This is a genomic window from Amycolatopsis sp. 3B14 (assembly GCF_050958625.1).
GTDB lineage: Bacteria > Actinomycetota > Actinomycetes > Mycobacteriales > Pseudonocardiaceae > Amycolatopsis_E > Amycolatopsis_E thermoflava.
Genome location: NZ_JBHZEN010000053.1, coordinates 1 through 43,192, shown reverse-complemented (window position 1 = coordinate 43,192; position 43,192 = coordinate 1). Strand labels below are relative to the sequence as shown.

At 72.2% G+C, this 43,192-nt stretch carries 44 protein-coding genes and 1 pseudogene; 26 read left to right on the top strand and 19 right to left on the bottom strand.

Annotation, left to right across the window (positions count from 1 at the left end):
• Window positions 1-83: 83 nt before the first annotated feature.
• Entirely contained in the window at window positions 84-1,238 is a 1,155-nt protein-coding gene (locus tag ACCP09_RS27725) for a cytochrome P450 (protein ID WP_433751518.1), read from the bottom strand.
• Window positions 1,239-1,316: 78 nt separating this feature from the next.
• Between ACCP09_RS27725 and ACCP09_RS27720 the strand changes: the two genes are divergently transcribed.
• The 4 genes from ACCP09_RS27720 to ACCP09_RS27705 all read left to right on the top strand — a co-directional run bounded on the left by ACCP09_RS27720 (window position 1,317) and on the right by ACCP09_RS27705 (window position 4,012).
• Window positions 1,317-2,192, top strand: a complete 876-nt coding sequence (locus ACCP09_RS27720) for a DUF5926 family protein (RefSeq protein ID WP_027933062.1) — start codon at window positions 1,317-1,319, stop codon at window positions 2,190-2,192.
• A complete protein-coding gene (locus ACCP09_RS27715) occupies window positions 2,192-2,542 on the top strand; it encodes a DUF952 domain-containing protein (RefSeq protein WP_378363738.1) in 351 nt (116 codons plus the stop codon). Before ACCP09_RS27720 ends, ACCP09_RS27715 begins: the two co-directional genes overlap by 1 nt.
• A 157-nt stretch (window positions 2,543-2,699) precedes the next feature.
• Window positions 2,700-3,203: a SigE family RNA polymerase sigma factor gene (locus ACCP09_RS27710; RefSeq protein WP_027933060.1), complete on the top strand. Its 504-nt coding sequence runs from the start codon at window positions 2,700-2,702 to the stop codon at window positions 3,201-3,203.
• Complete coding sequence (locus ACCP09_RS27705) at window positions 3,200-4,012, top strand: hypothetical protein (protein ID WP_433751515.1); 813 nt, start codon at window positions 3,200-3,202, stop codon at window positions 4,010-4,012. Before ACCP09_RS27710 ends, ACCP09_RS27705 begins: the two co-directional genes overlap by 4 nt.
• A 57-nt stretch (window positions 4,013-4,069) precedes the next feature.
• On the opposite strand, the gene ACCP09_RS27700 is transcribed toward ACCP09_RS27705, so the two are convergent.
• From ACCP09_RS27700 to ACCP09_RS27690, 3 genes are all read right to left on the bottom strand, one after another.
• The gene (locus ACCP09_RS27700; protein WP_027933058.1) at window positions 4,070-4,618 is read right to left on the bottom strand and encodes a ferritin; all 549 of its coding nucleotides are present in this window, start codon (window positions 4,616-4,618) and stop codon (window positions 4,070-4,072) included.
• Window positions 4,619-4,733: 115 nt separating this feature from the next.
• Window positions 4,734-5,921, bottom strand: coding sequence for an arginine deiminase (locus tag ACCP09_RS27695; protein ID WP_433751521.1), 1,188 nt, complete (start codon window positions 5,919-5,921; stop codon window positions 4,734-4,736).
• Window positions 5,922-5,958: 37 nt separating this feature from the next.
• A complete protein-coding gene (locus ACCP09_RS27690) occupies window positions 5,959-6,723 on the bottom strand; it encodes a CPBP family intramembrane glutamic endopeptidase (RefSeq protein ID WP_037322736.1) in 765 nt (254 codons plus the stop codon).
• Window positions 6,724-6,783: 60 nt separating this feature from the next.
• Between ACCP09_RS27690 and ACCP09_RS27685 the strand changes: the two genes are divergently transcribed.
• Entirely contained in the window at window positions 6,784-7,242 is a 459-nt protein-coding gene (locus ACCP09_RS27685; RefSeq protein ID WP_027933055.1) for a PPOX class F420-dependent oxidoreductase, read from the top strand.
• Here ACCP09_RS27685 and ACCP09_RS27680 read toward each other — a convergent pair.
• Window positions 7,239-8,030 (bottom strand): DUF2470 domain-containing protein, encoded by a 792-nt coding sequence (locus ACCP09_RS27680; RefSeq protein WP_378334502.1) that lies wholly within the window; start codon window positions 8,028-8,030, stop codon window positions 7,239-7,241. The genes ACCP09_RS27685 and ACCP09_RS27680 overlap by 4 nt on opposite strands.
• A 93-nt stretch (window positions 8,031-8,123) precedes the next feature.
• Here ACCP09_RS27680 and ACCP09_RS27675 point away from each other — a divergent pair, with 93 nt between their 5' ends.
• From ACCP09_RS27675 to ACCP09_RS27660, 4 genes are all read left to right on the top strand, one after another.
• A complete protein-coding gene (locus ACCP09_RS27675; RefSeq protein ID WP_433751511.1) occupies window positions 8,124-9,149 on the top strand; it encodes a hypothetical protein in 1,026 nt (341 codons plus the stop codon).
• Window positions 9,150-9,184: 35 nt separating this feature from the next.
• Entirely contained in the window at window positions 9,185-10,225 is a 1,041-nt protein-coding gene (locus ACCP09_RS27670) for a hypothetical protein (protein WP_433751509.1), read from the top strand.
• Window positions 10,226-10,294: 69 nt separating this feature from the next.
• On the top strand, window positions 10,295-11,149 hold the full coding sequence (locus ACCP09_RS27665; protein WP_269462683.1) for a hypothetical protein: 855 nt from the start codon (window positions 10,295-10,297) through the stop codon (window positions 11,147-11,149).
• Complete coding sequence (locus tag ACCP09_RS27660) at window positions 11,149-11,784, top strand: helix-turn-helix domain-containing protein (RefSeq protein ID WP_027933050.1); 636 nt, start codon at window positions 11,149-11,151, stop codon at window positions 11,782-11,784. Before ACCP09_RS27665 ends, ACCP09_RS27660 begins: the two co-directional genes overlap by 1 nt.
• Here the strand turns inward: ACCP09_RS27660 and ACCP09_RS27655 are convergent.
• Window positions 11,781-12,932 carry an FAD-dependent oxidoreductase gene (locus ACCP09_RS27655; RefSeq protein ID WP_433751507.1) on the bottom strand — a complete coding sequence of 384 codons (1,152 nt, stop codon included), beginning with the start codon at window positions 12,930-12,932 and terminating at the stop codon, window positions 11,781-11,783. The two genes, ACCP09_RS27660 and ACCP09_RS27655, sit on opposite strands and share 4 nt — an antisense overlap.
• Window positions 12,933-13,018: 86 nt before the next feature.
• On the opposite strand from ACCP09_RS27655, the gene ACCP09_RS27650 reads away from it, so the two are divergent.
• A complete protein-coding gene (locus tag ACCP09_RS27650) occupies window positions 13,019-13,585 on the top strand; it encodes a TetR/AcrR family transcriptional regulator (protein ID WP_017986134.1) in 567 nt (188 codons plus the stop codon).
• Here ACCP09_RS27650 and ACCP09_RS27645 read toward each other — a convergent pair.
• On the bottom strand, window positions 13,582-14,169 hold the full coding sequence (locus tag ACCP09_RS27645) for a TMEM165/GDT1 family protein (RefSeq protein ID WP_027933048.1): 588 nt from the start codon (window positions 14,167-14,169) through the stop codon (window positions 13,582-13,584). The genes ACCP09_RS27650 and ACCP09_RS27645 overlap by 4 nt on opposite strands.
• Before the next feature lie 110 nt (window positions 14,170-14,279).
• Window positions 14,280-15,152 (bottom strand): NmrA/HSCARG family protein, encoded by an 873-nt coding sequence (locus ACCP09_RS27640; protein ID WP_433751505.1) that lies wholly within the window; start codon window positions 15,150-15,152, stop codon window positions 14,280-14,282.
• Window positions 15,153-15,313: 161 nt separating this feature from the next.
• Between ACCP09_RS27640 and ACCP09_RS27635 the strand changes: the two genes are divergently transcribed.
• From ACCP09_RS27635 to ACCP09_RS27620, 4 genes are read left to right on the top strand one after another with little or no spacing between them, the layout of a single operon-like run.
• Window positions 15,314-16,795, top strand: coding sequence for a cytochrome ubiquinol oxidase subunit I (locus ACCP09_RS27635; protein ID WP_123684279.1), 1,482 nt, complete (start codon window positions 15,314-15,316; stop codon window positions 16,793-16,795).
• Window positions 16,796-16,804: 9 nt separating this feature from the next.
• Window positions 16,805-17,812, top strand: coding sequence for a cytochrome d ubiquinol oxidase subunit II (gene cydB, locus ACCP09_RS27630; RefSeq protein WP_027933046.1), 1,008 nt, complete (start codon window positions 16,805-16,807; stop codon window positions 17,810-17,812).
• Window positions 17,809-21,057, top strand: a complete 3,249-nt coding sequence (cydD, locus tag ACCP09_RS27625) for a thiol reductant ABC exporter subunit CydD (protein ID WP_433751502.1) — start codon at window positions 17,809-17,811, stop codon at window positions 21,055-21,057. Before cydB ends, cydD begins: the two co-directional genes overlap by 4 nt.
• Before the next feature lie 8 nt (window positions 21,058-21,065).
• Complete coding sequence (locus ACCP09_RS27620) at window positions 21,066-22,217, top strand: GAF domain-containing sensor histidine kinase (RefSeq protein ID WP_027933044.1); 1,152 nt, start codon at window positions 21,066-21,068, stop codon at window positions 22,215-22,217.
• On the opposite strand, the gene ACCP09_RS27615 is transcribed toward ACCP09_RS27620, so the two are convergent.
• On the bottom strand, window positions 22,145-22,945 hold the full coding sequence (locus ACCP09_RS27615) for an NAD(P)-dependent oxidoreductase (protein WP_378363728.1): 801 nt from the start codon (window positions 22,943-22,945) through the stop codon (window positions 22,145-22,147). The two genes, ACCP09_RS27620 and ACCP09_RS27615, sit on opposite strands and share 73 nt — an antisense overlap.
• Window positions 22,946-23,029: 84 nt before the next feature.
• On the opposite strand from ACCP09_RS27615, the gene ACCP09_RS27610 reads away from it, so the two are divergent.
• Window positions 23,030-23,674, top strand: a complete 645-nt coding sequence (locus ACCP09_RS27610; RefSeq protein ID WP_123684276.1) for a GntR family transcriptional regulator — start codon at window positions 23,030-23,032, stop codon at window positions 23,672-23,674.
• 3 nt (window positions 23,675-23,677) lie between these two features.
• Here ACCP09_RS27610 and ACCP09_RS27605 read toward each other — a convergent pair whose 3' ends face one another.
• A complete protein-coding gene (locus tag ACCP09_RS27605; protein ID WP_026153689.1) occupies window positions 23,678-24,163 on the bottom strand; it encodes a MarR family winged helix-turn-helix transcriptional regulator in 486 nt (161 codons plus the stop codon).
• A 44-nt stretch (window positions 24,164-24,207) separates the two neighbouring features.
• Between ACCP09_RS27605 and ACCP09_RS27600 the strand changes: the two genes are divergently transcribed.
• Entirely contained in the window at window positions 24,208-25,263 is a 1,056-nt protein-coding gene (locus ACCP09_RS27600; protein ID WP_433751500.1) for an FUSC family protein, read from the top strand.
• A gap of 1 nt (window position 25,264) precedes the next feature.
• Here the strand turns inward: ACCP09_RS27600 and ACCP09_RS27595 are convergent, their stop codons facing one another.
• The 3 genes from ACCP09_RS27595 to ACCP09_RS27585 are packed head-to-tail and all read right to left on the bottom strand — an operon-like array spanning window position 25,265 to window position 27,737.
• On the bottom strand, window positions 25,265-25,891 hold the full coding sequence (locus ACCP09_RS27595) for a response regulator (RefSeq protein WP_017986145.1): 627 nt from the start codon (window positions 25,889-25,891) through the stop codon (window positions 25,265-25,267).
• Window positions 25,892-25,905: 14 nt separating this feature from the next.
• Window positions 25,906-26,340, bottom strand: a complete 435-nt coding sequence (locus ACCP09_RS27590) for a DUF1905 domain-containing protein (RefSeq protein WP_433751498.1) — start codon at window positions 26,338-26,340, stop codon at window positions 25,906-25,908.
• Window positions 26,337-27,737 (bottom strand): carboxylesterase/lipase family protein, encoded by a 1,401-nt coding sequence (locus ACCP09_RS27585; protein WP_433751496.1) that lies wholly within the window; start codon window positions 27,735-27,737, stop codon window positions 26,337-26,339. Before ACCP09_RS27585 ends, ACCP09_RS27590 begins: the two co-directional genes overlap by 4 nt.
• Before the next feature lie 121 nt (window positions 27,738-27,858).
• Here ACCP09_RS27585 and ACCP09_RS27580 point away from each other — a divergent pair, with 121 nt between their 5' ends.
• Window positions 27,859-29,691, top strand: coding sequence for a GmrSD restriction endonuclease domain-containing protein (locus tag ACCP09_RS27580; RefSeq protein WP_433751494.1), 1,833 nt, complete (start codon window positions 27,859-27,861; stop codon window positions 29,689-29,691).
• A gap of 5 nt (window positions 29,692-29,696) precedes the next feature.
• Here ACCP09_RS27580 and ACCP09_RS27575 read toward each other — a convergent pair.
• Window positions 29,697-30,002, bottom strand: a pseudogene (locus tag ACCP09_RS27575) (nucleotide pyrophosphohydrolase); the annotation flags it as partial.
• Between the two features lie 55 nt (window positions 30,003-30,057).
• Here ACCP09_RS27575 and ACCP09_RS27570 point away from each other — a divergent pair.
• From ACCP09_RS27570 to ACCP09_RS27550, 5 genes are all read left to right on the top strand, one after another.
• Window positions 30,058-30,405 carry a hypothetical protein gene (locus tag ACCP09_RS27570; RefSeq protein WP_020416402.1) on the top strand — a complete coding sequence of 116 codons (348 nt, stop codon included), beginning with the start codon at window positions 30,058-30,060 and terminating at the stop codon, window positions 30,403-30,405.
• A gap of 75 nt (window positions 30,406-30,480) precedes the next feature.
• The gene (locus tag ACCP09_RS27565; RefSeq protein ID WP_123684269.1) at window positions 30,481-31,524 is read left to right on the top strand and encodes a hypothetical protein; all 1,044 of its coding nucleotides are present in this window, start codon (window positions 30,481-30,483) and stop codon (window positions 31,522-31,524) included.
• Window positions 31,521-32,684: a hypothetical protein gene (locus ACCP09_RS27560; protein ID WP_433751492.1), complete on the top strand. Its 1,164-nt coding sequence runs from the start codon at window positions 31,521-31,523 to the stop codon at window positions 32,682-32,684. Before ACCP09_RS27565 ends, ACCP09_RS27560 begins: the two co-directional genes overlap by 4 nt.
• 6 nt (window positions 32,685-32,690) lie before the next feature.
• Window positions 32,691-33,716, top strand: coding sequence for a hypothetical protein (locus ACCP09_RS27555; RefSeq protein WP_037322730.1), 1,026 nt, complete (start codon window positions 32,691-32,693; stop codon window positions 33,714-33,716).
• Window positions 33,717-33,767: 51 nt separating this feature from the next.
• Window positions 33,768-35,237 carry a hypothetical protein gene (locus ACCP09_RS27550; RefSeq protein WP_378334517.1) on the top strand — a complete coding sequence of 490 codons (1,470 nt, stop codon included), beginning with the start codon at window positions 33,768-33,770 and terminating at the stop codon, window positions 35,235-35,237.
• Here ACCP09_RS27550 and ACCP09_RS27545 read toward each other — a convergent pair.
• From ACCP09_RS27545 to ACCP09_RS27535, 3 genes are all read right to left on the bottom strand, one after another.
• Window positions 35,234-35,401, bottom strand: coding sequence for a hypothetical protein (locus ACCP09_RS27545; protein ID WP_167344619.1), 168 nt, complete (start codon window positions 35,399-35,401; stop codon window positions 35,234-35,236). The two genes, ACCP09_RS27550 and ACCP09_RS27545, sit on opposite strands and share 4 nt — an antisense overlap.
• Window positions 35,402-35,528: 127 nt before the next feature.
• Window positions 35,529-36,461: a type I pantothenate kinase gene (gene coaA / locus ACCP09_RS27540; RefSeq protein WP_017986156.1), complete on the bottom strand. Its 933-nt coding sequence runs from the start codon at window positions 36,459-36,461 to the stop codon at window positions 35,529-35,531.
• Between the two features lie 143 nt (window positions 36,462-36,604).
• Entirely contained in the window at window positions 36,605-37,219 is a 615-nt protein-coding gene (locus tag ACCP09_RS27535; RefSeq protein ID WP_027933031.1) for a macro domain-containing protein, read from the bottom strand.
• A gap of 97 nt (window positions 37,220-37,316) precedes the next feature.
• Between ACCP09_RS27535 and pheA the strand changes: the two genes are divergently transcribed.
• The 3 genes from pheA to ACCP09_RS27520 all read left to right on the top strand — a co-directional run bounded on the left by pheA (window position 37,317) and on the right by ACCP09_RS27520 (window position 39,637).
• Window positions 37,317-38,231, top strand: coding sequence for a prephenate dehydratase (pheA, locus tag ACCP09_RS27530; protein ID WP_027933030.1), 915 nt, complete (start codon window positions 37,317-37,319; stop codon window positions 38,229-38,231).
• Window positions 38,228-38,845 (top strand): histidine phosphatase family protein, encoded by a 618-nt coding sequence (locus tag ACCP09_RS27525; protein ID WP_123684265.1) that lies wholly within the window; start codon window positions 38,228-38,230, stop codon window positions 38,843-38,845. Before pheA ends, ACCP09_RS27525 begins: the two co-directional genes overlap by 4 nt.
• A gap of 153 nt (window positions 38,846-38,998) precedes the next feature.
• Complete coding sequence (locus ACCP09_RS27520) at window positions 38,999-39,637, top strand: DUF4232 domain-containing protein (RefSeq protein ID WP_037322728.1); 639 nt, start codon at window positions 38,999-39,001, stop codon at window positions 39,635-39,637.
• Here the strand turns inward: ACCP09_RS27520 and ACCP09_RS27515 are convergent, their stop codons facing one another.
• A complete protein-coding gene (locus ACCP09_RS27515) occupies window positions 39,638-40,042 on the bottom strand; it encodes a hypothetical protein (protein ID WP_017986161.1) in 405 nt (134 codons plus the stop codon).
• Window positions 40,043-40,138: 96 nt separating this feature from the next.
• Between ACCP09_RS27515 and ACCP09_RS27510 the strand changes: the two genes are divergently transcribed.
• A complete protein-coding gene (locus tag ACCP09_RS27510) occupies window positions 40,139-41,701 on the top strand; it encodes an AMP-binding protein (protein WP_433751487.1) in 1,563 nt (520 codons plus the stop codon).
• Here the strand turns inward: ACCP09_RS27510 and ACCP09_RS27505 are convergent.
• Window positions 41,688-42,899: an MFS transporter gene (locus tag ACCP09_RS27505; RefSeq protein ID WP_433751485.1), complete on the bottom strand. Its 1,212-nt coding sequence runs from the start codon at window positions 42,897-42,899 to the stop codon at window positions 41,688-41,690. The genes ACCP09_RS27510 and ACCP09_RS27505 overlap by 14 nt on opposite strands.
• Between the last annotated feature and the right edge of the window lie 293 nt (window positions 42,900-43,192).

Sequence of the window (43,192 nt, the reverse complement as noted above, 5' to 3'; positions counted from 1 at the left end):
GCTCGTTGAGCTGCCGCCGTTCGGCTGCCGGTTGGCAGGACGTCTGCCGCAGCTGGGCCGTCGGCCGCCCTCGGCGCGGCCCGCTAGACCGTCACCGGCAGGTTCTTCAGCCCCCGGATCACGAACTCCGGCCGTCGCTCCGGTTCGGCTGCCAGGCGCAGGCCCGGGAGCCGCTTGGTGAGCGCCGACAGCGCCGCCGCGATTTCGATCCGCGCGAGCGGCGCCCCGATGCAGTAGTGGATCCCCGCGCCGAAGCCCAGGTGCGTGCCGTCGCCGCGGCCGACGTCCAGCGTGTCCGGCTCGGCGAACACCTCCGGGTCCCGCGCGGCCGCGCCGAGCAGCGCGGCGATCTTCTCGCCCTTCGCCACGCGGAAGCCCGCGATCTCCACGTCCTCGGTCGCGGTGCGCTCGAACAGCTGCAGCGGCGAGTCGAAGCGGATCAGCTCCTCCACCGCGGTCGGCATCAGGCCCGGGTCGTCGACGAGACGCTGCCACTGGTCCGGGTGCCGCAGCAGCGCCCAGACCCCGTTGCCGATCACGTTGACCGTCGCCTCGTGGCCGGCCATCAGCAGCAGCACCGCCGTGGCCACCACCTCGTCCTCGGTGAGCTCGGCCCTCAACAGATCGGTGATCAGGTCCTCGCCCGGCTCCCGGCGGCGCCGCTCGGCCAGCTCGCGCAGGAACTCGACGAACTCGGTCGCCGCGCGCTCGGCCGCCACCCGGCCCTCCTCCGGCAGCCCGTACTCGTACATCTTCACGATCGCGTTCGACCACGGCACCAGCCGCGGCCGGTCGGCCTCCGGCACGTCCAGCAGCTCGGAGATCACCGCGACCGGCAGCGGCTGCGCGAGCGCCTCCAGCAGATCGCCCGACCCCGCCTCGGCGATGCCCGCCACCAGGTCGTCCGCCAGCCGCATCACCGTCGGCCGCAACCGCTCGACGTGCCCGCGCCCGAACGCCGACGAGATCGACCGGCGCAGCCGCGTGTGCACCGGCGGCTCGTTCTCCAGCAGCGAGTTGCGGTGCAGCAGGTTGAACGACACGAACTGCTCGGCCGGGCTCGCGTCGGTCCAGATCCGGCCCAGCCCGCGGTGCCGCAGCACCGCCGACGCCGCCGCGTGGGACACCGCGATCGCCAGGCCCAGCCCGTCGTGCCGGTGCACCGGCGCCTGCGCGCGCAGGCGGGCGAACTCCGGGTACGGGTCGGCGAGGAAGGCGGGGTCACGGGGATCGAACACGACCCGAGCCTAATCCCCCGATCCGGCGGGCCGTGCCCGGTTCGGTAGCGTCTGCGGCCTGTAATCCGAGGAGGCGAGATGGGCAAGGGCGCGCGCAAGCGGGGTCCGAAGAAGGACAAGGCACCGAAGGTCCGCGAAGTGTTCGTGGGGCAGCCGTTCGAGGGGCTGGCCGCGGAGCCGGAGCTGATCGCGCTGCGCGAGTTCGTGCCGTCGGCCACCGCGCCGCTGTCCCTTGTGGACGCGGGCGAGCGGAAGATCACGCTGGCCACGGTACTGCCGATGGCCGCGGCCGCGTTCGTGCGCACCGACGGCGAGGTGTTCGTCGGGCTCCAGGTGCAGACCCGCTCCAGCGACGTGAGCCGCGACCTGGGCCGCGCGATCCGCTGGGCGCTGACGGCCGAGCCGGGCGACGTGCTGCCGGTGCCGGACACCACGAGCCCGCCCGCCGACGGCGAGCGCCTGCAGGACCTGCTGGTGGCCGACGCCGAGCTGGACGTCACCCTGCACCCGAACTTCGACTGGTGGCTGCCCGAGGACACCGACCCCAGCGGCGAGGTCAAGGTCTCGCTGGAGCGGGCCAACGAGGCGATCATGCCGACCGAGCGGCTGGGCACCGGCTCGTACTGGGTGCTGGCGGGCGAGAAGGCGCACCTGCGCTGGGTCCGGCCGGAGCCGGAGGGTCGCCTGATGCAAGCGCTTGCGCGGTTGTCCGCGGCGGGTGAGCTGTCGCTCGGCGAGGGCTCCCGCTACGCCGGGTCGTTCCGCGCGCACGGCCTGCTGGTGCCGGTGTGGGACCTGGACCCGGAGGCGCACGCCCGCGAGTGGGCCGAGCCGGCCGAGCAGCTGGGCGCCCGCCTGGAGGAGGCACTGAAGTCGGTGGACGCCGAGCCGCTGACCGCCGCCGAGCGCCGTGCCCGCGACGGCCTGGTCGGCAGGCAGCTGACGCTCCGCTAATGATCCTGCACCTCTGCGCGGCCGCGGAGTGGACGGGCGCGGACTACCGCGCCCCGTCCCTGGACACCGTCGGCTTCATCCACTGCTCCGACCCGGGCACCGTGGCGATCCCGGCGAACGCGCTCTACCGCGGCCGCACGGACCTGGTGCTGCTGGAGATCGACCCGGCGCGGCTGGACGTCCCGCTGCGCTGGGAGGCCGGCGACCCTCCGCATCGGGAGGGAATCCTCTTCCCGCACGTCTACGGCCCGATCCGCGCCGAAGCCGTGGTGGCGGTGCACCCCTTCCCGCCGAACGCGGACGGCGTCTTCGAGCTGCCGCCGCGCCTCGCGCAACGAGACCCCCGCTGAGGCGTCCACCTCAGAGCACGCCGGACAACCTGAGGGGGCCGTCATGCGTGGACTCGGCGAAGGGGTAAGACATACAGCCGAGGGAGGCGATACGGTGACCTCGGCCGCGTCGGCCATCGCCTGGGGAGGCGGCCGCGCGGCGGGGAGGGGGTCAGCGGTGAGCGACGAGCTGGCGGACTTCGGAGAGTTCGTCCAGGCGAGCCTGCCCGGGCTGCTCCGATACGGCCACGCGCTCACCGGCAACCCGCACGACGCGGCCGACCTGGTGCAGACCGTGCTGGAGAAGATCGGCTCCCGCTGGACCCACGTGCAACGCAAGACGGCCGACCCGCTGGCCTACGTCCGCCGTGCGATGGCGAACGCGCACATCAGCCGCTGGCGGCGGCTGAAGCGGGAGAGCCTGGTCGCCGACCTGCCCGAGCAGCGCACCGCCGAACCGGTGGACCCGTTCGAGCACGAGCCGCTGTGGCAGGCCCTGCGCGAACTGCCGCCGCGACAGCGCGCGGTCATCGTGCTCCGCTACTACGAGGGACTGTCCGAGGCCGAGATCGCCGCCTCGCTCGGCGTCAGCGCCGGCACGGTGAAGAGCCAGGCCAGCAAGGCGATCGCGACGCTGCGGACCAAGATCGGTTCGATCTCCGGAGGGAGGGACGACTGGTGAACCCCGACGACGAGCTCGGCGACGAGCTGCGGCGGTTGTTCGACGACGACCGGCTGGCGATCAGGCCCGCGCCGGGCGCCGAGAGCGCCATCGTCCGCGGCGCCCGCCGTCGGCGTCGCCGCCGCACCGCCGTCGCCGCCTCCGGGGGTGTCCTCACCGCAGCCCTGCTCGTCACCGCCGGTCTCGTCGCCACGCGTCAGGACCCCGGCGTCCACCAGGCCGCCCAGCCCACGACGGCCGCCCCGACGACGACCTCCGAGGCGCCCGGGCCGGTCGTGGTGCCACCGTCGTTCCCCGAACTGCCCACCCAGTCGTCGGCGCCGTCGTCGACCACCACGGTCCTGCCCGCGCCCCCGCCTGCCGGCACGTCCACGCGTTCGCCGTCGAGCAGCAGCCGCACGACCGTGCGCCCGGAGCCCGCGGCCGTGGTCCTCGGCCCCACCGGCTACGGGCCGCTGCGGCTGGGGATGAGCTTCGACGAGGCCAAGGCGACCGGGCTGCTCGCCGACGCGGGCACGGCGCCCGCCGAATGCACCACCTACCGGCTCACCGAAGGCACGGCGAACGTCGCGTCGGTGACGATTTCGCCGACCGGGGGAGTGGTGGTCTTCACCGCGACCGGCGCGCGCACGCCGGAAAAAGTCGGCGCCGGTTCCACGGTGGCCGAACTGAGGACTGCCTATCCTGATTTGACTGCCGGCGCGGGGAATTACAGCGCCGCCGCCGGATCGGGCGCCAACTACACGTTCTACGTCGATTCCGCGGAAACCGTCGTGCGCTGGGAACTGGTCGCCCCGCCGGGCTGCTGACACGAAAAGAGCCCGGGCCGCGGCCCGGGCTCTCGTGCGCTCCGCGGTATGGCGGTCCTACAGGGCGCCACCGGCGACCGGCGGCATGTCCGCGTTGCCGTCGTCGCCGACGGACTCGCGGGCCAGCCAGTTCTCCACCTCGAACATGTTGCCGTTGGCGCGCTTGACCACGTTGACCAGTGTGGACATCTTCGACACCTCCTCGACCTGCTCCTTGAGGAACCACTGGAGGAACTGCTCGCCCTGGTAGTCGTCCTCGGCGCGGGCGGCCTTCATCAGGGTGCGGAAGTCGGCCGTGACCTCCTTCTCCTGCTCCAGCGCGAGCTCGACCAGCTCGAGCGGCTCCGCGAAGTCGTTGCGGACCTCGCCGGTCGGCGGGATGTCCACGTGGTGGTCGGTGTCGATCAGGTACTGCACGATCGCCAGCGCGTGGTTCCGCTCCTCCACCGCCTGGCGGTAGAAGTGCTTGGCCAGCTGGGGCAGGTCCGCGTTGTCGAACCAGACCGCCAGCGCCACGTACTGCTGGGAAGCGTGGAACTCGTTCTGCACCTGCTGCTGCAGGAGCTCGTAGAACTTGGAGCGCGGTTCTTTCTTCAGCATCGCCATGACTCAAGAATAGGCCATTTTGCTGATCGTTAACCCCGTGGGCCTGGTGATTCCGATTTCGTTTGGGTAGGCTTACCGAGATTAGGAAGTGCTTATTCAGCTTAGCCTTTCCTAATTACCCGATCGGGTCACGAACAATGGGGCAGGACATGCAGCGCGGCCCGCCCCGGCCCGATCCCAGCTCGGAACCGGCGATGGCGAGCACCTCGATGCCGGCGTCCGCCAGCCGCGCGTTGGTCTCCACGTTGCGCTCGTAGCCGACCACCACGCCGGGCGCGAGCGCCAGCGTGTTGTTGCCGTCGTCCCACTGCTCGCGTTCCGCGGTCACCGGGTCGAGACCGGTGTCGATCACCCGCAGCTTCTCGATGCCCATCGCCTCCGCCGCCGCGTGCAGGAACGGCTCCGGGCCGTCCACGCGCAGCGAGCCGTCGCCGTCCGGGCGCAGCGTGAAGGCCACCAGTTCGTCGCGCGCCAGCGGGTACATCACCACGGCGTCCGGCGCGACCATCGTGCAGACGGTGTCCAGGTGCATGGTGGCCCTGGCCTGCGCGATCGGCACCGCGAGCACGGTGTGGGCGATGTCGTCGGCGAACAGCGAGCGCGCCAGCGACTCCGCGCCGGCGGCCGTGGTGCGTTCCCCGATGCCGACGGCCAGCACGCCGGGCGCGAGCAGCAGCACGTCGCCACCCTCGACGGGCGCCGAATGGGCGCCGTACGCGCGCGAGGCGTGGGAGAACCGCGGGTGGTAGGCGTAGATCAGGTCGAGCAGCGCGGTCTCGCGGCGGCGGGCGGGCATGGCCAGCGACGAGATCGCCACCCGGTCGCCGATCCACACCGACGAATCGCGGGTGAACAGCAGGTTCGGCAGCGGGTCGACCGCGAAGTCGTGCGGGTGGTGGATCTTGCGGACCAGCGACGCGCCCTCGGCGGCGGGCAGCTCCTCGAACGTCAGGCCGGCCATCAGCACCTCGGCCAGCGTCGCTGCGTCCACAGCGGACAGGTGCGAGCGCAGCGCGTCCCCCAGGTCCTCGCCGAGGCGCCGGTCGTCGACCGCGGCATGCACCCCGGCCGCGTGCGCCCGAGGGTCGGTCAGCGCCTCGCGCAGCACCTCGGCCAGCAGGAGCACCTCGACGCCGCGGCCGCGGAGCACCTCGGCGAACGCGTCGTGCTCCTCCTGGGCGCGGCCGACCCACGGGATCGAGTCGAACAGCAGCTTGTCGTTGTTGCGCGGGGTGAGCCTCGTGAGCTCGTTGCCCGGCCGGTGGAGCAGGACGGCGCGCAGCGGCCCGACCTCGCTGTCCACCCTGGGGGTTTTGGTGGTCACGCGCTGAGCGTAGTGCTCAGGGCAGCCAGCTGACGTGTCCGCGGAGCAGCGAGTACCCGACGAACGAGACCACGTCGAGCAGGGTGTGCGCGACGATCAGCGGCACCAGCCGGTTGGTCCGCTGCCACACCCGGCCGAACACCAAGCCCATCACCAGGTTGCCGACGAACCCGCCGAAGCCCTGGTAGAGGTGGTAGGACCCGCGTAGCACGGCGGCGGCGAACAACGCGGTGTTCTCGCGCCAGGCCAGCTGCCGCAGCCGGGTCAGCAGGTAGCCGACCACCAGCACTTCCTCGGCGAAGGCGTTGCCGAACGCGGACAGCGTCAGCGCGATCGGGCGCCACCACGTGTCGTCCAGCCGGGACGGGACGACGGCGAGGTTGAAGCCGAGCTTCCAGCCGACGAAGTACAGCACCAGCCCCGGGATGCCGATCAAGGCGGCCAGTCCGGCGCCCCACAGAACGTCCCGGCCGGGCCGGGTGCGGTCCAGGCCCACCTCGGCCAGCTTCATCCCGCCGCGCCACAGCAGGTACGCGCCGAGGGCGCCCCAGCCGACGAGCTGCACCGCGGACAGCAGCTGGGCGAGCAGGTCCAGCAGGTCGGCCGCGCGCTGCGGGACGTTGAGCGCGACGCTCTGGTCGGACAGCGGTTCGGGCTGCAGGAGCGAGTCGATCAGCGACAGCAGGCTGCGCGCGCCGGACAGGCCGAGCGTGATCGAGAAGACGACGACCAGCTCGATCTTCAGCCGCCGCGCGGTCCCGGCGTCCACCGGTTCGGGCATCGCGGGACGTTCGGGGCGGAGCCAGGAGCTGAGCACGTCCGCACGCTACCGTCTGCGGACATGGCCAAGATTGCGACCGCTGACCGCGTCGACCGTGCCGAACTGCTGGAGTTCCTCCGCCCCCGGCACCGCGCGATCCTGATGACCACCCGTGCCGACGGCACCCCACAGCTGTCGCCGGTCACCGCGGGCATCGACCCCGAGGGCCGGTTCGTCGTGGCGACCTACCCGCAGCGCGCGAAGACGCGCAACGCCCGCCGCAACCCGGCGGTTTCGGCGTGCGTGATCTCGGACGAGTGGAACGGGCCGTGGGTGCAGTTCGACGGCCAGGCCGAGGTGCTGGACGTGCCCGACGCGGTCGAGCCGCTGGTCGAGTACTTCCGGTCGATCTCGGGCGAGCACCCGGACTGGGACGAGTACCGCGAGGCGATGGTCAGGCAGAACAAGAGCCTGATCCGCGTGACGATCGAGCGGTGGGGACCGATCGCCACCGGCGGTTTCCCGCCGGAGCTCGGCTAGGGCTGCACGCGCACCTGGTTCTTCGCCAGGAACGGGCAGCCCACCAGGCGTCGCAGTTCGGTGCTCAGCTGGGCCGGGCTGTGCACCGGCTTGGCGAAGGCCAGGCGCACGTCGTGGTCGCCGTCGCCGGACTCGACGCGCAGCCGCAGCCCGAACTGGTCCAGGCCGAGCGGGCGGATCCGGCCGCCGCGCAGCTCCTCGGGGATGTGCCGGGCGAGCTGGCCGACGACGTCGGCGTGATCGGTCTCCAGGTGCCGCAGCCAGCCGGATTCGTAGCCGGTGAACGGGTCCGGCGCGGCGGCGTTGAACACGTGCGGCCGCAGCGAGTGGGTGCCCTCGGCGTCGGCGAGGACGAGCGAGGCCGGCGTGAGGCGCAGCAGGCTCAGGCCGTGACCGAGGTCCAGCAGGCGCGGATCGGGCCGCGTCTCGGCGATCGACAGCGCCCTGGCGCGGGCCGACTCCGGGCTGAGGTGTCGCAGCCAGCCGGTGATCCAGAGCAGCCCGCGGATGGGTTCCCGCAGGTCGACGGGCGCGTGGTCGGCGAGTTCGAACACGACGGCCAGCTCGCCGCGGTCCGCCTCGCGGGTGCGGGTCAGCAGCGGGTGGTCGTCGGGCAGCAGGACGCTGACGCTGCCGCTCGGGTGGACGTGGTGCAGTTCGGGCACCACGCGGTCGTTGCCGGTCGGGTCGCCCGCGGTCGGCAGGAGCGCGCCGGGGCCGTTCCGCACGGCGATGGTCTTCGCGCGCTCGGCGGGGCTGGGTGCGGGCGGACGTCGGATCTCGGTCACTGGCCACCTCCTACTTAGGTGAGCCTAACCTGAGTGACGGAGGAAGGGAAGTGGATCAGTAACGTTCCCCGTTGCCATTCCGACTGGCGGACCGTGGAATTCACCCGGCAGCGTGTCTACGAGCCGCACCTCGGCGAACCGGCGGCGACCGATCCGCTCGAGGTCGAGATCGTCGAGAAGACGCGTGGTCGCCTGATCACGTCGAGCGTGCTTTACGCCCTCCCGGTCGCACTGGCGGTCCTGTTCCGGCTCACCGGTCCCGCGGTCTGGACGGTGACCGCGGTGCTCACCGTGCTGGCGGCGTTGTCGGTGTGGACGCTGGCCTGCCGGATCCGGCCGCTGGGCCGGCTGCTCCGGATGCCTGCCGCCGTCCTCACGCCGGGGCCGGGGCACCTGTTGGTGTCGGACCGGACGGTGAGCATCGCGTTGCCCGGGCCGCAGCCGCGCTGGGTCGTCGCGCGGATGCCCCGCTCGAAGCGGCTCCTGCTGGCGCGCGAGCGCCGCGTGTTCATGCTCGGGCCGGACGCGCGCGGCCGGCTCGTGTTGCGGGTGCCGGGCAGCATCATCGGGCAGTTCGGCCGCGTGCGGACCGCACCCGCGCCCGGATCCCGGGATCCCGGTGAGGTCGCACCGGACGCGGTGGTGATCGCGTTCGTCCGTGAACTCCGGCTACGGGCGGCGCTCGTGTCCACGGCCTTCCTGGTCGCCGGAGCGTTCGTGTGGGTGCTCGCCGAAGCGGGCGCGGAGGCGTTCGGCTTCCCGCGCCCGAACGGCGTGACGGCCGTGTTCTGCGTGGCCTACGCCTTGCTCGGTGTCGCCCGGCCAGTGCAGGTCCGGAGCATCGCACGGGCGGTGCGCACCCAGCCGTGGACCGAACTCGGCGTCACCCTGGACACACCGGTCGAACCACACGCCACGGGCACCGGGAACGCGATGGGGCGGGTGACCCTGCCCGGCGGGCGGGTCGCGCGGGTTCGGTTCGGGCGCCAGCCGCTCGACCTGCTGGTCAACGTGCGCGAGACGCAGCGACTGTGGGTGCTGGGCGTGCCGGAGCGGGGCCGCAAGCTCGTGGCCGGGGTGCCAGGTCACCCGGTGCTCGGGCACGTCCGGCTGGACTGAGGTAACGCCGGTGGCCGCTTGATCGACTCGGAGGTGTGGAACCCACCCAGGAGCGCGTGCTCGTCCACGAGCCGCACCACGGCGAACCGGCCGCGACGGACTCGCTCGAACTCGAGATCGTCTCCAAGCAGCGCAACCGCCTGATCAACTCGATGGTCGTCTACGTGGTCGGGGGCGGTCTGGTGGCGGCGCTGGACCCCGGCCCGTCTTCGGCCGGCTTCGCGGCGATCCTCGCCGCCGTCACCGTCCTCCAGTTGTGGCTGTTGTTCTTCCGGGTGCTGCCGTGCCGCAAGCTGCTCGCCTACCCGGCGGTCCTGCTCACCCCGGGCCCGGGGCAGTTGCTGGTGTCCGGGTCCAAGGTCAGCGTCGCGCTGCCCGGGCCCGAGCCGCGCTGGCTGGTCGTTCGGCTGCCCGCCTCGAAGCGGATCCTGCTGGCCGGGTTGCGGCGCCTCTACTTCATCGGCCCCGACCCGCGCGGCCGCGTGCTGGTCGGGCTGCCCGGCGGGATGAACGGCCGGTTCGGACGGATCCGGACGGCGCCCGAGCCGGGTTCGGTGGAATCGGCCGAGCAGTCGCGGCCGCTGGTGGCGGCCCTGCGGGACCCGGTGGTGACCACCTTCCTGCGCGAGGTCCGGCTGCGGTCGTGGGGGATGGCCGGGTTCTTCGTGCTGCTCGCCGCCGGGATCTGGGCCGTGGGCAACCTCGTCTTCGACCTGCCCGCGACCGGCACGTTCACGACGATCCTCGCCGTCGTCTACGCCGCGACCGGGCTGCTCATGCCGGTCCGCGTCGCCACCCTGTCCTCGGCCGTGCGGGAGCAGCCCTGGCAGGAACTGCACGCCACGCTCGACACCGCGATCACGCCGGGCGCCTCGGGCGCGGTCGGCAAGGCGGCGGGCCGCGTGTTGCTCCCCGATGGTGAGGCCGTGGTCCGGTTCCAGCGGGTGCCGCTCGACCTGCTGGTCAATGTGCGCGACACGCAGCGCCTGTGGGTGCTCGGTGCGCCGGAACGCGGCCGTCGCGTAGTGGCCGGGCTGCCCGGGTATCCCGTTCTCGCGTTGGTGAACCTCCGGTGAACTGTCCGGGGGGCGTACGCGTTTGTCCGGTTCCCGTACGCTACTAGCGTGTCCCATGTGTCAAGCGCTGTGGAACTCACGCCCCCCGGCCCCCGCGGAATTCCGCCCCTCTTCGCGCGGCTCGTAGACGACTCGGCGCTCTTCCCGCCCGGAACGGCCACCATGCCGGACGCGCTGCGGAACTACCTGGCCGGCCGCGAGGGCGACCACGCGGGCCTGCTCGGTGTGTTCCTGTGCCAGGCGTCCCGCCTGCCGGAGCTGATCACCGAGCTGATCAAGATCAAGCCGAAGCAGCCGCTGCCGCTGTCGCTGATCATCGACACCGGTCTCGGCGGCGTGCCGAAGGCGATCTCGATCGTCGAGTCCCGCAGCGAGCTGCTGTCGCTGCGCATGGTCGAGATGCCGGCGCCCTCGGACGTCGACGAGGTGTGGCTGGAGCGCGTTTCGGAGTTCGTGCCAGAGGACGTGATCCGCGTGGTCGAGCCGCGGCGCGGGGTGGGCTGGCTGGACGGCGTGCGGCGCGTGATCGAGCACGGCAGCTGGCCCAAGATCCGCTGCGGCGGCCAGTCCAGTGAGAACTTCCCCAGCGTCGACGAGGTCGCCGACTTCCTCGCCGTCCTGTCCGGCTCGCCCGGCGCCTCCTTCAAGGCCACCAACAGCCTGCACCGTGCGGTCCGGCACGACGACCCGGACAACGGCATCGCCCACCACGGTTTCCTGAACCTGCTCGTCGCGGTGGCCCGCAGCCTGTCCGGTGGGGACGTCCGCGAGGCGCTCGCCTCCACCGACGGCGAGGCGCTCGCCGCGGAGGCGAAGTCGCTGTCCGAGCCGGCCGCGAAGGCGGTGCGCGCGCTGTTCGCGTCCTACGCCTGCGACAGCTTCGAGGCTCCGGTCGCCGACCTCGAGGCGCTCGGCCTGCTGTAGTGACCGCCGAAGGCTCGCTGACCCTCGACCGCGGCCTGGCGTTGCTGCAGGCCGTGGCCGACGCCGACGGCGACGCGGCGACGATTTCGGAGCTGGCGACCGCGATCGGCGCCAGCCGTGCCGCGGTCTACCGGCTGCTGGTGCCGCTGTCCGCGCGCGGCCTGGTGTGGCGCGACGGCAGCAAGGTCCGGCTGGGCATCGGCGTGCTGCGGCTGGCCGGGCAGGTCGTCCCGCAGCTGCGCGAGGCGGCCCGGCCGGCCCTGCGCGAGCTGGCGGAGAAGGCAGGCGCGACCGCCTACCTGTCGATCGCCGAGGGTGATCTGGTCGAGCCGGTCGTCACGGTCGAGCCCTCGTGGACGGACTTCCACGTGTCCTACCGGGTCGGCGCGCGCCACCCGATCGGTGTCGGCGCCGCCGGGAAAGCGCTGACCCTGCGTCGCGGCAGCCGCGGCTGGGCGGCGGTCACCGGCGAACCGCAGCGCGGGACCTCGGGGGTCGCCGCGCCGGTGCGGGGCGTGCCGGGCCTGCGCGCGGCGGTCGGGGTGATCGCGCTGGGGCCGCTCAACGCGGACACCGTGGGCCCCCAGGTGGTCGCGGCCGCCGCCGCGGTCGCCGAGGTCCTGCGCGGGGACTAACGGGCGCGGCGGTACTCGGCGGCCGCTGCCTCGTACTTCCGGTGCTCGGCCGCGTGGTCCGGCGCGTCGTCCGGGTCGGCCGAGCTGACGAACTCCTGGAGCGCCAGGTTCGCGCCCACCGCCAGTTCACCGGCCCGCGCGAGCATTCCCTTCTCGTAGCGGTTGATCGCGGCGTCCAGCGTGGGCTCGTCAGCGATCGCGTGCGCCAGTTCCGCGCCGTCGAGCAGGGCCAGGTTCGCGCCGAACCCGCCGAACGGGGCCATCACGTGCGCCGCGTCGCCGAGCAGGGTCACGCCCGCGGTGTGCGGCCAGGTCAGCGGCGCCGGCAGGACGTGGATCGGCCGCTCGACGACGGCGTCCCAGTCGGTCAGCGCAGGCCGGAAGACGTCGGCCCAGTGGGCGAACTCGTCGAGCAGGAAGCGCTTCACTGCCTTGGGATCGTGCACCGCGATGCGGTCGCCGCGCACCACCAGGTAGCCGCGGATGAGGCCGTTGCTGTTGCGCTGCAGGATGATGCCGTGTCCGTCGCCGTCGTTGGCGAACATCTGCCCGGCGCCGGTCAGCGCGGCGACCCCGGGGTGGCGGGTGTCGACGTCGTCGAAGCGGACGTCGAGGAAGCTGACGCCGGTGTATCTCGCGGTGGCGTCGGTGACCAGCGGCCGGACCCGGGACCAGGCGCCGTCCGCGCCGATCACCAGGTCGGTTTCGGTGGCCGGGCCGTCGGCGAACTCCAGCCGGTGCCTGCCGCCGCCGAGCGGGACGGCGCGGACCAGCTTGTGTCCCCAGTGGACGGTGCCGGGTTCGACACTCGACGCCAGCAGCGCACGCAACTGGCCGCGGTCGATCTCCGGGGCCGCGAGGTCGTCGTCGGCGGGCACGAAGGCATTGAGGACCGTGCCGTGGTGGTCGAGCCGGCTCCCGGCCTGTGACTCGGGACGGGACAGCGCCAGGAACTCGTCCAGCAACCCGGCGTCCGACATGGCGATCTGCCCGGTGTCGGCGTGCAGGTCGAGGCTGCCGCCCGCGTCCCGGGCGTCCACGGCGGCGTCGGCGTCGTACACGGTGACCTCGATGTCGTGGCGCTGGAGGACGCGGGCGCAGAGCAGGCCGCCGGGGCCGGCTCCGATGATCGTGATTCGTGCGGTCATGGTTACTTCTCCTATCTACTGAACGGGCGGTCGGTCAGTGGATAGGCTAGCTGAACGGGCGGTCGGTCAGCAAGTAAACTGGGCACATGGCCACGAGGGAGGACCGGCGCAGCGGCGCCGAGACGCGAGCCGAGATCCTGCGCGTCGCGCTGCGGTTGTTCATCGAGAAGGGGTACGAGGGCACCTCGACCAGGGATATCAGCACCGCGCTCGGCATCACGAAGTCGGCGCTCTACTACCACTTCCCAAGCAAGGAGGCGATCGTCACGAGCCTCCTGACCGAGCGCCGGAAGGAGCTCGCCGAGCTTGTCGAGTGGATCCGCGCGCAGCCGGCGTCACCCGATCTGCTGCGCCGGGCCGCGCTGCGCTGGATCGACGGCACGACGTCCGAGCGGCTCGACGGCATGCGGCTGATGCACGCCAACGGCCCCGTGCTGCGGAAATTGCTCGACGACGGCGCCGACGTGCGATCGGAGTTCGAGCAGGTCGTCGACCTGCTCGTGCCCGGCGACGCCACCCCGGCCGACCGGCTGCTGGTGCGGATGGCCTTCGACACCGTGGGCGCCGCGCTGCTGGCCGCCCAGCGGACGGACGCGAGCCCCGAAGACGTGCTGGCCGCGGCCCGCCGGGCGACGATCGCGTTGACGGGCTAGGCGAACGCCTGCACGAGCGCCAGCAGCGCGAACACCGCGAACGCGAACCCGGCGATGCGCTGCAGCAGCTTCGGCTTGAGGCGGCCCCGCACCTTGTGCCCGATGAACACCGCGACCGCGGCCACCGTGATCAGCGCGAGCAGCGAGCCGGCGCCGACCATCAGCGGGTGCCCGTAGCGGGCGCTCAACCCGGCAGTCGCCAGCTGGGACGCGTCGCCCCATTCGGCGGCGAACAGCACGCCGAACGAGGTGGCCGCCGAGCGCAGGAACGTCACCGGCTTCACGCCCTGCCGGGCCGCGTCCTCGCCGCTCTCGTCGGCCGTCGAGAAGCCTTCGCGCAGCAGCAGGACGGCCCCGAGCCCGAACAACGCGGCGACGACCGCCGCGACCAGGCTCTCCGGCAGCAGCGTCAGCGCGCGGCCGAAGAGCACCGCGATCGTGGATTGGACGGCGAACGCCACGGAAACCCCGACGAGGACCGGCCACGCGCGGAAACGGGTGGTCAGCACGAGGGTGGCGATCATCGTCTTGTCCGGCAGCTCCACGGCCAGGACAAGGACGTACGCGCTGAGCAGTGCCAGCAGTGCGGTACTCACGGTGATTTCCACTCCCCTTTCACTGCAACGATAAAGGGGAGCGCCGGCAATTGCCAGCAGATCGGTTTCGCGAATTGCCGGTTTTCGGCTCGCCAGAATTATTTCTGGCTCGGGCGCAGATTTTTCTTCGCCGCGCCGAAACCTGCCTTGAGCTGGGCAGAACCGGTCCGCTCCAGCCACTGGGCGAAGGTCATCAGCGCTGGTTGGAGCGCTCGTAACGCGGCGATGTCGACGGGCGGCTCGGGGTTGTTGTTGAGGTATTCGTAACCCTGGGCGAAGCGTGGATTCACGCGACGCAACTCGTCGATCGGGAGCTGTTCGTAGGGCACTGTGACGCCGATCGCCGCGCTGATGGCCGCGGCCACCTCGCCCGGGGTCAGCGCGTCCCCGGCGAGGGTCAGCGTGCGGCCGTCGAGCCGCCCCGCGAACCCGTCCGCAGCGAACGCGGCGATGTCGTCCAGTGCGATCAGCTGCTGCCGGACGTGCGGCGCGAGCGCGGTCCGCAGAGCGCCGTCCCGCAGGCCGAACAGCGGGTTCAGGTAGTTCTCCATGAACGACGACGGCCGCAGGATCGTGTACGGCATCCCGCTCGCCGCCAGGTACTGCTCGACCTCCCACTTCGCCGCCTGGAACACGTCGGCCGCGAGGGCCGAGCTGTAGACCAGGCGCCGTACGCCGGCCCGCCGCGCGACGTCGACGACCAGTTTCCCGGCGCGGACCTCGTCCTGTCCGGGCGCCAGCGGTCCGGGGTGCACGCTGAACACGCCGTAGGCGCCCGCCGCCGCGGCGGTCACCGAACTCTCGTCTTCCAGGTCGCCGCGCACCACCTCGGCGCCCGCGGCAGCCAGGTCCCGGGCCCGTGCCGGGTCGCGGGTGAGCGCCCGCACCCGCCAGCCGTCGGCCAGCAGCCGCCGCGCGACCGCCCCGCCCTGCTGCCCGGTGGCTCCGGTGACCAGTACCAGCTCGTTCATGACTTCCTCCCAGAAGCGGGGCGCACGCCCCGGTTAATCCGGAAGATACGGAACGATCGCCCCGCTTGTCAAAGCCGTGTCGGTGACCGGGACCTAGGTCCCGGCAAGATCAGGACCCCGGGACCTGATGCCGGGCGGGGGAACAGAGCAGTCTGAATGACGTGGACGTGCTCCAGCTGGCGCGGTGGCAGTTCGGGATCACCACCGTCTACCACTTCCTCATGGTCCCGCTCACCATCGGACTGTCGGTCCTCGTCGCGGGGATGCAGACCGCGTGGGTCCGCACCGGTGAGCAGCGCTACTACAAGATGACCAAGTTCTGGGGGAAGCTCCTGCTGGTCAACTTCGCCATGGGCGTGGTGACCGGCATCGTCCAGGAGTTCCAGTTCGGGATGAACTGGAACGCATACTCCCGCTTCGTCGGTGACGTGTTCGGGGCGCCACTGGCGATGGAGGGCCTGGTCGCCTTCTTCGTCGAGTCGACGTTCCTCGGCCTGTGGATCTTCGGCTGGGACCGGCTGCCGAAGAAGGTGCACCTGGCTTGCGCCTGGGCGTTCTCGCTGGCCACGATCGCCTCCGCGTACTTCATCCTCGCCGCGAACTCGTGGATGCAGCACCCGGTCGGCGCCGAGATCGTCGACGGCAAGCCGACGCTCAACTCGATCTGGGCGGTGCTCACCAACAACACCGCGCTCGCCGCGATCCCGCACACCATCGCCGGCGCGTTCTCGGTCGCCGCCGCGTTCCTCGTCGGCATCGCCGCATGGCACCTGTGGCGCAAGCGCAAGACCGACGACGAGCACCGCGCGGTGTGGCGGTCGTCGATTCGCCTGGGCGGCTGGACCGGCATCGTCGCGTTCGCCGTGCTCGCCATCACCGGCGACGTCCAGGGCAAGCTGATGTTCGAGCAGCAGCCGATGAAGATGGCCTCGGCCGAGGCGCTCTGCCACACCGAGCAGCCCGCCAGCTTCTCGATCATCGCGGTCGGCGACGTCACGTCGGAGAACTGCGAGGACGTCAAGACGTTCAACGTGCCGGCGCTGCTGTCCTTCCTGGCGCACAGCGACTTCACCACCGAGGTCAAGGGCGTCGAGGACCTCGTCACCGAGTACCAGGCGCGTTACGGCACGAACTACCCGGACGACCCGCAGCTCGGCGAGCTGGCCGGCAAGCCGATCGACTACGTGCCGAACCTCCCGGTGACCTACTGGGGCTTCCGGATCATGATCGGCTTCGGTGCGATCTCGGCGGGCACCGGACTGCTGGCGCTCTGGCTGACGCGCAAGAACAAGATCCCGGACACCAAGTGGTTCCCGCGCCTGGCGTTGCTGAGCATCGCGACGCCGTTCATCGCGAACAGCGCGGGCTGGATCTTCACCGAGATGGGGCGGCAGCCGTTCGTCGTGGTGCCCAATCCGTCCGGTGTGGACGGTGTGTGGATGTTCACCGCGCAAGCGGTGTCGCGGATCTCCACCGGTGAGGTGTGGACCTCGCTGATCGCACTGACCACCTTGTACGCCGTGCTCGGCGTGGTCGAGGTGTTCCTGATCCGCAAGTACGTCCGCGGCGGCATCGAGGGTGTGATCCCGCCCAAGTCCGATCACGACCAGGAGGGCAAGGATGAGCTTGCCTTCGCCTACTAGGGAACGGCCATGACCCTGGAAACCATCTGGTTCTGCATCATCGTGCTCTTCTGGCTGGGGTACCTGTTCCTGGAGGGCTTCGACTTCGGCGTCGGCATGCTGCTGCCGATCCTCGGCCGCGACAACACCGAGCGGCGGGTCATGATCAACACGATCGGCCCGGTGTGGGACGGCAACGAGGTCTGGCTGATCGTCGCGGCAGGCGCGATGTTCGCCGCCTTCCCCGGCTGGTACGCGTCGTTGTTCTCGGCCACCTACCTGCCGTTGCTGCTGGTGCTGCTCGCGCTCATCGGCCGCGGGGTCGCGTTCGAGTACCGCGGCAAGGTCGACTCGGAGCGCTGGCGGCGCAACTGGGACCGCGTGATCATGATCGGCTCGTGGGTCCCGCCGCTGGGCGTCGGGCTGCTGCTGACCACCACGGTCCTCGGGCTGCCGCTCGACGAGCACGGCAACCGGATCGGCGGTGCGTTCGAGGCGGTGCGCTGGGACACACTGCTCGGCGCGCTCGCCGTCGTCGGGTTCGCGCTGGTGCACGGCGCGGCGTTCCTGGCTCTGAAGACCGCGGGGGACCTGCGGGAACGGGCGCGGCTGTTCGCCATCCGCGCGCTGCCGGTCGCGTTGCTGCCGCTGTTCGCCCTGCTGGCGGTCGTCCAGTGGCGCGAGGGTGCACTGTGGACACTCGTGGCGCTCGCCGTCGCGGTGGTGGCCGCGGTGGTGGCCTGGCGCAAGCTGGTGGCGGACCGGGACGGGCAGGCCTTCGCCGCGCTCGGCGTCACGATCGCCGCGGCCGTGGTCACCCTGTTCGGCGCGCTCTACCCGGACGTGCTGCCCTCGACGCTCGACCCGGCGAACTCGCTGACCGTCGCGGAAACCGCGTCCAGCCCGTACACCCTCGAGGTGATCACCTGGGTCGGCGCGTTCGGCGCCCCGGCCGTGCTGGTCTACCAGGGCTGGACGTACTGGGTGTTCCGCAAGCGGATCAGCGCCGCCCACATCCCGCCGGTGCACACCCCATGAGCTTTCCCGGACGCTCCGTCCTTCCCGCACCGGTGTCCACAACGGACACCACGCGTCCGGGAAAGGGTCCGCTCGGCGCGCTGCCCCTGTTGTCCGCGGCCGCGCGCCGGGCGCTCGCCCTCTCCGGTCTGCTCGCGCTCGGCAACGCCGCGGCGCTGGTCGCGCAGGCCTTCCTGCTCGCCTCGGTCTGCGCGGCGGTGGTCGCCGGGCACGGCGTCGGCACCGGTCAGCTGGTCGCTCTCGGCGGGGTGGTCGTAGCCCGTGCGCTGGTCGCGTGGGCGCTGCGGGTGGTCGCCGCGCGGGCCGCGGCCGGGGCCAAGGAAGAACTGCGGGCGAAGGTCGTCGACCACGCGCTGCGGCTCGGTCCGGAGTGGATCGCGCGGCGCGGGCCGGGCGAGCTGACCGCGCTCACCACCAAGGGCCTGGACGCGCTCGACGCCTACTTCACCGACTACCTGCCCGCGCTGGTCACCGCCGCGGTGGTGCCGCTCGGCGCGGGCGCGGCCGTGTTGTTCGCCGACTGGCCGTCCGCGGTGATCATCGCGCTGACCGTGCCGTTGCTGCCGCTGTTCGCGATCCTCGTCGGCAAGTACACCGCGGACCGCTCGGCCGCCGCGAGCGACGCGCTGCAGCGGATGTCCGGCCACCTGCTGGAACTCGTGCGCGCGCTGCCGGTGCTGGCCGCGTTCCGCCGCGCGGAGGCGCAGGCCGAGGCGGTGCGGCGGGTGTCCGAGAAGCACCGGCAGGCGACCCTGAAGACGTTGAAGGTCGCGTTTTCCTCGGCGTTCGTGCTGGAACTGGCCGCGACGCTGTCGGTGGCGCTGGTCGCCGTGGTCATCGGCGTGCGGCTGGTGGGCGGCGACCTGTCGCTCGCGATCGGGCTCGGCGTGCTGATCCTCGCGCCGGAGTGCTACCAGCCGCTGCGCGCGGTGGGCGCGGCCTTCCATGCCAGCGAGGACGGGGTCGAGGCGGTCCGCCGCGTCACCGATGTGCTCGCCGAACCGGTCGCGCCGGAGGGCACCGCGATCCCCGGCCGCGGGGAGGTGCGGGTCGAGGGTCTGCGGGTGGCGCGTCGCGGCGGTTTCGCGCCGGACGGCGAGACGTTCACACTGCGGCCGGGCACGCTGACCCGGCTCGATTCGCCGAGCGGCGCCGGCAAGTCGACCACGCTCGCCGTCCTGCTGGGCTTCGTGCGGCCGTCCGCCGGGACGGTGCTGGTCGACGGCCTGCCGCTGAGCGAGGTCGACATGTCGGCCTTCCGCCGGGACATCGCGTGGGTGCCGCAGAACCCGGCGTTCACCGGTGGCACCGTGCGGGCCGAGCTGGACCTGGCGGTCGCGGAGCCGCCGGACCCGGTCGAGGTCGACGCGCTGCTCATCGAACTCAACCTCGCCGGCCTGGCGGACGCTCCGGTGCACGAGCTGTCCACCGGGCAGCGGCAACGCGTCGCGGTCGCGCGGGCGCTGCTGCGGGTCCGGCACGGGGCCTGGCTGCTGCTGCTCGACGAGCCCACCGCGCACCAGGACGCCGCCAACGCCGCCCTGGTCGACGCCGCCATCGCGTCGACACTGCCGCTGGGCACCGCGGTCCTCCTCGCCGCGCACCACCGGGACAACCACGTCGCGGTCGTCCACGCGGTGACGCCCGCGCCACACGCCACGACTGCCGCCGAGGCGCAGACGTCGACGTTGCGGGGCGTGGTGAGCCGGCGGTTCCTCGGCGGCGCCGTGGTCGGTGCGCTCGCGTTGCTGGCCGGTGTGGCCCTGACCGCGACCTCGGGCTGGCTCATCGCCAAGGCCTCGTTCCAGCCGCCGATCCTGACGCTGACCGTCGCCGTCGTCGGGGTGCGTGCCTTCGGGCTCGGTCGCGCGGCACTGCGGTACCTGGAACGGCTGATCACACACGACGCCGCGTTCCGCATCGCCGGGCAGCTGCGGGTGCGGCTGTGGCGCGGGCTGGTCCGGCTCGGGCCCGCCCGCGCGCTCGGCCTGAGGTTCGGCGAGGGGCAGCGGCGGCTGGTCGCCGACGTCGACACGGTCCGCGACCTGCTGCCGCGTGTGGTCACGCCGCCGCTGGTCGCGGTGCTGGTGCTGGCCGGGGCGATCGCCGTGCAGACGGTCCTGCTGCCGGTCGCCGGGCTCGTGCTCGCCGTCGCGGTGCTGGTCGGCGCGCTCGCCGCGCCCGCGCTCGCGTTGCGGCTGGAGCGCCGGGCGACCACCGCGCTCGCCGAGGGGCGCCGGACGGTGAGCGCCCGGGTGCTCGGCTTGTTCGAGTCGGCGGCCGAGCTGATCGCGTCCGGCGCGCACCGGCGGCGCCGCGCCGAGCTGGCGGAGGCCGACGACCGGCTGGTGCACCAGGCGCGGCGCCAGGCCTTCGGGGCGGGCGCGGCCGACGCGCTGATCACCCTGGTCACCGGCGCGGCCGCGGTCGCCGGCGTCGGGCTGGCCGCGGGTTCCGGCATCGACCCGGTGCTCGCGCCCGTCCTGGCCCTGGTGCCGCTGGCGCTGGCGGAGGTCCTCGCGACGCTGCCGCCGGTGGCCCAGCACTGGGACGCGCTGCGCACCTCGATGGCCCGGATCGCGGACGTGGAACGCGCGCGGCCGGAGCCGCCCGTTCCCACCGGGCCGATCGCCTTCGAGCACGCCGACATCGGCTGGACCACGCCGGTGCTGCGGGACGTCGACCTGCGCATCCCGGCCGGCACGCACGTGGCAGTCGTCGGCCCGTCCGGCGCGGGCAAGTCGACGCTGCTCGCCGCGCTGCTCGGGTTCCTGCCCGCCCAGCGCGGGCGGCTCACCACCGCCGCCGAGGTCGCCTGGGCGCCGCAGGAACCGCAGCTGGTCTCCACCACCGTCGCGGAGAACCTGCGGCTGGCCGATCCGCACGCCGACGACGCCCAACTCCGCGAAGCCCTGCGCCTGGCCTGCCTGGACCTGCCGCTGGACACCGTGCTCGGCGGCGCGGGCAGCGGCCTGTCCGGCGGGCAGGCGCAGCGGCTCGCGGTCGCGCGGGCGCTGGTCGCGGCGCCGCGCGCGGACCTCGTCCTGCTCGACGAGCCGACCGCGCACCTCGACGAGCCGACCGCGCGCCGCCTGCGGGCCAACCTGCGCACGGCACTGGCCGGCCGCACGGTCGTGCATGTGACCCACCACCCCGAGGAGGCGGCCGAGGCCGACCTCGTCGTCGAGGTGGGTGACGGGCGCGTCATCGTGCGGGAGCCGGTCCTGGAAGGCGGCTACGCTTGACCCTGCTCATGGAACCCACCCTCGCCGCCCGCGCGTTGTCCGCGGCCACGGAGATCACCACCGCCGCCCTGTCCGGCGGCGACCCCGACGCGGTCCTCGATTCGGTGGTGCGCAAGGCCGCCGAGCTCGCCGGGGCCGACCTGTGCCTGGTGATGGTCCGCGCGGACGACGGCAAGGTGTCCGTCGAAGCCGCCCACGGCAGCCACCACGAGGACCCGCGCGGCGTCGTGCTGCCCGCCGAATCCGCGGCCGGGCAGGTCGCCCGCGGTGGTGTCACGGTGGTGGCCGACGACATGACCACCGACCCGCGCACGGCCCCGTACGTGCCGTCCGAGCTGCGCCGCTTCGGCCCGTTCGCGGCCGCGCCGTTCGGTTCCGGCGGCCGGGTGCTGGGCGCGTTGGCGGTGTACCGCGAGCGGTCCGGGCGGCCGTTCGACGAGGCGACGGTCGAGGTGCTGACCGCGTTCGCCGCGCAGGTCGGCGTTGTGCTGGCGCTGGCCGAGGCCGCCAACGACCGGCACCGGATCACGCTCTACCAGGAGCGCGAGCGCATCGCCCGCGAGCTGCACGACGTGATCGTGCAGCGGTTGTACGCGGCGGGCATGCAGCTGGACCGGGTGCGCCGCCGCATGCGCAAGCGGTTCGCCTCGACCGACGCGACCCGGCTCGGCGAGGCGATCGACCAGCTCGACCAGACCATCGAGGAGATCCGGCACACCGTGCGCGAGCTGCGGTCGCCGGAGCCGGAGACAGCGGAGAAGCCAGCGGCCACCGACCTGGCCGAGTCGGCGCGCGCCGAGGTGCGGATCGCGGGGGAGCTGCTCGGGTTCCCGCCCACGCTGGAGTTGTCCGGCGAGCTGGCCGACATCCCGGCCGAGCGGGCCGACCACATCCGCGCGGCGCTGCGCGAGGCGCTGTCCAATGTGGTCCGCCACTCCGGGGCCAGCGAGACCAGGGTGACGCTGGTGCGCGACAACGACGGGGTGAAGCTGCGGGTCCGCGACAACGGCGCCGGCGTGCCGCAGGACGTGCAGACCCGCGGCCTGCGCCACCTGGAGGAACGCGCCAAGCGCGCGGGCGGGAAGTTCTACCTCAACTCCTCGCCGAGCCTGGGCACGCTGGTGGCGTTCGAGCTGCCGCTGGACAAGCGCGCCAGCTGATCGCGGGACGCCGCCGCCACGTCGGCCGCGACGCCCAGCTCGCCCAGCATCTCCGCGGCGGCGGCCATTTCGGCGGTGCGGCGCTTGGCGTGCTTGACGCTGCCGGTCACCAGACGCTCCACAGTGGACTCGTCGGCGCGGGTCAGCTCCCCGACGATCACGCCGCGCAGCCAGTCCTGGACCCCCGCCGCGCGCGCGGCTTCCAGCGCCTCGACCACCGCGGCGGACATGCCCTTGAAGAACACGCTCCGCAGCAGCTTCCGTTCCGCGGCCACGCCGGCTTCGCCGGGCAGCACCTCGACCGTCGCGCCCAGCGCGCCGAGCAGCTTCGACACCGCGTCGGCGGCCGGACCGCTCGCGAGCATCGGCACCCGCAGTCCCCGGCCCGGGACCGGCGCCATGATCGCGACGTCGGCGAAGCCGACCGCGGCTTCGGCGGCGATCGCGGCGAGCTCGCGCTTCTTGCCGGGCGATGCGGTGTTGAGGTCCGCCCAGACGCCGCTGACCTTCGGCAGACCGGCCCGCAGCGCGTCCACCGCGGCGGCCGAGCTGTTCACGCTGAGCACCAGGTCCGCGCCCTCGGCCGCCGCGGCCTCGGAGTCGAACGCGGACGGCACCACCGGGTCGTAGCCGCGCACGACGGCGCCGGCCGCACGCAGGTCGCGGGCGAATTCGCCGCCCGCTTCCCCGAGCCCGAGAATGGCGACGACGGGTGGCTTACCGGACATTGCGGACTCCTCCTCGACACCGACTACCATCCGAGTAGACGATGTGCTCGACAAAATTGTCAACAAAGCGTGTGGGGAGCGGGCGTGGGAGAGCGGGCCGAGATCGAGAAGCCGGTGGTGGACGCCATCCGGGAGGCGATCATCCGCGGTGAGTTCGTGCCGAACCAGCGGCTGGTCGAGTCCGACCTGTCCGCCCAGTTCACCGCGAGCCGCGCCAACGTCCGCATCGCGCTGCTCGAACTCGCCAACGAGGGCCTGGTCGAGCGGGTGCAGAACCGCGGCGCGCGGGTCCGGGCGGTGTCGCTGGAGGAGGCCATCGAGATCTCCGAGGTGCGCATGGTCGTGGAGAGCCTGTGCGCGGAGAAGGCCGCCGAGCGCATCACCGACGAGGAGATCGGCGAACTGAAGGCCCTCGGCAAGGCGATGCGCAAGGCCGTCGCGTCCGGTGACGTCATGGGGTACTCGGGGCTGAACCAGGAGCTGCACCGCCGGGTGCGGGAGATCTCCGGCCAGCACACAGCGGGCCAGGTGCTCGAGCGGCTGCGTGCGCAGAGCGTGCGGCACCAGTTCCGGCTGGCCATGCGCCCCGGCCGTCCGTCGGTGTCGCTGCCCGAGCACCTGGCGATCATCGACGCCATCTGCGCCCACGACCCGGCCGCGGCCGCCGCGGCGATCCGGCAGCACCTGAGCAGCGTGATCGAGGCGCTGCGGGAAGCCGAACAGGCCTGAGCCTCAGCCGACGCCTTCGACGGTCTCCAGCATCACCTTCAGCAGCCGGGCCAGTTCCTCCTGCTGCTCCGGCTCCAGGTTCGCCAGCGCGGCCTTCTCGCCTTCGAGGTGCGCGGGCAGCAGCTCGTCGATCAGCGCCACGCCCCGCTCGGTCAGCCGCACCTGCACGACCCGCCGGTCGCGTTCGCTCGCCGTCCGCGACACCAGGCCGAGCCGCTCCAGGCGGTCGAGCCGCTTGGTGATCGCGGCGCCGGAGGACAGCATCTCGCGGCTGATCTGGCCGGGGTTGAGCACCTCGTTGCGCCGCAGCGCGCACAGCACGTCGAACTCGGCGCGGTTCAGGTCGTTGGCCAGCAGGAGGTCGTCGGTCGCGCGGCGGATCAGCGACGCGAGCCGCAGCACCCGGCCGACGACCGCCATCCCGGTCGTGTCGAGGCCGGGGTGCACGTCCATCCACTGGCGCCGCACTCTGTCGACGAGATCACTCACCGCTGAGCTCCTTCGTACACGAATCGTTCGGTAGTATTTTACTCGTGAATGATTTCGGCCGCCATGACCTGCTCCGCGCGCTTTCGCCGCGCGGCTGGCGGCATCTGCGCCCGGTCGACCGGGCACTGGTGTCCGCGTTACGGGCCATGACCGGGGCGAACATAGTCCTGGTCGCGGTTGTGATCGCAGGGCACACCGAGCTGGCGCCCGCCGCCGCGTTCGGCGGGATGACCGCGGTGCACGCCCGGTTCGAGCCGTACCCGGTGAGGGCCCGGCTGCTCGCCGTGATCGGCGCAGGCCTGACGCTCGCGGTCGGCCTCGGTGGGATGGCGTCGGCCGCCGGGTGGGGTCCGCTGCCGATCGCCATCCTGGTCGCGGCGGTCGCCGCGGTGGCGAAACTGGTCACGGACGGTATCCGGTCGGGGCCGCCCGGCGGGCTCATGTTCGTCTTCGCCGCGGGCACCACGTCGGCGTTCCCGGTCAGCTGGCCGGGCGTCGCCGCGCAGGTCGGCGCCGCGGCCGCAGGAGCGCTCGTCGCGTGGGTCGTCGCGTTGTCCGGGTGGCTGTTCTTCGACCACGACGGCGACCGGACCACGTCGTGGCGCGCGGGGTTGCGGGCCGCGGTGGACCGGTCGTCGCACGAGTGGCCGCGTGCGGTGAAGGTGTTCGCCGCGGTGCTGGCGGCCGGGCTGCTCGCGCACGCGCTCGGGCTCGGGCACCCGTACTGGGCGACGGTCGCGGCGGCCGCGGTGCTGCAGGCCACCCACCTGCAGCACACGATGCACCGGTTCGTGCAGCGCGTCACGGGCACGGTCGCCGGCGTCCTGGTGGCCGCGCTGCTGCTGACGCTGGACCTGCCGCAGCCGGTGAAGCTCGCGGTGATCGTCGTCGCGCTGCTCGGCGCCGAGCTGACCGTCATCCGCAACTACGCGCTCGCGATGGTGTTCGTGACGCCGCTGGTGCTGCTGCTCGGCTCGATGTCGGCGCCGGTCGACACGGTCGCCGTCACCGCGGACCGGCTGGTGGACACGGTGCTCGGCGCGGCGATCGGACTGGCCGCCGCGCTGGTCCGGCCCGGTCGCGGCTACCAGCTGGCCTGAACTACTTGGCGCGCCGCGCCACCCACGCCACGGCCTGGGTGCGGCGCTGCATGCCCAGCTTCGACAGCACCGACGTGACGTGGTTCTTCACGGTCTTCTCGGCGAGGAACAGGCGCTCGGCGATCTCCCGGTTGGACAGCCCCTCGCCGATCAGTTCCAGCACCGTGCGCTCCCGGTCGGTGAGGCTCGCCAGCTCGTCCTCGGCGGGGTGGCGCAGCTTGTCCAGGACGCGGGCCGTGGTGACCGGGTCGAGCAGCGACCGGCCGGCGGCGACCTCGCGCACCGCGTTGACGACGTCCTGCCCGCGGACCTGTTTCAGCAGGTAGCCCGAGGCGCCCGCCATGATCGCGCCGACCATCGCCTCCTCGTCGTCGAACGCGGTGAGGACCAGGCAGTACGGCGGGTTCGGCCGCGCCCGCAGCTCCCGGCACAGCGCGACGCCGTCGCCGTCCCCGAGCCGCACGTCGACGACGGCGACGTCCGGCTCGACGTGCATCGCGACGGCGAGGGCCTCGTCCGCGCTCCCCGCCTCGGCGACCACCTCGATGTCCGGCTCGTCGCTCAGCATTTCGCGCAGGCCGCGCCGCACGACCTCGTGATCGTCGACGAGCAGCACCTCGATGGCCATGACACCGAGCCTAGTCAGCGGGAGAGTTCTTCGACCGCCTTCGTGATGCGCCGCTGCCGGGTGGCGTCGGTCTTCGCGTCGGCGACCGAGAGCGTGTACCGGCGCTGCCGGCTGTAGGAGAGCTTGTCGAAGGCCGCCCGCACCCCGGCGGCTTCGAGCGCCTCGGCCAGGTCCCCGGGCACCTCCGCGACGCGGGGTTCGGTGTCCACGACGAGCTCGACCTCGACCTCGTCGCCCGCGGTCAGTCCCGCGCCCGCCCGGACCTCGGCGCTGACCGGCAGCATCGCGCGGCCCTCCATGGTGCCGACGCTGGTCCGGTACTCGTAGCCGTTGAGCCGGGCCCGGACCTTCGGCCGTCTGCCCGCGTCCAGGCCGTCCAGCACGTCGGGCGGGACCTCGATCCCGGTCGCGGTCTTCTTGCTCTGCTCGAGCGTCGCGCGGAACTTCACGCCGCCGCCTCCCAGATCCGCCGGGACGCGGCTATCGGGTCGCTGGTCACCGAGACCGGCACGTCCCAGATCCGGGTGATCCGGTGGTCCTTGTCGTACGCCGGCCAGCCCGGGTCGCCGGTCGTGGCGAAGGAGATCCACGCCTTGCGGATCTCCTTGGACAGCGTTTCGGCCTCGGGTGGGGCCGGGTTGCCCAGCAGCATCTCGGCCAGCGGGCCGGTGTAGTTGCCGAAGGTGAGCGGCACGTCGAGCGCGTGGCAGGACCGCAGGATCCCGCCGAACGCGGGCGAGCGCCAGGTCAGCTCGTAGCACCAGCTGCGTCCGGGGTGGTTCTCCGCGGACCACAGCGACGGCAGGCGGAAGGTGCGGTCGGACAGGATGAGGACGTGCAGGTCGGCGTCGGTGATGCCGGGGTGGGCGGCCCGGTACTCGGCGACGGCGCCCGCGGGCAGGCCGACGGCGTCGGCGGTCGCGGCCGGGTCGGCGCCGGAGAGGTCCTGGCCCGCGACGAAGAGGGTGAACTCGTCGTGGTTGAAGCCGGCGACCAGGTCGACCTCGGCGCGCAGGTTGTGCCAGGGCAGGCCGGTGAGCAGGTCGCCGTCGACGACCGGCCCGAACGGCGTGATCTCGCCGGGCGCCATCTGCACGGCGTGGACGGCCTCGGACGGCACCTGCGCGAAGCCGTCGAGCGTGGCCGGGACGCCGAGGGCCGCCGCGATGCGCTCGGTGGTGCGCCGCACGCGGTTCTCGGAGAGGAACCCGTGCGCGATGCTCTGCCCGATGGCGCGGCGGAACAGGCCGCGCCCGGCGTCGGAGGCGGTCAGCGCCGCGACCGACGTGCCACCGGCGGATTCGCCGAAGATCGTCACGTTGTCCGGGTCGCCACCGAAGCCGGCTATGTTCTCCTGCACCCAGCGCAGGGCCGCGAGCTGGTCCAGGAAGGCCCGGTTGGCGGGCGCCCCGGGCAGCCAGCCGAACCCCTCCAGCCCGACGCGGTAGTTGAAGGTCACGACGACGACCCCGGCGCGGGCCAGGTTGGCGCCGTCGTACTCGGGCTGCCGCGCGGTGCCGACCAGGTAGGCGCCGCCGTAGATCCAGACCATGACGGGCAGACCGCTGCCGCCGGCGTCCGGGGTCCACACGTTGACGCTCAGGGAGTCGTCCCCTTCGTCCGGCCGCCAAGCCGAGGGCATGCCGGGAAAGAGCGACCCCTGCGGCGGCGAGGCCGAAAAGCGGACCGCATCACGCGTCCCGTCCCACGACTCCGGCTCCGTAGGCGCCTGGAACCTCGCGGCACCGGTCAACGGCCCGGCGAACGGAATGCCCTTGAAGGAGCTGACCACCCCGTCAGCCACGCCACGAACGGCACCGGAACGCGTCTGCACGATGGGATCCACCGGTCGTGGATATCACGGGACCGGCCTGCTGTCACAGGTCGGACACGAGTCGTAACGCCGTTCAAACCCTGCGCGACTGAACGAAGGCGATCATGCCCGTTCCGATTCGAGGTCACCGCTCATGCCGTTCGAGAGTCCAGACGTCCCGCTCAACGAGTTGCTCACCGACATCGGGAAGGGAAAGGTCCAGTTGCCCGACTTCCAGCGTGAGTGGAAGTGGGACGACGACCACATCAAGTCCCTGCTCACGACGGTGTCACTCGGCTATCCCATCGGCGTCGTGATGACTCTCGAGACGGGCAGCGACTCGGTCAGGTTCAAGCCCAAGCCGCTGAGCGGCGTGACGGGCGATGTCGTCGAGCCCGAGCAGCTGCTCCTCGACGGCCAGCAGCGTCTGACCTCGCTCTTCCGGGCCCTCAAGGCGGGCACCGCTGTGGAGACGTTGGACGCGCGCAAGCAGAAGCTGAGGCGCTGGTACTACATCGACATCGACAAGGCACTCGGTGACGAGGGTGACCGAGACGAAGCCATCGTGTCCGTTCCGGAGGACAAAGTCCTGCGTGAGGACTTCGGGCGACGCGTCGTCGCGGACTACTCGACGCCGGAGCTCGAGTGTGCCGCTGGAGTCTTCCCGCTCTCCCGCGCGCTGGAGGGCGCTTCGATCCTCGGCTGGGCCCTCCAGTACTTCAAGACCTCTGAAGATCGTCAGCAGCGCTGGCAACGGTTCCAGGACGAAGTGCTCACCAAGATCCAGACCTACATGGTGCCGGTCATCAAGCTGACCAAGGAAACCCCGAAGGAAGCGGTCAGCACGGTCTTCGAGAAGGTCAACACCGGTGGTGTCCCGCTCAACGTGTTCGAGCTGGTGACCGCGACATTCGCGGGCGAGCAGTGGCACTACGAGGAGCACGGTGACGACTTCCGCCTCGCTGATGACTGGAAACGGATCCAGGAGAACCTGAAACAGCATCGGGTGCTGCAGGGGTTCGAGAACACCGACTTCCTGCAGGCCGTCACGCTGGTCGCCACCTTCGAGCGGCGCGGCGGCACCTCGGCCGTGTCCTGCAAGCGCCGCGACATCCTACGGCTCTCGCTGCGCGAGTACCTCGCTATCGCGCCGCGCATCGAGAAGTCGCTGCACTGGGTCGCAGCGTTCTTGAACCAGCAGCGCGTCTTCCGGTCGGCGGACCTGCCCTACCGCACGCAGATCGTGCCGCTCGCCGCGATCCACGCCGTCCTCGGACAGGCTGCCGAGTTCCACGCGAACGCCGCCAAGATCGAGCGCTGGTACTGGTCGGGCGTCCTCGGCGAGATGTACGGCGGATCGGTCGAGACCCGGTTCGCCCGCGACCTCGAAGGCGTCGTGGACTGGCTGACGGGGTCGGGGCGGGAGCCGCAGACGGTGGTCGACGCGACCTTCCACGAGCAGCGCCTGATCACGATGCGGACGCGCAACAGCGCGGCCTACAAGGGCGTGTACGCGCTGCTCATGCGCGACGGATGCCGGGACTGGATCTACGACCAGCACCTCGATCTGGCCTCGTTCTTCAACCACAGCGTGGACATCCACCACATCTTCCCGAAGAAGTGGTGCGTCGAGAACGGGGTCGACATGGACCGCCGGGAGAGCATCGTCAACAAGACGGCGCTGTCCTCGCGGACGAACAGGATGATCGGCGGCCGGTCACCGAAGGAGTACCTGGAGAAGGTCGACCGCGAGGCCGGGCTCCCGTCCGAGCAGGTGGACACGCTGCTGCGCACCCACCACATCGATCCGGGCGCCCTCCGCGCCGCCGACTTCGAGACCTTCTTCGCCAACCGGTCGCGATCGCTCCTGGAGCTCGTGGACCGGGCAATGGGGAAGCCGGCCACCCGGACCGTTCAGGAACCGGACGCGGACCGCCCGGATTCGTTCGAACCGGACGAGCCCGAGGCCGGGGACGCGGATCTCTGATCAACCGGGAAGCGTGACTCGTTGTGGTTCACCTTTGCTTCGGCGGCTTCCAGGAGGTCCACGCCGAGCACGTCGGCCAGCCGGGCGAGGTAGATGGTCACGTCGGCCAGTTCGTCGAGCACCGCGGCGCGCGTGGCCGGGTCGTCGAGCACCGAGGCGGACTCCGCGGGCGTCAGCCACTGGAACAGCGCCGTCAGCTCGCCCACCTCCCCGGACAGGGCCATCACCAGGTTCTTCGGCGTGTGGAACCGTTGCCAGTCCCGGGCGGCGGCGAACTCGGCCAGCCGCCGTTGCAGATCGTCGAGCGTCACAGGGCGCAGTATCCGGTGCCGCACGACCCGATCGGGTTGCGGTATCACTGTGGGTATGTCGCCGATCCCCGAGCTCCAGCAACGCCAGATCGATCGCTGGTGTGAGCGGCGGGTTCCGGCTGGTCAGCGCGGCGAGTACAGCGTGATGTCCCGCTGGCGCGGGCGCATCGTGACCCTCGTCGAGCGGCGCGCCGAATGGGCCAGCGGCGGTGCCGCCGAACGGCCGTTCGCGCAGCTCCGCTACGGCCTGGACGAGATGTGGTCGCTCTACTACCTCGCCGACGCGGGACGCTGGCGCCCGTACCCGCGCAGCGTCCCGGAGATCTCGCCTGTCCCCCTCCTGGACGACCTCGATCGTGGCGCGGAGACCGGCTACTTCTTCCAGTGGCTCAGCCCCTGCTGACGCTCACGCAGCGTCAGAGAAGACGACGCTGTTGGGTGACGGTCTCCTTCCATCGGGTGCGGCAGGATTGTCCGCATGACCTCGGCCCCGGATCTGCGTGCCTACCTGCGCACTCTCGACGCGGAGACGCTGGCCGAACTCCTCCTCGAACAGGCGGACCGTGACCCGCGGTTACGACACGAGCTGGAGTTGCGCGCCGTCGCGCACGGCACCGTCGGTCCGGTTCTCGACACTCTGCAACGACTCCTCGACGCCGGCACCCAGGCCGACCTGACCCCGCTGGCCCGCCGCATGGCCGACACCGAGGCCACCGGCGCCGAGCTGCGCCGCGCGATCGGCCTCTACGCCCGCGCCTGCGCCGTCCACCCACCCGACCCGCGCGAACTCGCCGACTGGATCCTGGAAACGCAGCTCGACCGGCCCGGCTGGCCAGAGATCAACCTCGCCGACTTCGCCGCCGCGCTCGGCGACGAAGGGCTCGCGCACCTGAAGGCCGCGCTCGGCGAGGCTCCGGAGAACGACGCCACCCGCCGCCTGACCGAGCAGCTCGCCGAGGTCACCGGCGACGTCGACACCCTCCTCGCGATCCTGTCCGCAAAGCCGCCCACCCCGGCGACCACGCTGCGCATCGTCCGCCTGCTGCGCTCCGCGGGCCGCCACGGCGAGGCCATCGCCCACGCCGCCCGCACCGTCGTGCACCCGCGCGAGGGTGTGCTGGCCCTGCGTCGCGCGGAGTTCCGCCGCCACCCCTCGCCGGACACCTACCGCGCGCTGCGCGCCGCCGCCGAGGAGCTCGGCCGCTGGCCCGAGGAACGCGAGCAGGCGCTCGCCCGCCTCGCCGAACACGACCCGGCTCAGGCGATCCCCGTCTACCGCCTGCACGTCGACGAGCTGATCCAGCTCAAGGACCCCGGCGGCTACCGCGAGGCGGCCCAGCGGCTGCGTGAGCTGCGGGCCCTGCACAAACGCGCGGACCGGGTGCCGGAGTTCGGCGAGTACCTGGCCGGCTTGGTCGAGACGCACAAGCGCAAGACCCGCCTGCTCGTCGAGGTCCGCAATGCGCGCATCGCCCTGCCCAGGGTGGTCCCCGGCCGCGGAGCTGCCACCATGGGCGCATGAGCCCGGTCAGCCGGAAGCGAAAGCCCGCGAAGAAGAAGTCCGGCGTCTCCGACGAGCGTCGGCAGCTGCTCAAGACCGTGCTCGCCGACGCGGAGGACGCGCTGGCCGAGCGCGACCCGATCGAGGTCGAGCTGATGGCCTCGACGATCCTCGGCGACCTCTGGCACCCCTCCGACGAAGGCCGCGACGTCGTGTTGCCGCTGATCGACGACGCCGCCCGCCGTCCGAGCCCGGCCGCCCGCGCGCTGCTGCGGATGCTGCAGCACCTGGCCCTCACCGAGGAGCAGCGCGGCAGGGCCGAAGCGGCGGCGGACGCGTTCTCCGCGATGCCCGAACCGCCCTGGGACCTGGGCGACCTCACCGTCACCGGGTGCTGGCAGCAGGCCGACGTGTACGGCGACGGGGCCACCCTGCTGCTGTGCGCCGACCGGGCCGGCCACGCGCACGGGCTCGTCGCCGAGGTCGAGCTCAGCGGCGGCGGCCTCGGCGACGTCTACCTCACCGACCACGTGGACGACCTGGTGGACAGCATGCGCGCGGGCGAGGAGGCCAGCGAGGTCCTGGTGACCGAGCAGATCCCCCTGGCGAGGGCGCGCCGCATCCTGGAGGACGCGGTCGCGGTCAACGACAGCGCCGCGGCCCTGCTGCCGGACGTGATCGCCGAGGACCCGCTCACCCCGCTGCGCGGGCTGGTCGCTGCCCGGCTGCGCGCCATGCCGCCCGCCGAGCCGCCCGCGGAGCCGCCGACGTTCACCGAGGAGGAGCGGGAGGAGCTGGTGCGCGCCTTCCTCGCCGAGGCCGACGGCGTCCGCGACGACCGCTGGTTCACCGACTGCGTCCGGTTCGTCGTGGACTACGGCTGCGACGACGACTTCGGCCGCCCGCTGCGGGTGGGCCCCGGCAAGTTCGACCTCCTCCTCGAGGACGTCCTCAACGCCGAGGGATTCCCCGAGGAGTTCCTGGCGACCCTGCCAGAGGTCCTGCCGCCGTGGGGCCGCTGGGCGGGCGAGCGCTCCGGGCTGCGGCCGGCCGCGATCGACCGGCTGCTGGAGGAGCTGGACGAGATCACCGAGGAGTTCCGCGACCTGCTCGCCGAGGAAGACGCGGATTTCGATCATGAAACAGGCGGTGCCGCGCCGATCGCGCTGCGACGCGAGTAGGCCAGGATGTGCGGGGTGACGGATCTCCGCGCCTACCTGTCCTCCCTCGACTCCGAGACGCTGGCCGGACTGCTCCACGAACAGGCCGAACGCGATCCGGACCTGCGGCGGTCGCTCGAACTGCGGGCCGCGGCGACCGAGCCGCAGGCGGAGGTCGCGAAGATCGGCCCGGTGCTGGACACCGTGCAGCGGCTGCTCGACTCCGGCACCCGCGCCGACGTCGCCCCGCTGGCCCGGCGCACCGTCGAGCGCATCTGCCGCGACGAGGGCGACGGCGCCGAACTGCGGCGCGCCCTCGGCCTCTACGCGCGGGCCTGCGCGGCCCGGCCGCCGGACCCCGTCGAGCTGGCGGACTGGCTCGCCGGCATCGCTTTCGACGGGCGGACCGAGATCGACCTGGCCCAGTTCGCCGTCCCGCTCGGCGAGACCGGGCTGGCCCAGCTGCGGTCCCACGTCGACCGGGCAGGCCGCGACCGGGCGAAACGGCCGGTCGCCGAGCGGCTGCACGAGCAGCTGGTGGAGATCTCCGGCGACGTGGACGGCCTGGTCGCGATCCTGTCCAGGCAGCTGCCGAGCATGGAGGCGAGCCTGCGGATCGTGCGGGTGCTGCGCGCCGCCGGCCGCACGAGCGAGGCGATCACCTACGCGGCGCGGGCGCTCAAGCAGGACCCCGCAGCCACCGAACTCGCCGACGACGTGCTGGGCCTGCGGCGCGCGGAGTTCGACCGCGAGCCGACCGTCGCCAACGCGGACGCGCTGATCGAGGCACTGGTCGGGGCAGGCCGCGAGGACGAGGCGGCGGAGCTGCTGGAGGTCCACCGGCGCCACGTAGAGGAGCTGATCGGCGGCCGGACCGTCGAGCAGTACCGCGAGGCCGCCCGCGCCCTGCGCCGGCTGCGCACGCTGTACCGCACGGTCGGCCGCCCGGCGGACTTCGCGCCCTACCTGGCCGAACTGGTCGGCAGGCACAAGCGGAAGGCCCGGTTGATCACCGAGATCCGGAACGCCCGGATCGCGCTGCCCAAGGAGTGAAACGCCGATCCCGCGCGTCGGCCCGGCCGCGGCTGGTGCGAACATGAGCGCATGACCGAGGTGCCGCAGCCGGAGACCGCCTTCGACGAGGTTCTGAACGCCTTCGCCGAACTGGGGAACGACGCCGATCCGACCCGCGTCGAGCTGGTCACCTCGGAGATCCTCGGCGAGTGGTGGGAGGCCGACGACGACCTCGCGGCAGGCCTGATCGACCTCGCCGCGAGCGCCGCCGAGCCGGAGCGCCTGGTGGCGCCGCTCGCCGCGCTGCGGGTGCTGGCCACGGACGAGGACCAGCGCGAGGCCGCGGGCCTGGCGCTGGAGAAGTTCGGGCTGCCCGAGCCGGCCTGGGCCGCGAAGCTGAACCAGGTCACGCCCGGCGCCTGCTGGCGCGCCACCGACGTCTACGGCGACGAGAGCTCGGTGCTGGTGTCGTTCGGCGACCACGGGCTGGTCGTGTCGATCAACTACGGCAGCTTCGGCGGGTGGGTCACCGACGCCGCGATCGTCGAGTCGCCGCAGGACGTGCTGGCCGAGCTGCGGACGGTCGGCGAGTCCGCGGAGATCAGCCCGGAGCAGGCCCACGAGGTGATCGCGGACGCGTTCGCGGGCACCGAGTGGCAGGCCGAGCCCGAGGTGGGCGAGGACTTCGTCCGGTTCCGCGCGCTCGCGCTCGCCCGGCTGCGCACGTTGCCGGAGCCGGCGGAGGTCGCGGAGCCGGAGCCGCTGTCGGTCGAGGAGCAGGCCGAGGTCATCGACTCGTTCTTCGCCGCGGCCGGGAACGAGGTCGGCGACACCGAGGACGCCCGCGTGGTCGCGCTGCGGCTGATCGAGTTCGGCCTGGAGCACGACGCACGGCGCCCGCTGCGGGTCGGCCCAGCCAAGCTGGAGTCCTTTGTGGACTTCGTGGACGACGGGCAGATCGAGCTGACCGAGGAGCAGGACGCGGCGATGGCCGCGCTGCTGCCGGTGTGGGCGCGCGTGTTCGGCGAGCGCCAGGGCCTGCCGGAGGACGCCCTGACCGCGCTGGTCGAGGCGGTCGAGGACCGGCTGGACGACCGCGAGCCGGAGGAGGAGTCCGCATTGGACGCCTACCTGGCGGGTTCGGAGGACCTGACCCCGGAGGACGTGCAGGACCTGCTGGAACGCCGCCAGTTCGCGCTGCCGTCGCTGACGGTCGAGACCGAGGACGACGAGGTCGAGCTCGACCCGTCCGACCCCGAGCAGCGCCGCATGCTGGTGCTGAGCGAGTTCGCGGCCGAGTTCGAGGACGACGACGAGTCGGAGCTGCGGGCGGTGGCGCTGACGACGGTGGTCGACCAGCTGTGGGACGGCGAGCCCGCCGAGACCTGGATCGCCGCCCAGCGCCTCAGCGAGTCCGGCCTGGAGCGCGACGAGGTGCTGGCCGAGCTGACGGCGGTCCTGGAGGAGCACCTCACCCAGGACGAGGACGGCGAGCTGGAGTTCGACCTCGACGACTACGTCGCCGCCCTCGACGAGCTGGACCCGGGCGCGGAGGACTAGGGGACCGCGGTCGGGCTCTCCACGGCCACGGGGTCGAGCGGGCGCTTGCGGCGGCGGTCGGCGAGAGCGTCTTCGAAATCGAGGACGAACGCACCGAAGGCCATCACCAGCAGCACCGTGATACCGAGCACGGCGCCGATCCACGTGATGATGATCGCGAACATCGGCGTGCCTCCTCCCTGGTCAGGGCGCATTTCCTGCACTCCAGGGTGAGCTTTGCGAAGTGCCGGCGGTATCGGCCAACCGGTTACCGCTCGGTCACCGGGGTCAGCCATTCGGCCGAGGCCGCGCCTACAGTTTGCGCAGGCGGACGCGGTTGATGCTGTGGTCCGGGTCCTTCCGGAGCACCAGCGTCGCGCGCGGGCGGGTCGGCAGGATGTTCTCCACCAGGTTCGGCTCGTTGATCGTGCGCCACAGGTGCCGCGCCTCGGCGCGGGCCTCCACGTCGTCCAGCGTCGCGAAGTGGTGGAAGTGCGAGGCCGGGTCCGCGAACGCCGTGCTGCGCAGCTTCAGGAACCGCTCCACGTACCAGCGCTCGATGTCCTCGATGTGCGCGTCCACGTAGATGGAGAAGTCGAACAGGTCCGACACCGTCAGGCTCGGACCGGGCTGCAGCACGTTCAGGCCCTCGATGATGAGGATGTCCGGCCGGTTCACGACCTGCTCCTCGCCGGGCAGGATGTCGTAGGCGAGGTGCGAGTACACCGGCGCGCTGACCGACTCGGCGCCGGACTTGACGTCGGAGACGAACCGCAGCAGCGCGCGGCGGTCGTAGCTCTCCGGGAAGCCCTTGCGGTGCATGATGCCGCGGCGGACCAGCTCGGCCTTCGGGTAGAGGAAGCCGTCGGTGGTCACCAGGTCGACGCGCGGGTGGTCGGGCCAGCGGGCGAGCAGGGTGCGCAGGATCCGCGCGGTGGTCGACTTGCCGACCGCGACGCTGCCCGCGATGCCGATCACGAACGGCACCTTCGTGCCGCGGCAGTCCTCGCCGAGGAAGGTCGTGGTGGCTTCGTAGAGGCGTTGACGCGCCGCGACCTGCAGGTTGATCATCCGCGACAGCGGCAGGTAGACCTCGGCGACCTCGGTCAGATCGATCTGCTCCCCGAGCCCCCGCAGACCGCGCAGCTCCTCGGCAGTCAGCGGCAACGGGGTGCTGCGACGCAGCTCCCGCCACTGCTCCCGGTGGAGCTCGACGTACGGGCTGAGCTCACGTACCCGTGGCATTCCCACACTCCTTGCCCGTCGGTGGGCTGGGCTGGCGTCGACATCTCCGGTAACGCAGGTTCAACGGTAGGTCTTACGGCGCGTAAATGCGCTGTGACCTTCTACACGCACCCCGGAAACCATGCCTGACCAGCGCGGGAGTGCTAGCTGCGCCGGAAGACCTCGTCCCAGGCCGCCGCCACCTGGCGCGCGCAGGTCTCCGGGCTGACCCCGCCGACGCCGGTGCCGAGACCGGGCATCGCGATGGTGCCGACGACCGCGCGCACCGCCACGCCCTGCTCCAGCACGCCGTCGCGCCACTGCAGGAACACCGCCCGCGCCGCCAGGTACGGGTGGACCGTGTCGGCGGGCAGGCGCTCGCCGGGTTCACGCATCGTCGGCGCGCTGATCAGCCACGCGGGGGCGGGCTCGCCGGTCGGGACCACGACCGCGCTGCCCACCGGCAGCTCGCCGCCGTGGTAGGCGAGGATCGTGCTGCGGACGTTCTGCTCGACGTTCGGGAAGGCGCGCGCGTACACGGCGTCGATCCCGCCGCGCATCCAGCCGAACGAGTTCGCCGGGCTCACCACGGCGTCGGCGACCACGTCCAGCACCGAACCCCGGTGCACGAGCACCGATCCGGTCATCGTGTCCACAACGGAGCGCCACGCGCTGGCGAGTGGTTCGTCGACGGCACACAGCACCAGGACGGGAGTCGAGGGTGCGACCTGGTCCTCCGTTCGGTTGCCGGTGGGTTGGGTGCCCGATTCGGCAGTCACCCCTACACCATGCCAAAAAACACGATCCCGCGTAACCACGCGGCGCACTCGAATGCCTGAACAAACCAAGACGCGGCGCGGTGCGTAGCCTGTCCGCGTGTCACGGATCGCATATTTCGGGCCGGTCGGGACGTTCACCGAGCAGGCGGCGCGCACCTTCACGGCGGCGGGGGACGAACTCGTCGCCGCCGAGACGATTCCCAAGGCGCTGGACGCCGTTCGGCGCGGCGAAGCGGACGCGGCATGCGTGCCGGTCGAAAACTCCGTCGAGGGCGCGGTTCCCGCGACGCTGGACAGCCTCGCCGTCGGCGAGCCGTTGATCGGTGTTGCGGAAGCCTTGCTACCAGTGCACTTCAGCGTTCTCACGCGGGACGACGTCGGCGAAATCCGTACTGTGGCGAGCCATCCGCACGCGCTCGCGCAGGTCCGGAAGTGGCTGGAGGACAACCTGCCCGGCGCCCGCGCGGTGGCGGCCGGCTCGACCGCGGCGGCCGCGGTCGCCGTGCAGGCAGGGGAGTTCGACGCCGCCGTGACCGCGCCGGTCGCCGTCGAGCACTACCCGCTCAAGGTGCTGGCGACGGAGGTCGCCGACGTCCGCGACGCCCGCACCCGGTTCCTGCTGATGCGGCGGCCCCCGGTGGCGTTGCCGGAGCCGACCGGCGCGGACCGCACCTCGATCGTCGCCGCGGCCGCCAACCGCACCGGCGCGCTCGCCGAACTGCTCACCGAGCTCGCGACCCGCGGCATCAACCTGACCCGCCTGGACGCCCGCCCGAACAAGCAGAACTTCGGCGAGTACCGGTTCTTCATCGACTTCGAGGGACACGTCGCCGAGCCGCGCATCGCCGACGCGCTCGCCGCGCTGCGCCGCCGCTGCCGGGATGTCCGTTTCCTCGGTTCGTTCGCCAGGGCCGACGGGGTGACGGCGACCATCGAACCGGCCGCCCGCAACGAAGACTTCACCGACGCCGCGGACTGGGTCGCCGCGGTGCAGAGAGGGGAGCAGGCGTGAAGCTGTACCTGGTCCGGCACGGGCAGACCGCGGCCAACGTCGCGAAGAAGCTGGACACCGCGCTGCCCGGGCCGCCGCTCACCGAGCTGGGCCACGAGCAGGCGCGGCAGCTGGCCGAGAAGCTCGCGACCGAGCCGGTGGAGGCGGTCTACGCCTCGCACGCGACCCGTGCGCAGCAGACGGCCGCCCCGCTCGCCCAGGCGCTGGGCATGACGGTGGAGCGGGTCGAGGGTGTGCACGAGATCGTCGTCGGGGACCTGGAGGGCCGCCACGACCGGGAGGCGATCGAGCACTACCTGACGGTGCTCAGCCACTGGACGCGCGGCGAGCTGCACGTCGCGATGCCCGGCGGGGAGTCCGGCGAGCAGGCCAGGGCGCGGTTCACCGGTGCGATCGCCGGTCTCGCCGAGCGCCACGACCTCACCCGATCGGACGGTGTCGTGGTGCTGGTCTCGCACGGCGGGCTGATCCGCATCGGTGCGGAGTGGCTGGCCCCGAATGTGCGGCCCGAGCTGGCCGATCAGGGCCTGATCCCGAACACCGGCATCGTCGAACTGGAGATCGCCGCGGATGGTGGCTGGCAGTGCCTGAACTGGGCCGGTTTGCCCATGTAGGCGACTTGTCGGGCGGTGACGCAGCGTGTCTTGTTGTAGTTTCACCGCATGTCGCGATGGGTCGTCGGAAAATCGCGTGACACCACGCAACCCGGCGTGTGGACCGCACGTCTCCCGGGTAGTGCTCCGATCGGCACAGGGAGGGGAAAGATCGTGGTTCGAGGACATTTCCCGCGCATCGGGCTGGGTGTGGCGACGGCGGCAGTGGCGGCCGTCCTGGCCGGTTGCGGGACCGCGGGCACGGAGAACGCCCAGCCGCAGTCGGGGGCGCCGACGACGCCAGGGGCCACCTCCAGCAGCCCGTCCACGTCCCAGTCGACAACCGAACCGGACGCGGCGACCAGCACGAAGGCCGGCGAGACGCTGTGCAAGTCCGGCGACCTCAAGCTGACCCTCGGCCGCGGCGACGCCGGTGCGGGCACCGTCTACCGGCCGCTGATCTTCACCAACGTGAGTGACCGTCCGTGTGTGATCCAGGGCTTCCCGGGCGTCTCGTACGTCGCCGGGGAGGACGGCCACCAGGTGGGCCCGGCGGCGGTCCGGCAGGGCGAGAAGGGCGGCGCGTTCACGCTGAACAACGGCGACACCGCCTACGCCGAGGTCGGGTTCGTCAACGTGCAGAACTACGACACCGTGACCTGCCAGCCGCAGCCGGTGCGCGGCCTGCGGGTCTACCCGCCGCAGGAGACGGCGTCGATGTTCGTCGAGCTGCCCACGACGGGCTGCGCGAGCGAGAAGATCCCCGGTGACCAGCTCACCGTCAAGACGATCGAAAAGGGCAACGGCGAGTAGCTAGACGGTGCCGCAGATTTCGCGCGCCTGGGCGAGGTGCCGCCGACCGTTGGGATCGGCGAAGTTGAGGCTCAGCGCCATCCGCCGCACGCCGTCGATGTGGTCGGCCAGGTCGTCGTAGGTCGAACTGACCTCGGCGGCCGCCGCCGCGAGCGCGTCCGCCGCCATGATGTGCTGCAGCACGCCGGGTTCGAGCGTGCCGCGGCCGACGCGGCCCTCGGGCAACGGCTCGGCCCTGGCCAGCGCGGCGCACGCGGCCTTCGCGTCCGCGGTCGGGCCGCTCACCGCGGTGGTCGACGCCCACAGCACGCCGATCATCCCCGCACCCACCGCGAAGCCGGCGACACCCGCCAGCACCAGCCGGCGCCGCGCCGCCACCGGCTCCTCGGACTCACTGATCCGCATAGGACATTCCAGCACCGACCGGACGCCCGCACCATACGCTGATCGGCCCCCATCCGGGGGTGGCACGCGCGGGCCCCGGCGACGACCATCGGGTCCATGACACCGACGTCCCCCTACGACCGGCCGGACGCCTGCGTCGCCCGGCTGCTGTGCGACGACCACCCGGACGGCGACGTGGCCTTCACCGTCGTCGAACCGGACCTGACCAGCCGTGACCTGACCTTCGGCGAGCTGCGGGACGCCTCCGCGCGCTTCGCCACCGCGCTGGCGGAACTGGGGATTGGGCGCGGCGACCGGGTCGCGACGCTGATGACGAAGTCGGCCGAGTTCGTCGTCGCCGTACTGGGGATCTGGCGGCTCGGCGCGGTGCAGGTGCCGCTGTTCACCGCCTTCGCGCCGCCCGCGATCGAAACCCGGGTCGGCGGAGTCAAGGTGGTCGTCGCCGACCCGTCGCAGCGCGCCAAGCTCGACGAGGTCCCCGGCGAGCGGCGCGTGATCGTCACCGGTGCGGCGAGCGGGGACGACATCGCGTTCGCCGATCTGCTGCGCGCGGAACCGCAGCCGGAGCCGGTCGCCGTCGGCGGTGACGGCACGATCGTCGAGCTGTTCACGTCCGGCACGACCGGCGCGCCGAAGGGCGTGCCGATCCCGGCGCGGGCGATCGCCGCGTTCCGGATGTACCAGGAGTTCGGCCTGGACCACCGGCCCGACGACGTGTTCTGGAACGCCGCCGACCCGGGGTGGGCCTACGGCCTGTACTACGCCGTGATCGGCCCGCTCGCGCTCGGGCAGCGCAGCCTGCTGCTGCACGCCGGGTTCTCCCCGGAGCTGACCTACTCGGTGCTGGACCGGTTCGGCGTCACCAACTTCACGGCGGGGCCGACGGTCTACCGCGCGCTGCGCAACGCCGATGTGCCCGTGCCGGACGGGTTGCGGCTGCGGCACTGCTCGTCCGCGGGCGAGCCGCTGAACCCGGACGTCATCGAGTGGGCGGAGAAGGCGTTCGGCGTGCCGATCCTGGACCACTACGGGCAGACCGAGCTGGGCATGGTGATCGCGAACGGCTGGCACCCGGACGTCCGCGGCGAGCTGCGGCCGGGGGCGATGGGACGCGCGCTGCCCGGCTGGCGCGCCGAGGTGCTGCGCCCCGACGCCGACGAGGTCGCGCCGCCCGGTGAGCAGGGCCGGGTGGCCGTCGACCTGGAGCACAGCCCGCTGATGTGGTTCACCGGCTACCGCGACGCGCCGGATCGCACGGCGGAGCGGTTCTCCGCCGACGGCCGCTGGTACCTGACCGGTGACGTGGCCACGAAGTCCGCGGACGGCTACTTCACGTTCGCCTCGCGCGACGACGACGTCATCCTGATGGCCGGGTACCGGATCGGCCCGTTCGAGGTGGAAAGCGTGCTGCTGCAGCACGACGCCGTCGCGGAGGCGGCCGTGGTCGGCCTGCCGGACGAGCTGCGCGGCGAGGTGCTGGCCGCGTTCGTCGTGCTCCGCCAGGGCGCCGAGCCGGGCGAGGAGCTGGTGGCGGAGCTGCAGCAGCTGGTGAAGACGAAGTTCGCGGCGCACGCCTACCCGCGCCAGGTGCACTTCGTGTCCAAGCTGCCGAAAACCCCGAGCGGCAAGTTGCAGCGGTTCCTGCTCAGGAAGAGCTGACCGGCTCGCGGTCCATCGAGAACCGCCACAGCAGCAGCGCGGCGAGCGCGGCCAGCGCGATCTGGGCGCCGCCGGACACCGCGAAGGTGGCGCTCGCGCTGCCGAGCACCTCCGTCAGCGCGCCGCCGACCAGCGCGCCGAGCGGGATCGCGCCCCACACGACCGTCCGCCACACCCCGAGCACGCGGCCGAGCAGCTCGCTCGGCACCAGGGCGTGGCGGGCGGTCGCCAGCACCACGTTCACCGCGACGACGGCCGCCGCGAACAGGCCGAACAGGGCGGCGGAGGCGACCGGCTGGTGGACAAAGCCCATCGCGCCGAACCCGACGCCACCGGCGAAGATCCCGGCCACCAGCACCGGCCGCCGCCCGGCGAGCCGCACCAGCCGCGGCGCGACCGCGGCGCCGGCCAGCCCGCCGATGCCGCCGACGAACGTGAACAGCCCGAACGCGGCCTCGCTCAGCCCGAGGTCCTCCAGCGCGTACAGCACCAGCTGGGCCTGGGCCATCTCGCTGGCGAAGCTGATCAGCCCGGCGATCACCACCAGACGGCACAGCAGCGGATGGTGGACCAGCCACTTCAGCCCGTCGACCAGATCGGTGCGCAACCGGGTCGGCCCGGCTCGGGTTTTCGGCCGGAAACTGCCCGTCAGCCCGAGGAGCAACGCGGCGGCGACGGCGAACCCGGCCGAGTTCAGCAGGAACGGGAACGCGGCGAACAACGCGAACGTCAGGCTGCCGACCGGCCCGCCCAGGAAGGTCTGGCCGAGGATCTCGGCGGCCTGGAACTTGCTGTTCGCGCTCTCCAGCTGATCCGGCCTGGCCAGCGCCGGGATCATCGCGTTGCCCGCGCTCTCCGCCACCGTCTCGGCCGCGCCCAGCAGCAGCGCGGCGACGTAGACGAGCCAGATCGACAACGCGCCGGTGTACACGAGCAGGGCGGTCAGGCCGACAACCACCGCCCGCATCGCGTTGGCCAGCAGCACGGCGCGCTTGCGGTCCACCCGGTCCGCCAGCGTCCCCGCGAACACGCCGAGCAGCAGCCACGGCAGGAACTGGGTCGCGGACAGTGCGCCGATCTGCACCGGGTCCCGGGTGAGGGTCGTGGCCAGCAGCGGAAAGGCGACCTTGCCGATCCCGTCGGCGAGGTTGCCCACCCCGTTGGCCGCCAGCAGCCAGCTCAGCCGCCGGTCCGGCATGCGTCCTTCATGATCACCCTCGGTAGCGTGCTGGTTCCCCAGTGCTTTGAATGCTGCCATGTGAGGGGTTCGGGAAGCGAGTTGATGAACCCGAAATGGGGGCGGTTTTGGGTTTGGGTTTGGGGTCAAAGAAGAAGAAGTGCCTCGCCGGCGGGCAAGCTCTGGGGAGGAGGGGGCCGGGTCGTGGGGGTGGTTGCGTTTGTAGTGCCCGTTGCGTTGGGTCGGGTGGGCCTAGGCTCGCGTCCGCCCCGTGGCCAGGCAGCAGGGAAGCACCAAAGACAGGCCCTGTCCAG

Bases quoted from the DNA above. Each gene is read 5' to 3' on its own strand.
- ACCP09_RS27655 (WP_433751507.1), bottom strand. From the start codon at position 12,932: ATGACCGCACGAATCACGATCATCGGAGCCGGCCCCGGCGGCCTGCTC.
- ACCP09_RS27560 (WP_433751492.1), top strand. From the start codon at position 31,521: ATGAGCCCGGTCAGCCGGAAGCGAAAGCCCGCGAAGAAGAAGTCCGGC.
- coaA (WP_017986156.1), bottom strand. From the start codon at position 36,461: ATGCCACGGGTACGTGAGCTCAGCCCGTACGTCGAGCTCCACCGGGAG.
- ACCP09_RS27620 (WP_027933044.1), top strand. From the start codon at position 21,066: ATGGAACCCACCCTCGCCGCCCGCGCGTTGTCCGCGGCCACGGAGATC.
- ACCP09_RS27615 (WP_378363728.1), bottom strand. From the start codon at position 22,945: ATGTCCGGTAAGCCACCCGTCGTCGCCATTCTCGGGCTCGGGGAAGCG.
- ACCP09_RS27685 (WP_027933055.1), top strand. From the start codon at position 6,784: ATGGCCAAGATTGCGACCGCTGACCGCGTCGACCGTGCCGAACTGCTG.
- ACCP09_RS27550 (WP_378334517.1), top strand. From the start codon at position 33,768: ATGACCGAGGTGCCGCAGCCGGAGACCGCCTTCGACGAGGTTCTGAAC.
- cydD (WP_433751502.1), top strand. From the start codon at position 17,809: ATGAGCTTTCCCGGACGCTCCGTCCTTCCCGCACCGGTGTCCACAACG.
- ACCP09_RS27545 (WP_167344619.1), bottom strand. From the start codon at position 35,401: ATGTTCGCGATCATCATCACGTGGATCGGCGCCGTGCTCGGTATCACG.
- ACCP09_RS27580 (WP_433751494.1), top strand. From the start codon at position 27,859: ATGCCGTTCGAGAGTCCAGACGTCCCGCTCAACGAGTTGCTCACCGAC.
- ACCP09_RS27700 (WP_027933058.1), bottom strand. From the start codon at position 4,618: ATGGCGATGCTGAAGAAAGAACCGCGCTCCAAGTTCTACGAGCTCCTG.
- ACCP09_RS27715 (WP_378363738.1), top strand. From the start codon at position 2,192: ATGATCCTGCACCTCTGCGCGGCCGCGGAGTGGACGGGCGCGGACTAC.
- ACCP09_RS27640 (WP_433751505.1), bottom strand. From the start codon at position 15,152: ATGAACGAGCTGGTACTGGTCACCGGAGCCACCGGGCAGCAGGGCGGG.
- ACCP09_RS27690 (WP_037322736.1), bottom strand. From the start codon at position 6,723: ATGCCCGAACCGGTGGACGCCGGGACCGCGCGGCGGCTGAAGATCGAG.
- ACCP09_RS27510 (WP_433751487.1), top strand. From the start codon at position 40,139: ATGACACCGACGTCCCCCTACGACCGGCCGGACGCCTGCGTCGCCCGG.
- cydB (WP_027933046.1), top strand. From the start codon at position 16,805: ATGACCCTGGAAACCATCTGGTTCTGCATCATCGTGCTCTTCTGGCTG.
- ACCP09_RS27720 (WP_027933062.1), top strand. From the start codon at position 1,317: ATGGGCAAGGGCGCGCGCAAGCGGGGTCCGAAGAAGGACAAGGCACCG.
- ACCP09_RS27650 (WP_017986134.1), top strand. From the start codon at position 13,019: ATGGCCACGAGGGAGGACCGGCGCAGCGGCGCCGAGACGCGAGCCGAG.
- ACCP09_RS27570 (WP_020416402.1), top strand. From the start codon at position 30,058: ATGTCGCCGATCCCCGAGCTCCAGCAACGCCAGATCGATCGCTGGTGT.
- ACCP09_RS27515 (WP_017986161.1), bottom strand. From the start codon at position 40,042: ATGCGGATCAGTGAGTCCGAGGAGCCGGTGGCGGCGCGGCGCCGGCTG.
- ACCP09_RS27595 (WP_017986145.1), bottom strand. From the start codon at position 25,891: ATGGCCATCGAGGTGCTGCTCGTCGACGATCACGAGGTCGTGCGGCGC.
- ACCP09_RS27565 (WP_123684269.1), top strand. From the start codon at position 30,481: ATGACCTCGGCCCCGGATCTGCGTGCCTACCTGCGCACTCTCGACGCG.
- ACCP09_RS27505 (WP_433751485.1), bottom strand. From the start codon at position 42,899: ATGCCGGACCGGCGGCTGAGCTGGCTGCTGGCGGCCAACGGGGTGGGC.
- ACCP09_RS27555 (WP_037322730.1), top strand. From the start codon at position 32,691: ATGTGCGGGGTGACGGATCTCCGCGCCTACCTGTCCTCCCTCGACTCC.